55 protein-coding genes (2 of these 55 running past the window's edge) are annotated in these 56,220 nt (G+C 69.9%); 32 read left to right on the top strand and 23 right to left on the bottom strand.

The genetic code is table 11. The features are described from left to right. From ACLQ2Q_RS00230 to ligD, 5 genes are all read left to right on the top strand, one after another. On the top strand, positions 1-161 hold the 3' end of the coding sequence (locus ACLQ2Q_RS00230; protein ID WP_425816744.1) for an SseB family protein. It extends 1,042 nt beyond the left edge of the window; the window shows 161 of its 1,203 coding nt (coding positions 1,043-1,203); its start codon lies beyond the left edge, outside the window; its stop codon occupies positions 159-161. Positions 162-239: 78 nt separating this feature from the next. Then, complete coding sequence (locus tag ACLQ2Q_RS00235; protein WP_425816746.1) at positions 240-647, top strand: ArsR/SmtB family transcription factor; 408 nt, start codon at positions 240-242, stop codon at positions 645-647. Then, the gene (locus tag ACLQ2Q_RS00240) at positions 644-1,138 is read left to right on the top strand and encodes an SRPBCC family protein (protein WP_425816747.1); all 495 of its coding nucleotides are present in this window, start codon (positions 644-646) and stop codon (positions 1,136-1,138) included. Before ACLQ2Q_RS00235 ends, ACLQ2Q_RS00240 begins: the two co-directional genes overlap by 4 nt. 5 nt (positions 1,139-1,143) lie before the next feature. Further along, a complete protein-coding gene (locus ACLQ2Q_RS00245; protein WP_425816749.1) occupies positions 1,144-1,758 on the top strand; it encodes a dihydrofolate reductase family protein in 615 nt (204 codons plus the stop codon). A 33-nt stretch (positions 1,759-1,791) separates the two neighbouring features. Further along, complete coding sequence (gene ligD / locus ACLQ2Q_RS00250) at positions 1,792-2,820, top strand: non-homologous end-joining DNA ligase (protein ID WP_425816751.1); 1,029 nt, start codon at positions 1,792-1,794, stop codon at positions 2,818-2,820. 122 nt (positions 2,821-2,942) lie between these two features. On the opposite strand, the gene ACLQ2Q_RS00255 is transcribed toward ligD, so the two are convergent. Next, a complete protein-coding gene (locus ACLQ2Q_RS00255) occupies positions 2,943-3,989 on the bottom strand; it encodes an ATP-dependent DNA ligase (RefSeq protein WP_425816753.1) in 1,047 nt (348 codons plus the stop codon). A 115-nt stretch (positions 3,990-4,104) separates the two neighbouring features. Further along, complete coding sequence (locus tag ACLQ2Q_RS00260; protein WP_425816755.1) at positions 4,105-4,227, bottom strand: hypothetical protein; 123 nt, start codon at positions 4,225-4,227, stop codon at positions 4,105-4,107. A 193-nt stretch (positions 4,228-4,420) separates the two neighbouring features. Here ACLQ2Q_RS00260 and ACLQ2Q_RS00265 point away from each other — a divergent pair, with 193 nt between their 5' ends. Both ACLQ2Q_RS00265 and ACLQ2Q_RS00270 read left to right on the top strand, forming a co-directional pair. Beyond that, positions 4,421-4,783, top strand: a complete 363-nt coding sequence (locus tag ACLQ2Q_RS00265; protein ID WP_425816757.1) for a nuclear transport factor 2 family protein — start codon at positions 4,421-4,423, stop codon at positions 4,781-4,783. 74 nt (positions 4,784-4,857) lie between these two features. Further along, positions 4,858-6,216 (top strand): D-alanyl-D-alanine carboxypeptidase family protein, encoded by a 1,359-nt coding sequence (locus tag ACLQ2Q_RS00270; RefSeq protein ID WP_425816759.1) that lies wholly within the window; start codon positions 4,858-4,860, stop codon positions 6,214-6,216. A gap of 8 nt (positions 6,217-6,224) precedes the next feature. Here the strand turns inward: ACLQ2Q_RS00270 and ACLQ2Q_RS00275 are convergent, their stop codons facing one another. From ACLQ2Q_RS00275 to ACLQ2Q_RS00285, 3 genes are all read right to left on the bottom strand, one after another. Further along, complete coding sequence (locus ACLQ2Q_RS00275; protein ID WP_425816761.1) at positions 6,225-7,724, bottom strand: lipase maturation factor family protein; 1,500 nt, start codon at positions 7,722-7,724, stop codon at positions 6,225-6,227. A 95-nt stretch (positions 7,725-7,819) separates the two neighbouring features. Beyond that, complete coding sequence (locus ACLQ2Q_RS00280; RefSeq protein WP_425816763.1) at positions 7,820-8,983, bottom strand: AI-2E family transporter; 1,164 nt, start codon at positions 8,981-8,983, stop codon at positions 7,820-7,822. Between the two features lie 90 nt (positions 8,984-9,073). Further along, positions 9,074-10,324 carry an acyl-CoA dehydrogenase family protein gene (locus ACLQ2Q_RS00285; RefSeq protein WP_425816765.1) on the bottom strand — a complete coding sequence of 417 codons (1,251 nt, stop codon included), beginning with the start codon at positions 10,322-10,324 and terminating at the stop codon, positions 9,074-9,076. 193 nt (positions 10,325-10,517) lie between these two features. Here ACLQ2Q_RS00285 and ACLQ2Q_RS00290 point away from each other — a divergent pair, with 193 nt between their 5' ends. Genes ACLQ2Q_RS00290 through ACLQ2Q_RS00300 form a run of 3 tightly spaced genes read left to right on the top strand, consistent with a single transcriptional unit; the run spans position 10,518 to position 12,633 of the window. After that, positions 10,518-11,258: an SDR family oxidoreductase gene (locus ACLQ2Q_RS00290; protein WP_425816767.1), complete on the top strand. Its 741-nt coding sequence runs from the start codon at positions 10,518-10,520 to the stop codon at positions 11,256-11,258. Between the two features lie 10 nt (positions 11,259-11,268). Continuing rightward, complete coding sequence (locus ACLQ2Q_RS00295) at positions 11,269-11,859, top strand: TetR/AcrR family transcriptional regulator (RefSeq protein ID WP_425816769.1); 591 nt, start codon at positions 11,269-11,271, stop codon at positions 11,857-11,859. Between the two features lie 39 nt (positions 11,860-11,898). Continuing rightward, positions 11,899-12,633, top strand: a complete 735-nt coding sequence (locus ACLQ2Q_RS00300) for an SDR family NAD(P)-dependent oxidoreductase (RefSeq protein WP_425816771.1) — start codon at positions 11,899-11,901, stop codon at positions 12,631-12,633. Between the two features lie 75 nt (positions 12,634-12,708). On the opposite strand, the gene ACLQ2Q_RS00305 is transcribed toward ACLQ2Q_RS00300, so the two are convergent. Both ACLQ2Q_RS00305 and ACLQ2Q_RS00310 read right to left on the bottom strand, forming a co-directional pair. Continuing rightward, on the bottom strand, positions 12,709-13,914 hold the full coding sequence (locus tag ACLQ2Q_RS00305; protein WP_425816773.1) for an acyl-CoA dehydrogenase family protein: 1,206 nt from the start codon (positions 13,912-13,914) through the stop codon (positions 12,709-12,711). Beyond that, positions 13,914-14,951 carry a phosphotransferase family protein gene (locus tag ACLQ2Q_RS00310; RefSeq protein WP_425816775.1) on the bottom strand — a complete coding sequence of 346 codons (1,038 nt, stop codon included), beginning with the start codon at positions 14,949-14,951 and terminating at the stop codon, positions 13,914-13,916. Before ACLQ2Q_RS00310 ends, ACLQ2Q_RS00305 begins: the two co-directional genes overlap by 1 nt. A gap of 111 nt (positions 14,952-15,062) precedes the next feature. Here ACLQ2Q_RS00310 and ACLQ2Q_RS00315 point away from each other — a divergent pair, with 111 nt between their 5' ends. Both ACLQ2Q_RS00315 and ACLQ2Q_RS00320 read left to right on the top strand, forming a co-directional pair. Further along, the gene (locus ACLQ2Q_RS00315; protein WP_425816777.1) at positions 15,063-15,443 is read left to right on the top strand and encodes a hypothetical protein; all 381 of its coding nucleotides are present in this window, start codon (positions 15,063-15,065) and stop codon (positions 15,441-15,443) included. Between the two features lie 40 nt (positions 15,444-15,483). Continuing rightward, positions 15,484-16,044: a nitroreductase family deazaflavin-dependent oxidoreductase gene (locus tag ACLQ2Q_RS00320; protein WP_425816779.1), complete on the top strand. Its 561-nt coding sequence runs from the start codon at positions 15,484-15,486 to the stop codon at positions 16,042-16,044. A gap of 30 nt (positions 16,045-16,074) precedes the next feature. Here ACLQ2Q_RS00320 and ACLQ2Q_RS00325 read toward each other — a convergent pair whose 3' ends face one another. The 9 genes from ACLQ2Q_RS00325 to ACLQ2Q_RS00365 form a co-directional block, all read right to left on the bottom strand. After that, positions 16,075-16,680 (bottom strand): hypothetical protein, encoded by a 606-nt coding sequence (locus ACLQ2Q_RS00325; RefSeq protein WP_425816781.1) that lies wholly within the window; start codon positions 16,678-16,680, stop codon positions 16,075-16,077. A gap of 277 nt (positions 16,681-16,957) precedes the next feature. After that, entirely contained in the window at positions 16,958-17,395 is a 438-nt protein-coding gene (locus ACLQ2Q_RS00330) for an acyl-CoA thioesterase (RefSeq protein ID WP_425816783.1), read from the bottom strand. A gap of 28 nt (positions 17,396-17,423) precedes the next feature. Further along, entirely contained in the window at positions 17,424-18,251 is an 828-nt protein-coding gene (locus ACLQ2Q_RS00335) for an alpha/beta fold hydrolase (protein WP_425816785.1), read from the bottom strand. After that, positions 18,248-18,742, bottom strand: a complete 495-nt coding sequence (locus ACLQ2Q_RS00340; protein ID WP_425816787.1) for an SRPBCC family protein — start codon at positions 18,740-18,742, stop codon at positions 18,248-18,250. Before ACLQ2Q_RS00340 ends, ACLQ2Q_RS00335 begins: the two co-directional genes overlap by 4 nt. A 2-nt stretch (positions 18,743-18,744) precedes the next feature. Continuing rightward, complete coding sequence (locus ACLQ2Q_RS00345) at positions 18,745-19,053, bottom strand: ArsR/SmtB family transcription factor (RefSeq protein ID WP_425816789.1); 309 nt, start codon at positions 19,051-19,053, stop codon at positions 18,745-18,747. A gap of 92 nt (positions 19,054-19,145) precedes the next feature. Beyond that, positions 19,146-19,604 carry a MaoC family dehydratase gene (locus tag ACLQ2Q_RS00350; RefSeq protein WP_425816791.1) on the bottom strand — a complete coding sequence of 153 codons (459 nt, stop codon included), beginning with the start codon at positions 19,602-19,604 and terminating at the stop codon, positions 19,146-19,148. Then, positions 19,601-20,350, bottom strand: a complete 750-nt coding sequence (locus ACLQ2Q_RS00355) for an SDR family oxidoreductase (protein ID WP_425816793.1) — start codon at positions 20,348-20,350, stop codon at positions 19,601-19,603. The genes ACLQ2Q_RS00350 and ACLQ2Q_RS00355 overlap by 4 nt, the downstream gene beginning before the upstream one ends. Positions 20,351-20,371: 21 nt before the next feature. Next, positions 20,372-21,487: a zinc-binding dehydrogenase gene (locus ACLQ2Q_RS00360; protein WP_425816795.1), complete on the bottom strand. Its 1,116-nt coding sequence runs from the start codon at positions 21,485-21,487 to the stop codon at positions 20,372-20,374. A gap of 99 nt (positions 21,488-21,586) precedes the next feature. Further along, entirely contained in the window at positions 21,587-22,261 is a 675-nt protein-coding gene (locus ACLQ2Q_RS00365; protein WP_425816797.1) for a TetR/AcrR family transcriptional regulator, read from the bottom strand. 101 nt (positions 22,262-22,362) lie between these two features. On the opposite strand from ACLQ2Q_RS00365, the gene ACLQ2Q_RS00370 reads away from it, so the two are divergent. The 17 genes from ACLQ2Q_RS00370 to ACLQ2Q_RS00450 all read left to right on the top strand — a co-directional run bounded on the left by ACLQ2Q_RS00370 (position 22,363) and on the right by ACLQ2Q_RS00450 (position 42,984). Next, complete coding sequence (locus tag ACLQ2Q_RS00370; RefSeq protein ID WP_425816799.1) at positions 22,363-23,886, top strand: FAD-dependent oxidoreductase; 1,524 nt, start codon at positions 22,363-22,365, stop codon at positions 23,884-23,886. A gap of 136 nt (positions 23,887-24,022) precedes the next feature. Beyond that, positions 24,023-25,186: an ADP-forming succinate--CoA ligase subunit beta gene (sucC, locus tag ACLQ2Q_RS00375; RefSeq protein ID WP_425816801.1), complete on the top strand. Its 1,164-nt coding sequence runs from the start codon at positions 24,023-24,025 to the stop codon at positions 25,184-25,186. Positions 25,187-25,247: 61 nt separating this feature from the next. Next, positions 25,248-26,150 carry a succinate--CoA ligase subunit alpha gene (gene sucD / locus ACLQ2Q_RS00380; protein ID WP_425816803.1) on the top strand — a complete coding sequence of 301 codons (903 nt, stop codon included), beginning with the start codon at positions 25,248-25,250 and terminating at the stop codon, positions 26,148-26,150. 35 nt (positions 26,151-26,185) lie between these two features. Then, complete coding sequence (locus tag ACLQ2Q_RS00385) at positions 26,186-26,626, top strand: nitroreductase family deazaflavin-dependent oxidoreductase (protein ID WP_425816805.1); 441 nt, start codon at positions 26,186-26,188, stop codon at positions 26,624-26,626. A 66-nt stretch (positions 26,627-26,692) separates the two neighbouring features. After that, entirely contained in the window at positions 26,693-27,232 is a 540-nt protein-coding gene (locus ACLQ2Q_RS00390) for a hypothetical protein (RefSeq protein WP_425816807.1), read from the top strand. Then, on the top strand, positions 27,229-28,785 hold the full coding sequence (locus ACLQ2Q_RS00395; protein WP_425816809.1) for a polysaccharide deacetylase family protein: 1,557 nt from the start codon (positions 27,229-27,231) through the stop codon (positions 28,783-28,785). The genes ACLQ2Q_RS00390 and ACLQ2Q_RS00395 overlap by 4 nt, the downstream gene beginning before the upstream one ends. A gap of 86 nt (positions 28,786-28,871) precedes the next feature. After that, positions 28,872-30,668, top strand: coding sequence for a DUF6350 family protein (locus ACLQ2Q_RS00400; protein WP_425816811.1), 1,797 nt, complete (start codon positions 28,872-28,874; stop codon positions 30,666-30,668). Positions 30,669-30,672: 4 nt separating this feature from the next. Next, a complete protein-coding gene (purN, locus tag ACLQ2Q_RS00405; RefSeq protein WP_425816813.1) occupies positions 30,673-31,269 on the top strand; it encodes a phosphoribosylglycinamide formyltransferase in 597 nt (198 codons plus the stop codon). 60 nt (positions 31,270-31,329) lie between these two features. After that, positions 31,330-32,937: a bifunctional phosphoribosylaminoimidazolecarboxamide formyltransferase/IMP cyclohydrolase gene (gene purH / locus ACLQ2Q_RS00410; protein WP_425816815.1), complete on the top strand. Its 1,608-nt coding sequence runs from the start codon at positions 31,330-31,332 to the stop codon at positions 32,935-32,937. A 218-nt stretch (positions 32,938-33,155) separates the two neighbouring features. Next, positions 33,156-34,202, top strand: a complete 1,047-nt coding sequence (locus tag ACLQ2Q_RS00415; RefSeq protein ID WP_425816817.1) for a LacI family DNA-binding transcriptional regulator — start codon at positions 33,156-33,158, stop codon at positions 34,200-34,202. A 12-nt stretch (positions 34,203-34,214) separates the two neighbouring features. Beyond that, positions 34,215-35,501 (top strand): extracellular solute-binding protein, encoded by a 1,287-nt coding sequence (locus ACLQ2Q_RS00420; RefSeq protein WP_425816819.1) that lies wholly within the window; start codon positions 34,215-34,217, stop codon positions 35,499-35,501. 1 nt (position 35,502) lies between these two features. Next, complete coding sequence (locus ACLQ2Q_RS00425; protein WP_425816821.1) at positions 35,503-36,486, top strand: carbohydrate ABC transporter permease; 984 nt, start codon at positions 35,503-35,505, stop codon at positions 36,484-36,486. Further along, positions 36,483-37,322 carry a carbohydrate ABC transporter permease gene (locus ACLQ2Q_RS00430; protein WP_425816823.1) on the top strand — a complete coding sequence of 280 codons (840 nt, stop codon included), beginning with the start codon at positions 36,483-36,485 and terminating at the stop codon, positions 37,320-37,322. Before ACLQ2Q_RS00425 ends, ACLQ2Q_RS00430 begins: the two co-directional genes overlap by 4 nt. A 2-nt stretch (positions 37,323-37,324) precedes the next feature. After that, the gene (locus ACLQ2Q_RS00435; RefSeq protein ID WP_425816825.1) at positions 37,325-38,398 is read left to right on the top strand and encodes a glycoside hydrolase family 130 protein; all 1,074 of its coding nucleotides are present in this window, start codon (positions 37,325-37,327) and stop codon (positions 38,396-38,398) included. 122 nt (positions 38,399-38,520) lie between these two features. Next, on the top strand, positions 38,521-40,578 hold the full coding sequence (locus ACLQ2Q_RS00440; protein ID WP_425816827.1) for a hypothetical protein: 2,058 nt from the start codon (positions 38,521-38,523) through the stop codon (positions 40,576-40,578). A gap of 382 nt (positions 40,579-40,960) precedes the next feature. Continuing rightward, positions 40,961-42,487 carry a DNA-3-methyladenine glycosylase 2 family protein gene (locus ACLQ2Q_RS00445; protein WP_425816829.1) on the top strand — a complete coding sequence of 509 codons (1,527 nt, stop codon included), beginning with the start codon at positions 40,961-40,963 and terminating at the stop codon, positions 42,485-42,487. Beyond that, positions 42,484-42,984, top strand: a complete 501-nt coding sequence (locus ACLQ2Q_RS00450; protein WP_425816831.1) for a methylated-DNA--[protein]-cysteine S-methyltransferase — start codon at positions 42,484-42,486, stop codon at positions 42,982-42,984. Before ACLQ2Q_RS00445 ends, ACLQ2Q_RS00450 begins: the two co-directional genes overlap by 4 nt. A 24-nt stretch (positions 42,985-43,008) precedes the next feature. Here the strand turns inward: ACLQ2Q_RS00450 and ACLQ2Q_RS00455 are convergent, their stop codons facing one another. Further along, on the bottom strand, positions 43,009-43,671 hold the full coding sequence (locus ACLQ2Q_RS00455) for an HAD family hydrolase (protein ID WP_425816833.1): 663 nt from the start codon (positions 43,669-43,671) through the stop codon (positions 43,009-43,011). Between the two features lie 147 nt (positions 43,672-43,818). Then, on the bottom strand, positions 43,819-44,703 hold the full coding sequence (locus tag ACLQ2Q_RS00460) for an LLM class flavin-dependent oxidoreductase (protein WP_425816835.1): 885 nt from the start codon (positions 44,701-44,703) through the stop codon (positions 43,819-43,821). Positions 44,704-45,098: 395 nt separating this feature from the next. On the opposite strand from ACLQ2Q_RS00460, the gene ACLQ2Q_RS00465 reads away from it, so the two are divergent. Together ACLQ2Q_RS00465 and ACLQ2Q_RS00470 are read left to right on the top strand one after the other, a co-directional pair. Beyond that, positions 45,099-46,949 (top strand): ABC transporter ATP-binding protein, encoded by a 1,851-nt coding sequence (locus ACLQ2Q_RS00465; RefSeq protein WP_425816837.1) that lies wholly within the window; start codon positions 45,099-45,101, stop codon positions 46,947-46,949. Further along, positions 46,946-48,760 (top strand): ABC transporter ATP-binding protein, encoded by a 1,815-nt coding sequence (locus ACLQ2Q_RS00470; RefSeq protein ID WP_425816839.1) that lies wholly within the window; start codon positions 46,946-46,948, stop codon positions 48,758-48,760. Before ACLQ2Q_RS00465 ends, ACLQ2Q_RS00470 begins: the two co-directional genes overlap by 4 nt. 185 nt (positions 48,761-48,945) lie before the next feature. Here the strand turns inward: ACLQ2Q_RS00470 and ACLQ2Q_RS00475 are convergent, their stop codons facing one another. Both ACLQ2Q_RS00475 and ACLQ2Q_RS00480 read right to left on the bottom strand, forming a co-directional pair. Next, entirely contained in the window at positions 48,946-49,413 is a 468-nt protein-coding gene (locus ACLQ2Q_RS00475; RefSeq protein WP_425816841.1) for an endonuclease domain-containing protein, read from the bottom strand. A 1,016-nt stretch (positions 49,414-50,429) separates the two neighbouring features. Next, the gene (locus ACLQ2Q_RS00480; protein WP_425816843.1) at positions 50,430-50,882 is read right to left on the bottom strand and encodes a GNAT family N-acetyltransferase; all 453 of its coding nucleotides are present in this window, start codon (positions 50,880-50,882) and stop codon (positions 50,430-50,432) included. Between the two features lie 154 nt (positions 50,883-51,036). Here ACLQ2Q_RS00480 and ACLQ2Q_RS00485 point away from each other — a divergent pair, with 154 nt between their 5' ends. Beyond that, positions 51,037-53,256, top strand: coding sequence for an NADP-dependent isocitrate dehydrogenase (locus ACLQ2Q_RS00485; RefSeq protein ID WP_425816845.1), 2,220 nt, complete (start codon positions 51,037-51,039; stop codon positions 53,254-53,256). Between the two features lie 66 nt (positions 53,257-53,322). Here ACLQ2Q_RS00485 and ACLQ2Q_RS00490 read toward each other — a convergent pair whose 3' ends face one another. The 3 genes from ACLQ2Q_RS00490 to ACLQ2Q_RS00500 form a co-directional block, all read right to left on the bottom strand. Beyond that, complete coding sequence (locus ACLQ2Q_RS00490) at positions 53,323-54,243, bottom strand: BadF/BadG/BcrA/BcrD ATPase family protein (RefSeq protein WP_425816847.1); 921 nt, start codon at positions 54,241-54,243, stop codon at positions 53,323-53,325. Next, on the bottom strand, positions 54,240-55,166 hold the full coding sequence (locus tag ACLQ2Q_RS00495; protein WP_425816849.1) for a glycoside hydrolase family 113: 927 nt from the start codon (positions 55,164-55,166) through the stop codon (positions 54,240-54,242). The genes ACLQ2Q_RS00490 and ACLQ2Q_RS00495 overlap by 4 nt, the downstream gene beginning before the upstream one ends. A gap of 239 nt (positions 55,167-55,405) precedes the next feature. Beyond that, a protein-coding gene (locus tag ACLQ2Q_RS00500) for a glycosyl hydrolase 2 galactose-binding domain-containing protein (RefSeq protein ID WP_425816851.1) crosses the window boundary here: on the bottom strand, positions 55,406-56,220 show its final stretch. Its footprint extends 1,678 nt past the window's final position; the window shows 815 of its 2,493 coding nt (coding positions 1,679-2,493); its start codon lies beyond the right edge, outside the window — the gene reads right to left on this strand; its stop codon occupies positions 55,406-55,408.

The following is a 56,220-nucleotide window of genomic DNA, read 5'->3' on the forward strand; positions in this document are numbered from 1 at the left end:
GACGTGGCAACCAGGCGATGCCCTTCCCGGCCGACAAGCTCGCAGCGTCGCTGCGCGATCATGCGGAGCTGACCGGGGTCGTCGTCGATCCCGGCGGGCCTTGGATCCGCCTGGGCCGGGATGCCCTGGCACCCGTTCTCGCGCTCGCCGAGACCGACTGACCTCACCTCTTGACGCTCCGCGTGCGTGGTTCTATCCTCTAATAAAACAAACAGTTTATAAAAGAATCGATTGATCAATTGACCCAGGACGCCGAAGCCGCGGACCCGCTCGACCGCGCCTTCGCCGCGCTGGCCGACCCCGTGCGGCGCGCGATCGTGGCCCGACTCAGTCGAGGCCCAGCAACCCTCGGAGAGCTGGCGGAGCCCTTCGCGATCACGCCGCAGGCGGTGTCGAAGCACATCAGCGTGCTCGAGGCGGCGGGCCTGGTGTGGCGCACGCGCGACGCGCAGCGGCGGCCGGTGCACCTCGACGCCGCGGCGCTGGAGCGCCTGACCGCGTGGATCGACCGGTACCGGCTCGTGGCCGAGTCGGCGTACCGCAGGCTCGACGCGCTGCTGGCCGACGCATCCGCCCCGCACGCCCCGCCCGCAGATCCGAAAGCCGAGGGGGACACCACCCCTCTGAAGAGAAGGAGAAAGTCATGAGCAACCCGGTCGTCATCGATGCCGTACCCGGGCAGTCCTACGCCGACATCACCCGCGAGTTCGACGCGCCCGTCGCGGCCGTGTTCCACGCGCACGGCGATCAGGAGCTGTTCCGCAAGTGGATCGGCCCGTACGACGAGTCGACGCGCATCACACACTGGGATTTCCGCACCGGCGGCGGCTATCGATACGAGCAGGACGATCCCGACGGCAGCACCTACGCCTTCCGTGGCGTGTTCCACACCGTCCGCGAGAACGACGTGATCATCCAGACGTTCGAGTGGGAGGGCGCTCCCGACGCGGTCAGCCTCGACATCATGCGGTTCGAGGAGCTGCCGGGCGGCCGCTCGCGCATCGTCGATCGGAGCGTCTTCCCCGACGTGGAGGTGCTCGACATGATGCTGCAGTACGGCATGGAGAAGGGCATGACCGAGGGCTATCAGAAGCTCGACGCCCTGCTGGCGGACGGCTCCGCGAAGCCGGAGGAGTGAGCCTCATGGGCAAGGTCATCTCGGCGGCATCCGTCTCGCTCGACGGATTCGTCGCCGACCCCGACAACAACCCTCGCGCGCTGTTCGACTGGTACGACGCGGGGGACGTCGAGGTGGTCAACCACGGCGACCTTCCCCCGTTCCACCTGACACGGGAGAGTGCCGACTACTGGACCGCGTGGACCTCCGAGGTCGGCGCGCTCGTCGTCGGTCGTCTGCTCTTCGACATCACGGACGGCTGGAAGGGACAGCATCCGATGGGAGTGCCCGTCGTCGTGGTGACCCACGAACCGCCGACGGACTGGTCCTACCCGGGCTCGGATCAGTTCCGGTTCGTCACGACGGGCGTCGAGGATGCGATCGCCGTGGCGCAGGAGATCGCCGGGGCCAAGCACGTCGGCGTCGCCGCCGGCACGATCGCGTCGCAGGCGCTGCGGGCGGGACTGCTCGACGAGGTCGCGATGGACATCGTGCCGGTGGTGCTGGGCGACGGGCACAAGTACTTCGTCGACATCCCCGAGGGCGAGATCCTGCTCGGCGACCCCAGCGTGGTGATCCGCGCGCGTCGCGTGACCCACATGCTGTTCCCGGTGGTGAAGGAGTCCTCGTCGGACGGATGACGGATGACGGTGGGCGGCCCTAGGCTCCCAGACATGGCGTCGGAACGCATCACCCTCACCGTCCCCGGACCGCACGGCGAGCGCGAGGTGGGGCTGTCGAGCCCCCACAGGGTGCTATGGCCCGAGCTCGGCATCACGAAGCGGGAGCTCGCGGAGTACGCGATCGCGGTGTCCGGCCCGTTCCTGGCCGCGAACGGCAACCGGCCCGTCTCGCTCGAGCGCTTTCCCGAGACGATCGACGGCGAGTCGTTCTTCTCGAAGAACCCGCCGAAGGGCACCCCCGACTACGTCGAGGCGGTGACGGTCAGGTACAACAGCGGGCGGCGGCATCCGCAGCTCGTGCTCACGGAGCCGGCCGCGATCGTCTGGGCGATCCAGATGAACACGATCGTGTTCCACCCGTGGGCATCGCTGGCGGGCGATACAGACAACCCCGTCGAACTGCGCATCGACCTCGACCCGCAGCCGGGCACCGGCTTCTCCGAAGCGGTGCCCGCCGCGCACGCGTTGCGCGAGGTGCTGCGCGAGGGAGGGCTCGAGGCCTGGGTCAAGACGAGCGGCAACCGCGGCATCCACGTCTTCTGCCCGATCGAGCCGACGCACGAGTTCCTCGATGTGCGCCACGCCGTGATCGCGGCGGCGCGCGAGCTCGAAAGGCGGATGCCCGACAAGGTCACGACGAACTGGTGGAAAGAGGAGCGGGGCGACCGCATCTTCGTCGACTTCAACCAGGCGAACCGCGACCGCACGATGGCCGGCGCCTACAGCCCGCGGGCGCTGCCGACGGCGACCGTGTCGACGCCCGTGGGGTGGGATGAGCTCGACGGCCTCGACCCGGCGGCGTTCACGGTGCGCTCCATCCCGGAGCGCCTGGCATCGGTGGGCGACCCGTGGGCGGGCCTGCTGAAGGCTCCGGGCAAGATCGACACGCTGCTGCAGTGGTGGGAGCGCGATCTCGCCGACGGACTCGGCGAGCTGCCGTTCCCGCCCGACTTTCCGAAGATGCCGGGCGAGCCGCCGCGCGTGCAGCCGAGCCGCAAGAATGAGGCGAACTGGGCCTAGCCGGCCGGCTCGCCGCGGCGTTGGTCAGCTGTTCCGGGCGCGACACTGCGCGTGCGCGCCGAGACTGCGTGCACCGGCCGCAGTCTCGGCGCGGGGACGCAGTCTCGGCGGGGTGAGCAGGGTCAGACGAGCACGTCCCCGACGTCGTAGGCGCTGATCCGTTCGAGCTGCGCGTACGTGCACGATTCGGGCTCACGGTCGGGACGCCAGCGTTCGAACTGCACCGTGTGCCGGAACCGGTCGCCCTCGAGCTGGTCGTAGCGCACCTCGAGCACGCGCTCCGGGCGCAGCTTGACGAAGGAGTTGTCGCCCCGACCGGAGTTGAAGCGCGACTTCTCGCCTTCCTGGGTGATGGCCTCGCCCGCGGCGTCCGTCTGCACCAGCGGCGCAAGCTCGTCGACCAGCTCGAGGCGTCGCGCGTTGCTCCAGGCCGACACGGCTCCGACGTTGTGCAGCCGGCCTCCGTCGGTGTAGAGGCCGACGAGGACGGACCCGACGCCTTCACCCGACTTGTGGATGCGGTAGCCGAGGGCGACGACGTCGGCGGTCCGCGCGTGCTTGATCTTGAACATCGTGCGCTTGTTCGGTGCATACGGCTCGGCGAGGGGCTTGGCGACAACGCCGTCGAGCCCCGCCCCCTCGAACTCGGAGAGCCAGCGGCGCGCGAGGTCGGGATCCTCGGTGGTGCGCGTGACGTGGATCGGATGCGGCAGAGGGCCGAGCAACTCGACGAGCTGCGCTCGCCGCACCGCGAAGGGCTCGCCCTGAAGATCGCGGTCGCCGCGGGCGAGCAGGTCGAAGCCGATGAACATTGCGGGCGTCGTCTCGGCCAGCATGTTGACGCGGGATGCCGCGGGGTGGATGCGCTGCGTCAGCGACTCCCAGTCGAGCCGCTGGGCACCCTTCGTGCCCTTCGGCACGACGACCTCGCCGTCGAGCAGGCACGGCTCGGGAAGCAGCCGGGCGAACGCCTCGACGAGCTCGGGGAAGTACCGCGTGAGCGGCTTGGCACCCCGGCTGCCGATCTCGACGTCGGTGCCGTCCCACGACACGATGCCGCGGAACCCGTCCCATTTGGGCTCGAAGCTCAGGCCGCCCTCGAACTTCGCGGGGTCGGGGATCTCGGGCACGCTCTTCGCCAGCATCGGGGCGGGGATGTCGTAGGGCATGCCTCCATCTTGGCGCGCGATGGATCCCGCGCCCAGGAGCCCGTCGGCTTTCGCCGAGAGTGCGCAGGATGCCCGCTCGGCGGTTCCGGGAGCCGTCGTGGCGGGCGAGGATCCCTTACGCGCGCGACCGGGACGAGGCGGAGGGTGCTCCGGTGGCGCCCGCCGAGCGGCGATTGCGCAGGAAGCGCACGAGAACGGGGAGGATCACGGGCAGATAGCGGATGATGTAGCGGAACATGAGGGCCTGTCTGGTCGGCCGCGGTGGTCGCCGCGGGCAAGTGGACTCACGACCGTACGGACCGTTCCTGAGTGCTCGGGGGGCCTTGACGGCGATGGCCGGGAGAGGTAAAGCGACATCGACCGCTGCGCCGAGTGAGTGCGCCCGGCCGCTTGCTGAGGTAGCCTCGCGGCAATCCGAAAGGGAGGCGGCGATGACACACCACACCCCACGCGAGATAGCCGAGTGCTTCTCGGGACACCGGTTCGAGGAGGCATTCCCGCATCTCGCGGAGGACGTCGTCTGGCAGATGCCTGGCTCGGACGGCCTGCGCGGCCGTGACGAGGTCATCGCGGCGTGCCGGTCGACGGCGACCGGGTTGGAAGGCGTGCGGGTCGAGGTCGAGCGCTTCCTCGTCGTCGATGGCGGCGGGAGCGTCGCCGTCGACACGCTCACCAGGTATCACGCCGACGACGGCCTCTCGGTCGTCGCGTCGTGCGATGTCTACGAATTCCGCGACGGCGCGGTGACTCGGATCACGTCCTACACCGTAGAGGTGCCGCAGGCGTCCGGCTAACCGCTCTCGCGCCCGCTGCGCGGGTCGAAGCCGTCATCCTGCATGATGGGATGCGAGACCCGCGACGGGAACCGATGACGACCCACCATCATTCGCCGGATGAGCTGTCGGCGTTCGCCGACCTCATCCGCAACGAGCAGATCTACCTCGATCATCGCGATGGCGTCGATCGCAAGCGCCGCCGCTCCCGCATCCTCCGTGGCCTGTCCATCGTGGCGATCGTGATCGCCGTGGTTCTCGCCTCGATCGGCGCGTACGTCGGCTGGGCGCTGAACGCGCCATTGAGCGCACCCGTCGTCACGTGGCAGGCGCCGCAGGCCTCGGCTGCCGGTCCCGCCGCGATCGCGCTGCCGACCGAAGGGGCCTCAGCGGTCAGCGTCTCCGGCGCCGAAACCTACTTCGGCGATGCGGCGAGCGGCATCTGGCTGACCAGCGGAACGAACGACCCTCGCCCGATCGCGAGCATCACCAAGCTCATCACCGCGCTCGTCATCCTCGACGCGCTTCCGCTCGAGGGCGCCGACGACCCGGGACCCACGATCACGTTCGACAAGGCCGACCACGACCTCTACGACAAGTACTACGTGCTCGGCGCGACGATCGCGGCGATGCCCATCGGCAGCTCGATGTCGCAGCACGATGCTCTGGCGACGATGCTCATCCCGTCGGCGAGCAACTACGCCGAGGCGGTGTCGACGTGGGCGTTCGGATCGCAGGGCGCGTTCGTCAGCGCCGCACGGGACTGGCTGACGGCCCACGGTCTCACCGGCACGACGATCGTCGAACCCACCGGCCTCGACGCCCGTAACACGAGCACCCCGACCGATCTCATCGCGATCGGCAAGCTGGCCGCGGCCAACCCCGCGATCGCGAAGATCGTCGCGATGCCGTCGCTCACCCTCCCCGGTCCCGGTGCCATGTACAACACCAACGAACTGCTCGGGACCGACGGAGTCAGCGGGCTCAAGACAGGCAACCTTGGCGATGGCAGCCACAGCCTCCTGTACACGGCTTCCCTCGACGTGGGGGCGGGTGCCCCGCTCAGCATGACCGGTGTCGTGCTCAGCGGGTTCTCGGACGACTCCGTCAACAGCACGGTCCTCACGCTGTTCGACAGCATCCGCCGCGGATTCCACACGGTGCCGGTCGTGTCGAGCGGGCGGGACGTCGGATCGGTCGCCACGCCGTGGGGCTCCACCGCCCGGGTCATCGTCGCGGACAGCGCCTCGATCCTCACGTGGTCGGACACGACCATCACCGCGACGATGGAGACGATCACCCCGACGACCTATGAAGACGGAGCGGTCGTGGGCAGCATCACATGGAGCGCCGGACCGAACAGCGTGTCGGTCCCCGTGGAGATCGAGGGGACCATCGTCCCGCCCACCGCCTGGTGGCGGCTCACGCACCCCTCTCAGCTCGGGGCACCTTAGGCTCTGCGTCAGCGACCGGCGTCGTCCGGCAGGCGGGCGGGGCCCATCGCCACGCCGCGGGGCTCGCGCACCCAGTGCTGGCCGGTCTCCCGACGCTCCGCCCGTGTGGAGAATCGGTACAGATACGCCCTGGCCCGTACCCATCTGGGCCGGCGGCCGTCGAAGGGTTCCCGGTCGAGCAAGCCGAGGGTCCCGGCATCCGCCTCGAGAAGCTTGAGCAGGAACGCCTCGAACCATGGTTCCCGCAGGCGTCCGAGCGGCAGGAACCACATCAGCCAGTCCAGCCGCAGGTGATACGGCGCGTACTGCCGGGGGACCCGGCGCAGGTCGCCCGGCTTGCCCTTGAAGGAGTACTCGTGCCAGTCCGTCGTGTGGGGGTCGGCATCCATCGTCCCCTCGACGACGATCTCGATGCGCTCCTTGGTCACCGTGCCGAAAGCGCCGTAGGCGTTGGCGAGCTGATACCGATTGAAGCTCGCATTCATCAGCTGGCGGCGGGCGAAGAGGTTGCGCAGCGGCCACCAGCTGAGCACCGCGTACAGCAGCCCGACCGCGGCCGTCACGACGATCCAGTACAGCGGGATGCTGCCGGCACCGGCACCCGGTTCGCCGCCGGCACCGGCATCCGGCTCGCCGCCGATGCCCGGGATGCCGATTGCGGAGAACGCCAGCACGATCGTCGCCCAGTTTAGCCACGCGAAGTTCCCGGTGAGCACGAGCCACAGCTGCGTGAGCAGCACGATCAGCCCGGCCGCCGCACCGGTCAGGGCGGGCACGAGATCCGGGACCCACAGCCCGAGCAGCGGGACGAACAGCAGCCACGGGACCACCAGCTGCGCGAAGTGGTTGCCGAGCACCTCCCCGCGGTGGAACCACTTCGGCAGCAGGTGAGCCTGGCGACTGAGCGGCCCCGGCATCGGCTGCGTCTCGTGGTGGTACATCAGGGCCGTGAGGTCGCGCCACTCGCGCCCGCCGCGGATCTTGATCATCCCCGCGCCGAACTCCAGCCGGAACAGCAGCCACCAGAACAGCACGACGATGATCGTCGGGGGCGGCTGGCCGCCGGATCCGAGGAAGGCCGCGAGGAACCCGCACTCCAGCAGCAGCATCTCCCACCCGAAGCCGTAGAAGGTCTGGCCGATGCTCGTGATCGACATGTACAGCCCCCACAGCGCGAGGAAGCACAGCATCGGCACCCACGGCGGTCCGAGTTGCGGCAGTCCCACGACCAGAGCGGCCGCCACGACGACGCCCGCGATGCAGAGACTCCGCAGCCTGCGGTCGGTGTAGGCCCACCGCAGGAAGATCGTCGGATGCAGCAGCTTGGCCGCCCGCTTCGACGAGCGCGCCCATTCGAGGAGGTCAGGGGCGGGGAGCAGCCCCTTCCCGCCGAGGAGCGCGGGAAACTGGTTGAACGTCGAGATCAGGGCGACGAGGTAGAGGGCGGCGATGCCGCGCTGAAGCACCTCTCGGGCGAACCCGAAGTCGACCGCGGCCCAGCCGTCCATGGCGTCAAACTACGCCCGCGCTCGCCGCGTCGCTGAGGGGGTTGACGGGAGCGTGGCCGCCCACAGCGCGGCGCTCACCGCGGCGCTGCTCTGGGTCAGGGGCGCGAAGCGGCGGCGGCTTCCGCCGGCTTCGGGCGCGCCCAGCGGGCCGGCTGGTTGGGCCCGTCCCACACCTGAACAGCGCCCCACGCGACGGCCGTGATCGGGACGGCGAGCACCGCGCCGATGACGCCGCTCAGCAGAGCACCGACGGTCAGCGCGATCAGGATCACGAGTGAGTTGAGCTTCATGGACCGCCCCATCAGCACCGGCTGGAGGAAGTTCCCCTCCAGCTGGTTCACGAGGACGACGATGCCGACGACGATGAGGGCGACGACCGGGCCGTTGGCGACGAGCGCCACGAGCGCGGCGATGATTCCCGCCAGGGTCGCCCCGACGATGGGGATGAAGGCCAGCAGGAAGACCAGCACCGACAGTGGCAGCGCCAGGGGAACCTGGAGGATGAAGAGTCCGATGCCGATTCCCACGGCATCCACCAATGCGACGGCCGCGGTGCCGCGCAGGTAGCTGCCGAGCGTCGTCACCGTCTTGTCGCCGATGCGGCGCGCCCGCGCGTAGTTCTCGCCCCGGAACGGGCGCAGCAGGAACTCCCATATCTGCGGGCCGTCCTTGAGGAAGAAGAAGAGCACCGTGATCATCAGGATGAGGCCCGCGACGAAGTTGGCGACGGCGCCGGCACCCGCGAGGGCACCGGAGCCGAACTGGGAGCTGGTCACGAAGTCGACCGCGGTTGTCCGCCACTCCTCCAGCTGGTCAGGCGACGGCGCGAACGGCAGCGTGTTCACCCAGGCGATCAGGTCCTGGAATCCCTGTTCCGCCTGCGTGTAGAGGTCGTCCCACTGGTTGCGCACCGCCGAGACGATGAGCCAGGCCAGCAGCCCGAGAACCACCGTGCTGGTGAGCATCACGAGAATGGTTGCCAAGACGGAAGGCACACCCCGCCGGCGCAGCCAGGACATGACGGGAGCGAACGACGCCGCGATGATGAGGGCGATCGTCACCGGGATCGTCACGAGGGTCACCTGCTGGATGCCCCAGATGATGCCGGCGGCCAGGATGACCACGACGATGATCTGGACCGCCCGGATGCCGAACTTGCCGAACCCGTCGGCCCACAGGCTCCACGGGGCCCGGTGCGGGGCGAGGTCGACCGAGGACTCGATGCGCACGCGGCGCGGCTCGTCGCTGAAGAATCCCATGCTCCGACGGTAGACGGTCGGCGCGCTGCCACGGCGGGGTTGCATCGGCGCGCCCGCCACGCTAGCGCATCGACTCGCGGTTCCCGAGGATCAGGCGAACGCGCTGTGGCCGGTGATGTCGCGGCCGATCAGGAGCGCCTGGACGGACTCGGTGCCCTCGTACGTGTGGATCGCCTCGATATCGGCCATGTGCTGCATCACGCGGTTCTCCAACAGGATGCCGTTTCCGCCGAGCAGGTCGCGGGCGACGGCCGCGATCCGGCGAGCGGCGCGCGTGTTGTGGTACTTGGCGAGCGATGCCTGCGTCGGCCGGAGGCCGCCGGTGGTCTCCAGGTCCGCCAGGTGGCGGCAGTAGAGCTGCATCGCCGTGAGCTCGTCGAGCATCTGCGTCAGGCGCTCCTGCACCATCTGGAACTTCGCGAGCGGTTTGCCGAACTGCACCCGCTGCTGCGAGTAGGCGAGCGCCGCCTCGTAGCAGGCGGTCGCGTGCCCGAGGGCCGACCACGCGACGCCGGAGCGGGTGGAGTACAGCACGATGGAGGCATCCTTGAACGAATGCGTGCCCGGCAGCACCGCATCCGCGGGGAGACGCACGTCGGTGAGCGTGATGTGCGCCTGGTGGATGGCGCGGAGCGACGCCTTGCCGAGGATCGGACGGCCGTCGTAGCCCGGGGTCTCCTGCGGAACGAGGAATCCCCGCACCTTGCCGTCGTGCTCGGGGTCGGACGGGTCGCTCACCCGCGCCCAGACGACGGTGACGCCGCCGGACGAGCCGTTGCCGATCCACTTCTTGGCGCCGTTGAGCACCCAGCCGTCGGTCCCCGCGCCCGTCGAAGGGGCCCGCACCGCCTCGGTCTCGAGCGAAACGGAGTCCGAGCCGTGGTCGGGCTCGGTGAGCGCGAAGGCCGCGAGCACCTCGCCGCGGGCGACCGGCACGAGCCACCGCGCCTTCTGCTCGTCGCTGCCGAAGAGAGCGATAGAGCGCAGCGCCAGGCCGCCCTGCACGGCGATGACCGTGCCGAGCGACCCGTCGCCTCGGGAGATCTCCATATTCACGAGCCCCGCGGCCAGCGGCGACGAGTATCCGAGCCCCGGGTGCACCAGGCCGTCGTTGTAGAGATCGAGCTCGCCCATGCGCCGCGTCAGGTCGAGGTCGTACTCGCCGCGGTCCCAGAGCCCGTCCATCCGGGGGAGCGCCTCGTCGATGAAGGCCTTCGCCCGATCCCAGACCTCGCGGTCGGCCGCCGGGATGTCGGCGAAGACGGCGTAGTAGTCGGTGCCCAGACGGTCGGAGACGTCATAGCCCGCGACGCGCTCGCCGGGTACGGGGGTGTGGCTCATGGGGTGCTCCTGGTTCGACGTGCTCGCCAGCATAGCTGATACCCAGTACCACCGGTAGTGGAACGCAGTCCCACATGTTGTCTCCTGCTACGTTGGACCCCGTACCGACTGGCCGGTATGCCGAGCCGACCGGCCGACGAGACCGCGTGAGTCCGGGCGGCATCGGCTGCGCAACACGAAGGGTTGGAGCGACGTGCAGAGATTCGATGGCAGGGTCGCCCTGATCACCGGAGCGAGCCGGGGAATCGGACTCGCGATCGCGCAGCGCATCTGCGACGAGGGCGGCGCGGTGGTGATCACGGGGCGCAAGCAGGAAGGGCTCGATGCCGCCGTGCAAGCGCTCGGCGGCGATCGAGCGACCGCGGTCGCCGGCCGGGCCGACGACGCCGACCATCGCGCCGCAGTGTTCGCGCACATCGCCGAGCGCCACGGGCGGCTCGACCACCTCGTGAACAACGCCGGGATCAATCCGGCGTACGGTCCCGCGCTCGATGTCGACCCCGCCGCGGCACGCAAGATTCTCGAGGTCAACGTGATCGCAGCGCTGGAGTGGACCCGCGACGCCGTCGCGGCCGGCCTCCAGCGCTCGATCGTCAACGTGTCCTCCATCTCCGGCCTGTCGGCGAGCCCGGGCATCGCCATCTACGGCGTCTCCAAGGCGGCGCTCATCAACCTGACGATCCAGCTGGCGCACGAGCTGGCGCCCGGCATCCGCGTCAATGCCGTCGCCCCCGCCGTCATCAAGACGGTGTTCGCGCGCGCTCTCTACGAGGGACGGGAAGCACAGGTGGCGGCAGGGTATCCCCTGCAGCGACTGGGAGAACCGGACGACGTCGCCGGTCCCGTCGCCTTCCTGCTCTCGGACGACGCCGGCTGGATCACCGGTCAGACGCTCGTGATCGACGGTGGCGGCAGCATCCGCCCCGTCGGGTGAGGATGCGGCGATGAAGGACACGAGCGTGGCCGATGGTGTGACACGGGCCGCCGTCGACCTCTTCGCGACCCAGGGATACGCCAACACGAGCGTTCAGCAGATCGTCGAGCGCGCCGGCGTCACCAAGGGCGCGATGTACCACTACTTCGAATCCAAGGACGACCTGCTGTTCGCGATCTACGAGCGGATGCTGTCGCTGCAGAAGTCGCGCCTCGACGAGATCATCGCGCGTGGCGGCGAGGTCGACGATGTGCTCGCGGCCGTGTGCATCGATGTCGTCGAGACATCGATCGAGTTCCTGCCCGAGGGCACGGTGTTCTTCCGGAGCCAGCACATGCTCACGCCGCCTCGCCAGCAGGAAGTCGTGCGGCGGCGCCGCGCTTACCACGACGAGTTCGCCGCGCTCGTGCAGCGCGGCCAGGGCGAGGGGATCTATCGCAGCGACATTCCGCGCGCGGTGCTGATCGCCAACTTCTTCAGCGATATCCATTACCTGTCGCACTGGTATCACCCCGAGGGTCCGGAGGACAAGACGCTCGTCGCCGAGCAGCTCACCGACCTCTTCCTGACCGGCATAAGGAGGACGGATGCCGACGCCTGACACGATGCGCGCGTGGCGCTTCGTCATCGAGGTCGCGCCATGACCGACCTGGAAGGGCGCGTCGCGATCGTGACGGGTGGCGCTCGCGGCCTGGGCGAGGCGTACGTTCGCGCGCTGCACGCCGCCGGTGCCCGCGTAGTGGTCGCCGACCTCCTGGACGAGACGGGACGCGCCCTCGCCGGCGAGCTCGGCGACCGCGCGATGTTCGCGCACGTCGACGTCACCGACGAGGAGCACTGGGATGCCGTCGTGCGGGCCACGATCGAGCGGTTCGGCGCCGTCGACATCCTCGTGAACAACGCTGGCATCGCCAATGCGGCGCCGATCGAGCACTTCACCCTCGCCAAGTGGAACGCCGTGATCGGCGTCAACCTCACCGGCGTCTTCCTCGGCTGCCGCGCGGTGGTGCCGCAGATGAAGGCGCAGGGCCGAGGGTCGATCATCAACATCTCGTCGGTCGAGGGCATGCGGGGAAGTCCGGGACTGCACGGCTACACCGCCTCCAAGTTCGGCGTCCGCGGGCTCACGCAGGGTCTCGCGGTCGAGCTCGGGCCGAGCGGCATCCGGGTGAACTCGGTGCATCCCGGGCTCATCCTGACCGAGATGACGACCCGCATCGACCCGGAGCACCTCGACATCCCGCTCGGGCGACCAGGCGTTCCCGCCGACGTCGCCGGGACCGTCGCATTCCTGGCCTCCGACGCCTCCGCATTCACCACGGGCGCCGAGTTCGTCGTCGACGGCGGCATGATCTCCGGCATCCCGCACCGCTGATCCGCACCGGGGAAGGATCGCATCACGGCCCTGCAGCAGCGACATGCCGCCCCGGCGGGCATCCGCGGCGAATGATCAGAGGCGGAGCTCGGCGCGGCCGAGGCTCGAGAGGTGCACCTCGTCGGGCCCGTCGGCGATGCGCAGCGAGCGGATGCCGGCGTACAGCTCGGCGAGCGGCGTGTCCGACGAGACCCCGGCTGCGCCGTGCACCTGGATCGCCCGGTCGATGATCGTCTGCACGGCCCGAGGCACCGCGATCTTGATCGCCTGAATCTCGGTCATCGCCGCGCGGTTGCCGACGGTGTCCATCAGCCAGGCGGTCTTCAACACGAGCAGCCGCAGGGACTCGAGCTGGATGCGCGCCTCGGCGGCCCACTCGCGCACGACCCCCTGGTCGGCGAGGCTGCGCCCGAAGGCATGGCGCTCGTTCGCTCGCTCCCGCACGAGCGACAGCGCCCGCTCGCCCATCCCGATCGCGCGCATGCAGTGATGGATGCGCCCCGGCCCGAGCCGTGCCTGCGCGATCGCGAAGCCCGAGCCCTCCGCACCGATGAGGTTCCCGGCCGGCACCCGCACGTCGTCGAACGCGATCTCGGCGTGACCGCCGTGGTCGCGATCGTCGTATCCGAACACGGAGAGGGGGCGCACGATTCGCACCCCCGGAGTGTCGCGCGGCACCAGGATCATGGACTGCTGCCGGTGGCGCTCCGCATCGGGGTCGGTCTTTCCCATGACGATGAAGATCGCTGCATCCGGGTTCATCGCCCCGGTCGACCACCACTTGCGGCCCGTGATGAGGTAGTCGTCGCCGTCGCGCCGGATGCGGGTGCCGATGTTCGTCGCATCCGATGACGCGACGTCGGGCTCGGTCATGCAGAACGACGATCGGATGTCGGCGCGCAGCAGCGGGGCGAGCCACCGGTCCTGCTGCTCGGGCGTGCCGAACTCGTTCAGCACCTCCATGTTGCCGGTGTCGGGCGCCGCGCAGTTGAAGGCGATCGGCGCGAGTCGCGGGCTCCACCCGGTGATCTCGGCGACCGGCGCGTACTGCAGGTTCGTGAGGCCGCCGCCGCCCTGGTCGCCGGGGAGGAAGAGATTCCAGAGTCCCTGCGCGCGGGCCTTCGCCTGCAGGTCGCGGACGACGGGCCAGCCGCCCCACCGGCCGGGCTCCGCGGCGAGCTGCTCGTCGAGCACCGCCTCGGCCGGCACTACATGCTCGTCGAGGAATGCCCTCGCACGCTCGGTCAGCTCTCGCGTGCGTTCATCGTGTGCGAAATCCATCAGCGCACCTCTCGTCCTCGTCGGGCGAGCGGCTCGACGAGCGCACCGATCCGGTCGAATCCCTCGCCGACGGTGTCGCCGGCCTGAAAGCGGTAGTGGATTCCCTCGAGGATCACGGCCAGCTTGTAGGCCGCGAACGCGCGGTACCAGTGCAGATCGGGGACGGCGATCCCCGCCCGCTCGGCGTAGACCTCCACGAGCTCGTCGAAACCCGGATATCCGGCAGCGGGGTCGACCGCGCTCGGCACCGCGCCGGCGAACCCGCCGGGCAGGTTCGCGATGTCCCAGTAGAGCGCGAAGATGCCGAGGTCGACGAACGGGTCCCCGAGGGTCGCCATCTCCCAATCGAGGATGGCCGAGATGTGCGGCTCGTCGGCTTCGCCGACCACCAGCGCGTTGTCGAGGCGGTAGTCGCCATGGACGATGGCGGTGCGGTCCGTCTCGGGCATACCGCCGGCGAGGGTCGCCTCCAATGCATCCAGCTCCGGCGTCTCTCGCGAACGCGAGGCGTCGAGCTGCCGGCGCCAGGTGGAGAGCTGGCGTGCCAGATAGCCGTCCGGCCGTCCGAAGTCGGCGAGGCCCACGGCGGCGGGATCGATCGCATGCAGATCGGCCAGATGGGCGACGAGCTCGGTGCTGAGGCGGCGGATCCCGGCCGCCGTGAACTGCGCGTTCTGAGCCGGCCTCGCGAGCACCGTTCCGGGAGCCTTCTCCATCAAGAAGAACACCGTGCCCGTCACGCGGTTCTCCGTCGTATCGTCCACCACGTCGACCGCGATCGGAACCGGCACGGCCGTGTGGGCGAGAGCGGAGATCACCCGGTGCTCCCGCCGCATGTCGTGCGCGCTCAACAGGACGTGACCGAGTGGTGGGCGCCGGAGGATCAGCGGCATGCGTGCGCCGTCGACGGCGTAGGTCAGGTTGCTGCGTCCTCCGGCGATGACGGCGGCAGAGAGCGGACCGGCGACGAGTTCCGGATGCGCGCCGGCCAGCCAGCCGCTGAGGCCCGCGACATCCAGCCCGGGTAGCTCGGTCACCGGCGACACTGCCTTTCTCCCTGGCCCCGCATGAAGCTGCGGCCCTGGTCGAGCATACCGGATGGTCGGTTTGTCCAGGTGCCGCAGGCGGCCTTGCGGTCTCGTACGTCAGTGCAGGACCAGCAGCAGCTCGGGATCCTCTGCGCGAAGCAGAGCAGCCTCGATCAGCGCATGCTGGCGGCGGTGGGTATCGCAGCGGACGCGCCGATCGTCGTGGCCGGCATGGAGCACTGTCCCGGGTTCCGCGGTGCGATCCTCGAGGACCAGGGCTGGATGGACCTCGACCAGGTCCGAGACGAGGTCGTCAGCACCGCGGTGCGCTTGGTGACAGACCATCCTGAGATCAGCGCGCTGCTGCTCGAGTGCAGCGACATGCCGCCGTACGCGAAGGACATTCAGGATGCGACTGGCCGTCACGTGTGGGACTTCGTCACGCTGATCGACTGGATTCACTCAGGCGTGGTGCGGCGCTCCTACGACGGCTTCATCTGAGGTTGCGGGCGCGGTCGAGCAGCCGCGGCATGATGGGCAGATGACCAGTGCCATCGACGTGGTCCGCGCAGTTCTCGCGCCGTTGACCAGAACCCAGGTGTGGCGCCGAATCGCGCCGGTGGTGCTCCCGCCGGTTGAGCGCCTTCTCACACGCGTCTCCGGCGGGCGAGTTCAATTGACGGGCATCATCGTGCCGTCGCTCATGCTGCATACGATCGGGGCGAAGTCGGGTGAGCCTCGGGATGCACCGCTGATGTACACCGCCGACGGCAAGGGGCGAGCGATCGTCGCGGGAACCAACTGGGCGGGCGCGAAGCATCCGGCATGGACCGCGAACCTGCTCGCGCATCCGGATGCAGAGATCACTGTCCGCGGACGACGTTTGGCCGTGCACGCCACGCTCGTCCCGGATGATGATCGGGAGGCGACGTGGGCGCTCATGGAGGCGCAGTGGCCGGACTACCGCCGCTACGAGGCGGACTCGGGCCGGACCGCGCGGATCTTCGTGCTTCAGCCCGTGCGGCGGGAGGCAGGCTCGGCGCCGCAAGCGGTCTCGGCGGTTACTGACGCGTCACCGGCTCCGTCGGCACCACGAGCCTGAGTGCCGTTGCTGATGTCTCGCCGCGATGCGTCAGCGGTGGGGCGTGACGATGATGGTCGTGGTGATGGACTCGTCGATCAGGATCGTGTGGCTTCCAGGCGTCAGCGGGTGCAGCAGCGCCACCCAGCCATGCCCGACGGAGAGCCCCTCCGATCCGCCCGGCTCACCGAAGATGTTGTCGTCCGGAAGGACGATGTCCAGCAGGGGTGTCTCCGCCTCGACGACGGGCACGGCCTTGCCGTCGACGGTGACCGTGTAGTCGGAATCCGGGTCTCCTGCAATGGCACATGCACGGAGTTCGGCTTCGGTGGTCCCGTTGCCCTCGAACGTGCTGCACTCGACCGAGTGGGCCACGATGAACAGTTTGGTACCGGGCTTGACCGTGCAGGAGTCGGCACTGACGGGCGCGAACGGCGCGACGGTCCCGCCGAGGTCGAGACACTCGTACGCGTCGCCACCGGCGCCGAAGGGATTCTGGGCGCTGGGTGTCTCCAGAACCGTCGTCCACAGAGCACTGAGGTAATCGTCCACCTTGTTCGTCGGGACGGCGGTGGCAGGCGGCGCCGCCGCGAACACCGATGATGTCGCCAGGACAACACTTGCTGCGAGCACCATGACTCGAGTGATACGGGACACGAAAACCCCCTCGAAGCGACCCAGCGGAGGACAGCACGGCCCGCCGATGCGGCTCACTCTCCCACTCGAGCCGCCACCCGTCAATCGGTCCGCGCGCACGTCCTTGGATGGGTGATGCTGCGCGATGTTGCCGTCTGCGGGCCGGCGCTCCAGGAGGCGATTCTGGGCGTCACTCGTCGCGGAGTGCGGGTGCGAAGCCAGTGGACCCGCACTTGGCGCCGAGTGAGCGAAGGAGCAGACGCGACGATGGCGCCCACCGCACCGTCGAGCTTGGGAGTCAGCCGAGCAGGTGCTCCTCGATCGCCGCGCGGACGGATGCCGGAACGGCGGTCGGGCGCCGGCTCGCGGCATCCACGAACACGTGCACGAACCGTCCCGTCGCGATCGGCTCGTGTTCGCCGTCGCGCAGGATGCCGAGCGCCCAGGTCACGCTCGAGGTTCCGAGTCGCTCGACTCCGATGCCGACCTCGAGGGCGTCGGGGAAGCTCGCCGACGCCCGGAACTCGCACGACGAAGCGGCGCAGAAGGCGATCGTGCCGTCGCCGTGCGGATCGAGTCCGGCGGCTCGGATCATCCACGAGTTGACCGCGGTGTCCATCGCCTCGTAGTACACCGCGTTGTTGAGGTGGCCGTACTGGTCGTTGTCGTTCCAGCGCGTGGAGAACGGCACACGCACCCGGAACACCCGCGCGGCGGCGGCCGTGGTGGTCGTCATAGCGGGAACTCTATCTTCGCGCCCCGGATCAGGCCCCGAACCGCGCGATGATGCGGTCCGCGATGCGGCCCGGGGACATCTCGGGCGAGCCGTGGTGCGCGCCCTCGAGCGACTCGTACTCCACGGTCGGGAGCCCGTCGGCCAGGGCCGCGGCGGTGTGGTGGAAGAACGCCTCGCTCTTCGAGCCGACCAGAACGATCGTCGGCGCCGTGAGCCCCGCCCATCGCTCGAGGGGGAGCGGCATGCCCTGCTGCGTCCCCTCGAGCACGGCGAAGTCGTAGCGCAAGGTGTGTGCGATGGCCTTGGCGTGACGCCAGAGCGGCAGCATCCGCATGATCGCGACGCCGAAGGCCGGCACGCCGATCGCCTCGGTGAAGAATGTTTTCACCGCCTGCGAGCGGTCGCCGCGTTCGACGGATGCCGCCACCCGAGCGGGGAGGTCGTTCGCGAGCGGCGGGCGCGCATCGTCGCAGATGAAGGGCGGCTCGTACGCGATCAGTCCGGTGACGCGGTCGCCGAGGCGCGTGGCAGCCTCGAGGGCGAGGGCGGCACCAGACGACGTGCCGAAGAGGACAGCGTGTCCGCCCGCGGCCTCGATCAGCGCGGCGATGTCCTCGATCTCGTGACTCTGGTCGGCGGTGGCCGGGTGCTCGTCGCCGCTTCCTCCGCGACCCCTGCGGTCGTAGCTCAGCACGGTGAAGTGTCCGGCGAGGGCCTTCCCGAGCTTGGCCGAGCCCCGATGGGTCGACAGGGCGGGGTCGATCAGGATGATCGCCGGCCCGGCGCCCTCCCGGAACAGCGCAATGCTCGTCCCGTCGGCGGATCGCACGACGGATGCGGTGTCTGTGATGGTCATTGCTCTCTCCTCAACAGGTTCTCGAGTCGGTCGAATCCGCCCGCCCAGCCATCGACCATTCCCATGGCCGCGATCTCTTCGAGGCGCCGCACCGATGTGAAGCGCGTGCGCAGCACGAGGCGCGTGCGGTGCGGTTCCACTCCGATGAACTCGACGGTGACCGAGTTCGACTCGGGGTCGAGGTCCGCTCCCGACTCGTCCGAGAAGCCCTCGACGTACGACAGCGCCGAGCCCGCGATGACCTCGCTGTAGATGGCGCGCACCCACACCTCGGGCGGTGCGCCGGCGGGGCCCATCGCGAAGTGCCAGAGACCACCGGGGCGCACATCGAGCGCGAGCACCGTGGTCGACCAGCCCTCGGGTCCCCACCACGCCTCGAGCCCCTCGACGGTCGTCCAGCTGCGCCACACCGCATCGACGGATCCGCGCAGTTCCCGCTCGAGCACGATCTCGCGCCGTTCGAGATCCTTCGAGACCAGCAGTGTGCTCACGATCACGCCCCCGTCGCATCGAGATGGGCCTGCAGGCGGTCCAGCCGCGCGGCCCACAGCTCGGCGAAGGTGTCGAGCCAGCGGTCGAGTTCCGCGAACCTCCGCTGATCCAGGGCGTAGATCCGGCGCTTGCCGTCGACGCGCCGATCGACGATCGCGACATCGCTGAGCACCTTGAGGTGCTTTGAGACGAGCGGCTGACTGAGGGCGAGGGCGTCGACGATGTCGCCGACGGATCGCGGGCCGTCGCGCAGCAGCTCGACGATCGCGAGCCTGTTCGGCTCTGCAAGGGCGGTCAGCGTCTGGATCACACCTTCATACTACTGGTCAGTTATATGAATGGCAAGTTATTCATGAAACCCCGCCCCGCCCACCAGCGGACGGTCGGGTGCTCCCGCCCGGGTCACTCCTCCGACACGAAGAGCCCGACGGTGTGGGCCACGAGGGCGGGGCGCTCGGAGCCCTCGAGTTCGACGGTCGTGTGCAGGTTCACGCGGTGCCCCTGCGGGCCCGGCTCCACCGCGGCGATCTCGGTGACGGCGCGTACGCGGGATCCCGCGGGCACCGGCTGGAGGAACCGCACCCGGTCGAGTCCGTAGTTCACGACCATCGCGATGCCCCCGACTCGCAACAGTCCCGCCGTGAGTCGCGGCAGCAGCGAGAGGGTGAGGTAGCCGTGCGCGATGGTCGTGCCGAACGGACCGGATGCCGCGCGCTCGGCGTCGAGGTGGATCCACTGCCAGTCCTCGGTGGCGTCCGCGAAGGCCGTGATCCGCTGGTGGTCGATGAGCACCCAGTCGCCCGTCGCCGTCCGGCCGATGGCCTGCGCGAGGTCGGCGGGGGAGCCGACGTCGATGGTCATGCGCGAGGCCCTCCGGCGACGTAGAGCACCTGACCCGAGGTGAAACCCGCACCTTCCGAGCAGAAGAACGACACGGCGGCGGCGATGTCGTCGGGGTACCCGGCGCGTCCGACCGGCACCTCGGCGGCGCGCGCCGCGATGAAATCCTCCATCGGAACGCCGATGCGCTCCGCCGTCTGGCGCGTCATGTCCGTGACGATGAAACCGGGGGCCACGGCATTCGCCGTGACGCCGTAGCGCCCGAGTTCCAGGGCGAGCGTCTTCGTGAGGCCCTGCATGCCGGCTTTCGCCGCGGCGTAGTTGGCCTGACCGCGGTTTCCGAGGGCCGACGTGCTCGAGAGGTTGACGATCCGCCCCCAGCCGGCTGCCACCTGGTGCGCCTGCACCGCCCGCGACATGAGGAACGCGCCCCGCAGATGCACCGAGAGCACCGAGTCCCAGTCGTCCTCCGTCATCTTGAACAGCAGGTTGTCGCGGATGATGCCGGCGTTGTTGACGAGGATCGTCGGCGCGCCCAGCTCCGACTCGACCCGGGCGACGGCCTCCGTCACCGCCGCCGCATCGGCGACGTTCGCGCCGACGGCCAGCGCCCTGCCACCGGCATCCGTGATCGCGCTGACCGTCTCGGCGCAATTCGCTTCGTCCAGGTCGAGCACGGCCACGGCATGGCCGTCGGCGGCGAGACGCCTCGCGGTCGCTGCGCCGATGCCGCGGGCGGCGCCGGTGACGATGGCGATTCGGGTCATGGTGGGGTTCCTTTCAGAGGCTCAGAACTGGATCAGCTGGCGGAGCTCGCCACCGGCGGCGAGCCTGTCCATGGCTTCGTCGATGCGTTCGAGGGGGATGCGCGATGACACGAGGCGCTCCAGGGGCAGGCGGCCGGCGCGCCAGAGGTCGACATAACGCGGGATGTCGCGGCTCGGCACGGCCGATCCGAGGTAACTGCCGACAACGGTGCGCGCCTCGGCGGTGAGCTGCAGCGGCGACACGCTCGCGCGCGCATCGGGTGCAGGAAGGCCCACTGTGACGGTCGTCCCGCCGGGCGCGGTCAGCGCGACGGCTGTCTCGAAGGCCCGCACGGCGCCTGCCGCCTCGATCACGACAGGTGCCCGGATGCCGCTCGCGGCGGCGGCGGAGGGGCTGAGTGCACCGGTGGCCCCGAGTTCGCGCGCGAGCTCGAGCTTGGCATCGACGGCATCCACGCCGATCACCTCGTGGCCGAGCGCGACGGCGACCAGGAGCGCGGCCATGCCGACCCCGCCGAGGCCGACCACGAGAACAGGCTCACCCGGCCGGGGCCGGCCGGCGTTCAGCACGGCGCCCCCGCCGGTGAGCACCGCGCAGCCGAGAAGCGCCGCGACGTCGGCCGGCACGTCGGCGTCGACCGGCACCACCGAGGTGCGGCTCACGACGGCATGGGTCGCGAAAGCGGAGACGCCGAGGTGGTGGTGCACGTCCTGGATCGACCCGTCGGCGGCGGCGCGGTGCAGACGGATGCCGCCGCCGACGAGCGTGCCGTCGCTGTTGGCGGCGGTCCCCACCTCGCACGGCAGTCGTCCGTCGGTCAGGCACCCCGGACATACGCCGCAGCGGGGAAGGAACGTCATGACGACGCGATCGCCGAGCGCGACATCCATCACCCCATCGCCGATCGCTTCGACGATGCCTGCGGCCTCATGGCCGAGGAGCATCGGGGTCGGCCGCACGCGGTTGCCGTCGACGACACTCAGGTCGGAGTGGCAGACCCCGGCGACCTCGATGCGCACGAGCAGCTCGCCCCGCGCCGGTGCATCCAGCTCCAGCGTCTGCACCGTGAACGGCCGCGAGCCGGCGAACGGCGCGGGAGCTCCCGAACGCTCCAGGACGGCACCGGTGATCTGCATGTGACCTCCTCGTCGAGCGTCGCACCCAAGCGGCGTCACGCCAGCATACCGACCGTACGGTATGCCCTCGCACGATCCCGGATGGGGTTCCGCGCGGTCTCAGCTGTCGAGCTGAGACCGCACCCGGCGCGCGATCTCCGCCTTCGGCATCGACCGCGGGAACACGGCCACCACGATGTCGTCGGCGGCGGCCGGCTGGGAATCGGGGTGCACGCCGAAGCGGCGCAGCACGTCGTCCATGGCCCGCCGAAGGACGGTCACGCGCACGCGCTTGCCGCGAAGCAGCTGGCGCAGGACGTGATTGTGGGTCGCGGTCACCAGCGCGGCGAAGCCGACGGCATCCAGCGGATCGAGCCCGGGCAGCGCCTGGCGGAGGTACTCGTCGAAGAGCCGCTCGTACCGGAAGACCGTGATGATCTCGCGCTCCCGCAGCACCGGCACCTGACGTACCACCTGGTAGCGGCGGCGCGCCACATCCGGGTTGGCGGCGAAGTGCACGAAGACCCGGTTGGATGCCTCGCACACCGCCACCCACGGGTTCTCGTGCGGCTGCGCCAGGTAGTCGCGCAGCTGGGCGAGAAGCAGTTCGTGGTCGGCGAAGACCACGTCGTCCTTGCCGCCGAACTGGCGGAAGAACGTTGACCGCGAGACGCCGGCCGCTTGCGCGATCTGCTCGACGGAGGTCGCCTCGAAGCCCTGCTCGAGGAACAGGTCGATCGCAGCAGCGACGACGGCCGTGCGGTCGGGCACTGCGGGGATGGCGACTTCGCTCATGACACCCAGAGCCTAGTCCCGCCCAGACCCGATCACGGGGCCCCGCCGCCCGTCGTGTCAAGGCATTGTCCTCACCGACGGGCGATGGGTTGACTTGGCGGATGACATCGCTCTGGAAGTCTTCATTCGACGCGGTCGCCGGCAGCCCGTTCGAGCCCGGAATGCGGCACGAGGTGGTCGTCGTCGGGGCCGGGATCACCGGGCTGTCGACGGCGCTGATGCTCGCTCGGGAAGGGATGGACGTCGCGCTCGTCGAGGGAGGCGAGGTCGCGCAGCTCGCCACAGGAGGCAACACGGGGAAGGTGTCGCTGCTGCAGGGCAAGGTGCTCTCGAGCATGCGGCGGCACCACCACGCCGCGCTCGTGCGCGCGTACGTCGACGCCAATCGCGCCGGTGCGGACTGGCTCACGGACTTCGCCGAATCCGCCGGGGTGCCCTTCACCCGCAGCCCCGCCTACTCGTACGCCCAGGGCCGCGAGGGCGTCGAGACGGTCGACGCCGAAGTCTCCGCCGGCAGGGAGGCCGGACTCCCGGTGCGCCACGTGTCGGGCGGCGAACTGCCCGTTCCCTTCCCGGTCGCGGCCGCCGCCGGCCTCGATGACCAGGTCGCCCTCGACCCCGCAGCGGTCGCGGGGGCCCTCGCCCGTGCCTTCGTTGCAGCCGGCGGCGTGCTGCACACGCACACGCGGGTGACCGGCGTGCACGCAGGACCGAACGCGCGTATCGAGACGGCGGCCGGCCCGCTCTTCGCGTCGCACATCGTGCTCGCGACGGGAACCCCCATCGATGACCGGGGTCTCTACTTCGCGAAGGTCAGCGCCATGCGTTCCTACTGCGTCTCGTTCCGCACCGAGGGCGTGGTTCCCGACGGCCTCTGGCTGTCGGTGGACGGGCAGACGCGTTCGATCCGCCGGGTCACGCCGGACGACGGCCCGGCATCCGCCCAGCTCGTCGTCGGCGGCAGCGGACACCCCGTCGGTCGCGCCGGCTCGGAGCGCGCCATCCTCGATGAGATCTCGGAGTGGGCGCGTCGGCACTTCCCGGACGCGGAGGAGACCCACCGCTGGTCAGCCCAGGATTACCACTCCCACAACATGGTGCCCTTCGTGGGGGCGATGCCGCGCGGGCTCGGGCGGATCCGGTTCGCGACCGGCTACGGCAAGTGGGGTCTTTCCAACGGGCCGGCCGCGGCGCTGCGGCTCGCGGCCGAGATCCGCGGGACGAAGCTGAAGGACCGCGATCGATGGATGCTGATGCTCGCCACCCGGTTGACGATGCCGTCCGACATCGCGCGCGGCGTCGTCGAGAACGCGAAGATCGGCGGCGCGGCGGCGTCCGGCTGGCTGGGCGCCGAAGCGACGCCGGTGCCGATCACGCGGCCCCCGGAGGGGGAGGGCACCGTCGCCCAGCGGGGCGGTCGTCCCGTCGCGGTGTCGACGACCGGTGGGCGCACGCGCGCGGTCAGCGCGGTCTGCACCCACATGGGCGGCGTCCTGTCGTGGAACGATGCGGAGTGCACGTGGGACTGCCCGCTGCACGGGTCGCGCTTCGCTCCGGACGGCACGCGGCTGGAGGGGCCGGCCGACCGCGACCTGCCGACCGTTCCCCGCGCCCCCGGCGACTGACCGGTCCGGTCCCCGGCCGGCGCCCGAGGTCGGGGGCATACAGGCACAGGGAGTAGGCTCGTTTGTCGGTCGATCTCTCGACATCAAGACGCTTTTCGGCGTCGACATCCCCCATTCGTCCAGCGGAGGATTGCACGTGGATCTCTACGAGTACCAGGCACGCGACCTGTTCGAGAAGTACGAGGTGCCCGTTCTCGCGGGCCTCATCGCAGACACGCCAGAGGAGGCGAGGGCCGCAGCCGAGAAGATCGGCGGTGTCGTCGTCGTCAAGGCGCAGGTCAAGACCGGAGGGCGCGGCAAGGCGGGCGGCGTCAAGGTCGCGAAGACCCCGGATGAGGCTCACGAGGCCGCGCAGGCCATCCTCGGCCTCGACATCAAGGGCCACGTGGTCAAGCGCGTGATGATCGCGCAGGGCGCCCGCATCGACAAGGAGTACTACTTCTCGGTGCTGCTCGACCGCGCGAACCGCGCGTACCTCTCGCTCGCCAGCGTCGAGGGCGGCATGGAGATCGAGGAGCTCGCCGTGGAGCGTCCCGAGGCGCTCGCCCGCATCGCCGTCGACCCGCTGCAGGGCATCGACCACGCGAAGGCCGTCGAGATCGCACAGGCCGCCGGGTTCGCACCCGAGCTCGTCGAGAAGGTCGCAGACGTCTTCGTCAAGCTCTACGCGGTCTACAAGGGCGAGGACGCGACGCTCGTCGAGGTCAACCCGCTCGTGCTGACCGAAGAGGGCGAGATCATCGCCCTCGACGGCAAGGTCACGCTCGATGAGAACGCCGACTTCCGCCACAGCGGGCACGCGCTGCTCGAAGACAAGGACGCGGCCGACCCCCTCGAGGCCAAGGCCAAGGAGAACGACCTCAACTACGTCAAGCTCGACGGCCAGGTGGGCGTCATCGGAAACGGTGCGGGGCTCGTCATGTCGACGCTGGATGTCGTCGCCTACGCGGGCGAGAATCACGGCGGCGTGAAGCCCGCCAACTTCCTCGACATCGGCGGCGGCGCGTCGGCCGAGGTCATGGCCGCCGGCTTGGACGTCATCCTGGGCGACCCCCAGGTCAAGAGCGTGTTCGTCAACGTCTTCGGCGGCATCACCGCCTGCGACGCCGTGGCCAAGGGAATCGTCGGCGCGCTCGCCGAGCTCGGCTCGACCGCCACGAAGCCGCTCGTCGTGCGCCTCGACGGCAACAAGGTCGAGGAGGGTCGCGCCATCCTGCGCAATGCGAACCACCCGCTCGTGACGCTTGCCGACACCATGGACGAGGGCGCCGACAAGGCCGCCGAACTCGCGAACGCCTGACCCTTCGACGGGCTCAGGGACCGTACTTCGACGAGCTCAGCAACCGACTTAAGGAATTGAAATGTCGATCTTCCTCAACAAGGAATCCAAGGTCATCGTCCAGGGCATCACCGGCGGCGAGGGCACCAAGCACACCGCGCTCATGCTGAAGGCCGGCACCCAGGTGGTCGGCGGCGTCAACGCCCGCAAGGCCGGCACGACGGTGCTGCACCACGCCGCCGACGGTTCGCCGGTCGAGTTGCCCGTCTTCGCCACGGTGGCCGAGGCCATCGAGAAGACCGGCGCCGACGTGTCGATCGCGTTCGTGCCGCCCGCGTTCACCAAGAGCGCGATGGTCGAGGCCATCGACGCCGAGATCCCGCTGCTCGTCGTCATCACCGAGGGGGTGCCGGTCGGTGACACCGCCGAGGCGTGGGCGTACGCACAGAGCAAGGGCGACACGACCCGCATCATCGGGCCGAACTGCCCGGGCATCATCACGCCCGGCGAGTCGCTGGTGGGGATCACCCCCGCGAACATCACCGGCAAGGGTCCGATCGGTCTCGTCTCCAAGTCGGGCACGCTGACCTACCAGATGATGTACGAGCTGCGCGAGATCGGCTTCTCGACGGCCATCGGAATCGGCGGAGACCCGGTGATCGGCACCACCCACATCGACGCGCTCGCCGCGTTCGAGGCCGACCCCGAGACGAAGGCGATCGTGATGATCGGCGAGATCGGCGGCGACGCCGAGGAGCGGGCGGCCGAGTACATCAAGGCCAACGTCACCAAGCCGGTCGTCGGCTACGTCGCCGGCTTCACGGCGCCCGAGGGCAAGACGATGGGCCACGCCGGGGCCATCGTCTCCGGTTCGGCGGGCACGGCCCAGGCCAAGAAAGAGGCCCTCGAGGCCGCCGGCGTCAAGGTCGGCAAGACGCCGAGCGAGACCGCCGACCTGATGCGCGAGATCGTCCAGGGCCTGTAGATCCCCGTCCCGGCGTGCGCGCTTAGGGTGGAATCATGCCGCTCCAAGGAACGTATCTGCCCAGCACATCGGAATGGGCCCGCACGCAGGCCGAGCGCTACGAGGCGTCGGGCGGCGCCGAGGCGAACACGCTGCGGGGGGTCCCGATCATCGTCCTGACGACCGTCGGGGCGAAGACCGGCGCCCTTCGCAAGACGGCGCTGATGCGCGTGGAGCACGACGGTCGCTACGCCGTCGTCGCCTCTCGCGGCGGGGCGCCCGAGGCGCCGCAGTGGTACTGGAACCTGCGCAAGAACTCTCACGTCGAGCTGCAGGACGGAGAGGTCAAGCGCGACTACGTGGCGCGCGAGCTGTCCGGCGATGAGCGCTCGGAGTGGTGGGCACGCTCCGTCGCCGTCTGGCCCGATTACGACCAGTATCAGAAGAAGACCGACCGGCTCATCGCCGTCTTCCTGCTCGAACCCGTCGAGGGCTGACCGCCGCTGGGCGAACCGCCGACACTGAGGCGGACGGCGCACGACGGCGCTAGTAACATCGGCCGCATGGCTGAGGGTGGGGTGCCCGGTCGGTCGCGACGTTCGCTGCGCATCGCCGGATCCGTCGCCATCGGTGTCGCGGCGCTCGCCGGGCTGGCGCTGGTGGCGTCGTACGTCGTTCCGCCTGTGCTGTTGAACCTTCGAAGCACCGTCGCCGACGGCTCCGCGGTCGCCCTCCGTGCCGACTCCAGCAGGGGCGAGGTGGTCCCGCCCGAGGGGTGGATCATCTCCCGCCCGCCCTGGACGGACGCGGCGGTCGAGGTCCGATCGCCTGATCTCGCGCTCACGGTGCTGGTCAGCGTGTCAGCCGGGAACTCCGAGACGGCGCTGGCGCTCCTCCGGGACGGGGCGGCCGGCCCCGTGCGCGTGGAGACTCTCACTTCCGGCCGCACCGTCCGGCATGCCGATGCCGAGGGGGGACGCGTGCTCGCGGCCGTCGACGTCGACGGAGGGGTGGTGTCGGTCGACGCGCGAGTCGCGGACGCTGCGGATGCCGCGGCCTACCGCGCCGCCCTGGCCGAGCTGCTCGCGGGGATCGGCCCGTGAAGGCGGTCTGGATTCGACGCGGGTGCGCCGGTGTCGCGGTCGCCGTGATGCTCGGGCTCGCGGCGTGCGCACCCGATCGCGTGAACGGATGGCGCCCGACGGCGTGGCCGGCATCCTTCGCCGTCGTGACCGACCCCCCGCAGCCGCTCGACGCTGCCGCTGTCGCGGGTCTCGACCCGCAGCGGCTGCGCAACGACGAGGTCGGCGTCCAGGCGCGGTACACACGCGTGTTCGGACAGGGCGCGCTCAACGACCGCATCGAGGGGATGGTGCGCGAGGCCATCGCCGGGCGGGTCGCGGCGTCGGGCGTGGCGTATCGACCGATGGCCTTCGACGAGGACGCCGGCATGGCGGATCGCTCGTGCCGCCGTGGGTCGACGCTGCTCCCGGCCGCCGAGCTGCTTGCCGATCCCACCCTCGGCCCCGCGGGCGGCGGGGGGACGGCCGTGACCTGCGACATCATCGCCGCCGTAGGCACCTACATCGGTCAGCGGGTGCGGGTCGTCCGCAGCGACGGCGCCGACACGTCGCTCGTGCTCTACGCCGACGTCGCGACGGGCGGGGTGGTCGGCGCGGCGGAGCTCTGGCAGGCGGGTGCCGCGATCCTGCTCTGGGACGACGTCGTCGAGGCACTGCGCCGGAACGCCGGTGCGCTCAGCCTGGTGCCGATCGCCGATCCGAGCCCGGACCAGGCGGCACTGATCGAGTCCGCGCTCGCCGGCACCCTCGTCGCGGCCGACGGCTCGCTCGTCCTGACCATCGGGCCCGGATTCGTCGCACCGGAGCTCGGCGCACTCGGGTTACCCGCATCCACGGTGCCGCTCACCGTCGCGGTCCCGCCCGCGTCGCTGGGGACCCTGGCCAGCGTCTTCGGTGCCGGCATCTCGGCCGCCGCGGCGGCGGCCGTGCCGTTCGCCGCACCGGCCGCCGTCCCGGTGGGCATCGATCGGGTGGATTGCGGGTTGGTTCCGTGCGTCGCCCTCACGTTCGACGACGGCCCCTCCGCCCTGACTCCGCAGCTGCTCGACACGCTTCGCGATTCCCGGGCGGCCGCCACGTTCTACGTGCTCGGCCGGAGCGCACAGTCGAGTCCGGACCCGGTCCGCCGCGCGGCCGCCGAGGGTCACGACATCGGCGTGCACACGTGGGACCATCCCCATCTTCCGGAGCTCGACGCGGCGGCGGTCGCGCGGCAGATCGGATCGACGCGGGACCTGCTTCGCCGGCTCACGGACCAGCCCGTGGCGACATTCCGACCGCCGTACGGTGAGTACAACGCGCAGACCCTCGCCGCCGCGGGTCTGCCGGCCATCCTGTGGTCGATCGACACGCGCGACTGGGCGGGACCTTCCACGGAATCGATCCTCATCCAGGGCGTGGAGCGGCCACGGCCGGGCGGCATCGTGCTGTTCCACGACACCCAGCGCGCGACGGTGGAGCTCGCCCCTCAGATCATCGCGGGCCTGCATGATCGGGGTTTCACGGCGGTCACCATCACCCAGCTGTTCGGCGGATCGCCGCCCACGGGCGGCGCTTGGCGCTCGGCGCCGTGAATGACCTGAATCTGCACGGGCGGAGCACCGCGACCGCGGTGTCGCGAACCGGTCGCCGGGGGCCCCGGCGGTAAGGTCGATCGGGCATGGATCGCCTTCTCGTCGCCCTTCTGTCCGCCTTCGACGCCCTTCTCGCGGCCGCCGTGGGCCTCGCGGTGGTGCTCGCCCCGCTCACCCTGGTCTGGGTGGTCGCCCTCGGAGGAGACGCCGACTGGGGCGCCCTCTGGCCCGCGAGCGGCTCGATCTGGCAGCTCGGCAACCTCGTGCCGCTGAGCATCACCCTCGATGCCCTGTACGCGGCGCAGACCGGCATAGAGACGGATACCGCCGCCTTCACGCTCTCGCTGGCTCCGTTGGCCTTCGCGGTGTTCACGACGATCTTCGCCGCGCGCTCGGGCTCCCGCGCCGCCGGCGCCGGCGCTTGGATCACGGGCGTGGCGTCGGGGACCCTGGTGTTCGGGGTGATCGCCGCGGCGGTGCTGCTGACGACGTCGAACCCCATCGCGCGCCCGACCATCTGGCAGGCCGTGCTGCTGCCCTCGGTCGTGTACGGGGGCGCGGCGCTCGCCGGGGCGGTCGTGGCGGCATGGCGCGACGGCGACGACGGTCCGATCGACCAGCTGCGCCGGCGCCTGGACTCCCTTCCTCACGGGTGGGGCGAAGTTCCGGGACTCATCGCCCGCGGCACCGCCATCGCCCTCGCCGGACTCGTGATGGCGGCATCCGCCGCGGTCGGCGTCTCGGTGCTGCTGAGAGGCGACGAGGTCATCGCCCTGTACGAATCCACCCACCTCGACGCCCTCGGCGCCACCGTCGTGACGCTCGGCCAGCTCGCCTACCTTCCGACGCTGGTGGTGTGGGCGCTCGCGTGGCTTGCCGGTCCCGGCTTCGCCATCGGCGTGGGCACGGCCGTGTCGCCGGCGGGGACGCAGCTCGGAGTGCTGCCGGGTATCCCGCTCCTGGGGCTGATCCCCGAGGGCGGGTCCGACTGGCTCCTGCTGGTGCTGCTGGTGCCCGTCGCGGCCGGCGCGGTGGCCGGCTGGGCGATCCGTTCCCGGATGGTTGCGCCGAAACTGGCCGCGCCCGCCACGGCGGTCCCGGTGGCGAGGGTCGAGCTGACCGGTCTCATCCCGACCGTCCCGATCGCGCCGCCGGTCGCTCCGCCCGCGCCGGAGCACGAGCCCGTGGGGCCGCGAATTGCGGTGACGGCCGGCATCGGCATCCTCGCCGGCGCCCTGGCCGCCCTCCTGGCGTGGGCCGCATCGGGCTCGCTGGGCCCGGGGAGGCTCGCCGAGGTCGGCCCCTCCGCAGGACCGGTGGCGCTCGCCGTGGGGCTCGAGGTGCTCGTCGGCGCCGCCATCCTGCTTCTCGGTCCGCAGTCCAAGCCGAGGCAGCGGAAGGCCCGGCACGCCGGGAAGTGGTGGGTCCGCCGAGCTCGGAATGAAGACCGGATCCCTGTAGCCGGCGCGGTGCACGTCGGCCCGGACACCGCCGGGGAGGCCGGCAACCCGAGTCCCGAGGTGCATCCGACCGCCGGGATGCCATCGGGTGGCGGACTGCCCTCGAGCGCCGGGATGCCATCGGGTGCCGGACTGCCCTCGAGCGCCGGAATGCCCTCGAGTGGCGCCGTGCCCTCGACTCCCGGCGCGCCATCGGGCGCGGAAGTGCCCCCTGCCGCCGATCCGACATCGACCACCGAAGCGCCTGCGCCGTCCGGTGGCGCGGCGACCGCCGACGAAACGCCCCCCGAGCCCCGCAGCGCGCGCAAGCCCCAGAGCGACGTCAACCCCTGGGCGCTGCTCAGCAAGTCCAAGGCCGCGAAGGGTCGCGGCGTCGGCGAGCCGGTCCCTGCCACGCCGGACGAGAAGGCGCCGGTAGACTGACGGCGTGCTCACGGTCGCCGTTCTCATCTCGGGCACGGGCTCCAATCTTCGAGCCCTCCTCGAGGCGGCGGCGGCTCCCGAGTTCCCCGCGCGCATCATCGTCGTCGGCGCCGACCGCGAGGCCGAAGGCCTCGCACACGCCGAGGCCTTCGGCATCCCGTCCTTCCTCGTCCCGTGGCGGCAGTACACATCGCGCGATGAGTGGGGAGCCGAGCTCGGCGACCAGCTCGCCATCTGGAACCCCGACCTCATCGTGCTGAGCGGACTGATGCGGCTGCTGCCGGCATCCCTCGTCGCCCGCTTCGCTCCCCGCATCATCAACACCCACCCCGCGTACCTGCCCGAATTCCCCGGCGCGCACGGGGTGCGCGACGCCCTCGCCGCTTCCGTCACACAGACCGGTGCGAGCGTCATCGTCGTCGACGACGGCGTCGATTCCGGACCCGTGCTGGCCCAGGAGCGCATCCCGGTGCTCGCGGGCGATGACGAGCACACCCTGCACGAGCGCATCAAGCCGGTCGAGCGCCGGCTGCTGATCGAGGTGGTCCGTCGCGTCGCGACGGGCGAACTCGACCTCACTGCGGTCGCGCAGCGCCCCTGAGCCGCCGGCGCTCAGCCGCCGACATCCCCTTCCACCGATCACGACACCCGAGGAGCCCCGATGGTCGCCGCGAGCCACAACCCTTCCGAGTACCGCGACCGGGACCAGGTGCCTGTCCGGCGCGCCCTCGTCTCGGTGAGCGACAAGACGAACCTGCTTCGGCTCGCCGAAGCGCTCGCGGCTGCCGGGGTCGAGATCGTCTCCACGGGTTCGACGGCAGCCCGCATCCGGGAAGCGGGCTTCCCGGTGACGGATGTGTCGACGATCACGGGCTTCCCGGAGTCGCTCGACGGCCGCGTGAAGACCCTGCACCCCAGCGTGCACGCCGGCCTGCTCGCCGATCTGCGACTCGAGGACCATGAGCGTCAGCTCGCCGAGCTCGACATCGCACCGTTCGAGCTGGTGGTCGTGAACCTCTACCCGTTCGTCGAGACCGTGGCGTCGGGAGCGGAGGGCGACGACGTGGTCGAGCAGATCGACATCGGCGGTCCGGCGATGGTGCGCGCATCCGCGAAGAACTACGCCAACGTTGCCATCATCGTCTCGCCCGAGACCTACCCCGCCGTGATCGAGTCGGTAGCCGCTGGCGGCACGACGCTCAGCCAGCGCCGCGAGTTCGCCGCCCGCGCCTTCGCACACACGGCGGCCTACGACGCCGCCGTCGCCGCCTGGTTCTCGGGCGAGGCCCTCGACGGTGAGGGGAACCTGCCGGCATCTCTCACCATCAAGGCCGAGCGCCTCGCGACGCTGCGCTATGGCGAGAACGCGCATCAGCGCGCCGCGATCTATACGCGACAGGGCGGCCACGGCATCGCGCAGGCGACGCAGCTGCAGGGCAAGGACATGAGCTACAACAACTACGTCGATGCGGATGCCGCGTTGCGCGCAGCGTTCGACATGGTGCTGCCGGCGGTCGCCATCATCAAGCACGCCAACCCGTGCGGCATCGCGGTGACGGCGCCGAACGCCCTCGACCCGATCGCGAGCGCGCATCTGCGCGCACATGAGTGCGATCCCGTGTCGGCCTACGGCGGCGTCATCGCGGCGAACGGCACGGTCACGCTCAAGATGGCCGAGAACCTCAAGGACATCTTCACCGAGGTCATCGTGGCTCCCGACTTCGAGGACGCGGCGCTCGAGGTGTTCCGCACCAAGAAGAATCTGCGGCTGCTCAAGCTGCCCGCCGACTGGCAGCAGGAGCCCAAGGACGTGCGCCTCGTCTCGGGTGGCCTCCTGCTGCAGGACGCCGACCGGTTCCCGCAGGACATCGAGTCCGTCGCCACGAACTGGAAGCTCGTCTCGGGGGACGCCGTCGAGGGCGAGGCGCTGACGAACCTCATCTTCTCGTGGAAGGCCTGCCGCGCCGTCAAGTCGAACGCCATCGTGCTGGCGAAGGGCTCGGCTACCGTGGGAATCGGCATGGGACAGGTGAACCGTGTGGATTCCTGCCGCCTCGCGGTGGAACGCGCAGGCGATCGCGCGCGCGGGTCGGTGGCGGCATCCGATGCCTTCTTCCCCTTCGCCGACGGAGTGCAGGTGCTCCTCGACGGGGGAGTGACCGCCATCGTGCAGCCGGGCGGATCCGTGCGCGACGACGAGGTGATCGCTGCGGCCCGCGACGCCGGCGTGACGATGTACTTCACGGGCGAGCGCCACTTCTTCCACTGATTCCCCGCGCGCCGCACCACGTCTGCCGAGCGGACGCAATCTGCCGGTAACCCGGCCGGGTTGAGGCCATTTGCGTCCTCTCGGCAGACGTGTGCGCGGCACGTTGGGGCCTTGTGCCGAGGTATAAACCGGTTTAGTGTGCGACTAAACCGGTTTATCATCGGGAACAGCCGCCTGGCACAGACGCCAGGACGGCATCCGGCACGAGGACGTGTGGCATGGCGAAGCACTCGCGAACGACCATCGCCGATGTCGCGCGCCGCGCCGGCGTGAGCAAGGGAAGCGTCTCGTTCGCGCTGAACGACCGCCCGGGGGTCGCCCCCGAGACGCGCGCGCGCATCCTCGCGGCCGCCAAGGACCTCGGCTGGACGCCGAGCCTGCGGGCGCGGTCGCTCAGCGTCGGCAAATCCTTCGCGTGCGGGCTCGTGATCGGACGCAGCCCCGACGTCATCGCCGCAGACCCCTTCTTCCACTCGCTCATCGCGGGCATCGAGGACGAATTCTCCACGGCGGGGCAGGTTCTCGTGCTCGCCGTGTCGAACCCCGGGCGTCACGAGTCCGTCACCTACCGGGGGCTCGCCGAGGACAAGCGCGTCGACGGCGTCATCCTCACCGACCTCCGAGCGGGCGATGACCGCATCGCGCTCGTGCGCGAGCTCGGGCTCGCGGCGGTGACCCTCGGGGTCGCGGACGTCGAGAGCCCCTACTCCTCGGTCTCGGTGGACGACAGCGCGGGGGTCCGCCTCGCCGTTGCCCACCTCGCCGACCTCGGTCATCGCCGGGTCGCGCACGTCGCAGGCCCCGACGCGATGCTGCACTCCAGTCGGCGCAAGCACGCCTTCGAACGAGCGGCGGCGGATGCCGGCATCCGAGCGCAGGTCGTGACGACGGACTTCAGCGCACGAGAGGGCGCACTGGCGACCGAGGCGCTCCTGTCGGGAGAGCTGCGCCCGACCGCCATCGTGTACTCCAACGACCACATGGCCGTCGCCGGCCTGGGCGTCGCCGGAAGGCTCGGACTGAGCGTGCCGGACGACCTTTCCATCGTCGGCTTCGACGACACCGAACTGGGCTGCTACGTCCATCCCGCACTCACCAGCGTCGCAACGGATGCCCGCGAGTGGGGCGCCGTCGCAGCCCGCACACTGCTCGCCGCCGTCGGGGGCGACCCCCCGATGGACATCCAGCTCGCCGAACCCAGCCTCTCGGTGCGCGGGTCCACCGGCACCGCCCCGACCGAACTCCGCGGCATCCGCCGCACCTGAAAGGAACACATCATGAAGAGAAGAATCCTCGTGGCGGGAGCCGCCGTCGGCATGCTCGCCCTCAGCGCCTGCGGCAGCGGTGGCGGTGGCGACGGCGCGGCCGACACGGAAGGCACCGGCGACATCACGATCTGGTACTCGAACAACGAGGCCGAGATCGCGTGGGGTGAGCAGATGGTGGATGCCTGGAACGCCGACCACCCGGACGAGCAGATCAAGGCCCAGGAGATCCCGGCCGGCGCCTCCAGCGAGGAGTCGATCACCGCCGCCATCACCGCGGGCAACGCACCATGCCTGATCTTCAACACCTCGCCCGCGGCCGTGCCCGGATTCCAGAAGCAGGGCGGCCTGGTCAACCTCTCCGACTTCGAGGACGGCGACGACTACATCATGGAGCGCACCGGCGAGATCGCCGACCAGTATCGCTCCGAGGACGGGGACTTCTACCAGCTGCCGTGGAAGTCGAACCCCGTCATGATCTTCTACAACAAGGACATGTTCACCCAGGCGGGCCTCGACCCCGAGAACCCGCCGCTGGCGACGTACGACGAGTTCCTCGCGACAGCCCGCACGCTCGTCGAGGCCGGCGTGGCGGACTACGCCATCAATCCGTCGCCGACGAGCGAGTTCTTCCAGCCGTGGTTCGACTTCTACCCGCTGTACGCCGCCCAGACAGGCGGCACGCTGCTCGTCGAGGATGGCAAGGCGACCTTCGACAACGAGGACGGGGCCGCCGTCGCGAACTTCTGGCGCACGCTCTACGACGAGCAGCTCTCTGGCAGGGAGCAGTACCAGGGCGACTCCTTCGCGGACGGCATCTCCGCCATGTCGATCGTCGGACCGTGGGCCATCGCCGTCTACGGCGACTCCGTGAACTGGGGAGCCGTACCGGTGCCGACCGAGTCCGGCACTGCCCCCGAGGAGACCCACACCTTCAGCGACGCCAAGAACATCGGGCTCTACACCGCGTGCGAGAACAAGGGCACCGCGTGGGAGGTGCTGAAGTTCGCGACCAGCGAGGAGCAGGACGGCATCTGGCTGGAGGAGACCGGGCAGATGCCGCTTCGGCAGAACCTGACCGAGACCTACCCGGACTACTTCGAGGCCAACCCCGCGTACCAGGTGTTCGGCGACCAGGCGTCGCGCACGGTCGAGGTGCCGAACGTGACCAACTCGATCGAGATCTGGCAGACGTTCCGTGACGGTTACTCCAGGGCCGTCATCTTCGGCGAGGACGAGGTGGACACGTTCCTGACCGACACCGCAGCCGAGATCGACGAGCTCGCGGCGGGGAACTGAGATGACCACCACCAGGCCCGACGCGGCCGGCCGAACGGGGCAAGGCCCCGGCCGGCCGGGCCGCGGGGCTGAATCGGCGGCCGCTCCCGCCTCGCGCCGGCGACGAGGACGCCTCCTAGGTGAGAACCCCCTCGGTGCTCTTCTGTCGGCGCCCTACGTCATCTTCGTCGCGGTTATCTTCGCCTACCCGATCGTCTTCGCGGTATGGATTTCGTTCCACGACTACTTCTTCGCGGCGCCCGGGGCACAGGTCGAGCGACCGTTCGTCGGCTTGGAGAACTACGTCACCGTGCTGCAGGATCCGGCGGTCTGGCAGTCCTTCCGCAACGTCGGCGTCTTCCTCATCATCAACGTTCCGCTCACGGTGATCCTGTCGCTGCTGCTCGCATCGGCGCTCAACAAGGTGGTGCACGCTCGTACGTTCTTCCGGGTCAGTTACTACGTCCCGTTCGTGACCGCATCGGTCGCTGTCGTCGCGGTGTGGCTGTTCCTGTTCTCGAGCGGCGGCCTGGTCAACAACATCCTGGGCCCGCTTGCACCGCAGCCGTCGTGGCTGGTGAACTCCGTGCTCGCAATGCCGACGATCGCGCTCTTCGTCACGTGGAAGGGCCTCGGTTTCTACATTCTGCTCTACCTCTCGGCGTTGCAGAACGTGCAGAACGAGCTCTACGAGTCGGTCTCGATGGACGGCGGTGGCAAGCTCCGTCAGTTCTTCGCCGTGACGGTGCCCGGTGTTCGGCCCGCGACCTTCCTCGTGGTGCTGCTGGCCACCATCACGGGCGCGAACCTGTTCACCGAGCCCTACCTGCTGACCGGCGGCGGCGGTCCCAACGGGGCGTCCACGTCGCCTGTGCTGCTGATGTACCAGAAGGGCATAGAACAGGGGAATCCCGGCATCGCCTCGGCGATCGGGGTCATCCTGATCATCCTGGTGCTGATCATCGCGGCCATCCAGCGCCGCCTCGTCGGGGGTGGGCAATCATGAAGCGTTTCCTCGGCGGGAAGGTAGCCCAGTACGTGGTGCTCAGCCTCGGCGCTCTCGTCTTCCTGTTCCCCTTCTACTACATGGTGATCGGCTCCTTCCAGGCGGTGCTCGATCCGACAGTCGCCGGCGCCTTCCCGAACCCCGCCAATTTGAGCGTCGAGAACTACGTCGCGATCAACGAGCGCATCAACCTGCTGCAGGGGCTGGTGAACTCCGGCATCTTCACGGGCGGAGTCCTGATCGGCACCGTCGTCTTCGGAGTGCTCGCCGGCTACGCGCTCGCCGTTCTGCACTGGAGGGGCCGGGGTACGGTCTTCGCTCTGGCGCTGCTGGTACAGGTTGTGCCGTTCCAGCTGATGATGATTCCGCTCTACGTGATGATCGCGCGCGACTTCGGCCTCGCAGACAGTTACCTCGGAATGATCGTTCCGTTCTTCATCAGCTCGACGGCGGTCGTGATCTTCCGGCAGTACTTTCTGCAGCTGCCGAGGGAGCTCTTCGACGCGGCGCGCATCGACGGCGCCGGCGACCTCCGGCTGCTGTGGAATGTCGCGCTGCCGCTGGTGCGGCCGGCTCTCTTGACGGTGGTGCTGCTGAGCTTCATCGGTCCGTGGAACGAGTTCCTCTGGCCGTTCCTGATCACGAAGGAGCAATCGATGCAGCCGCTGGCGGTATCGCTGGCGAACTTCATCTCGAACGTCGCGGCCTCCACCTCGAACCCGTTCGGCGCCATGATGGCCGGAGCGGTGGTGCTCGCCGTCCCGGCGATCGTGCTGTTCCTGTTCTCGCAGAAGTACTTCCTCTCGAACGATCTGGGTTCCGGGGTGAAGGGCTGACGATGACGGAGCAGACGATTGCGATCCCGTACACGCTGACGCGGATCGGCGTGGTGATGTCACCGGCCGCCGGCGACCCTCTCGAGGCGGAAGGGGTGCTCAACCCCGGATCCGGGCGGGGGCCCGACGGTGAGCTGTACCTGCTGCCCCGCATGGTCGCCGAGGGCAACGTGTCCCGCATCGGCCTCGCCCGCGTGCTCGTGGAAAACGGCGTGCCGGTCGGGGTGGAGCGCCAGGGTGTGGTGCTCGCGCCCGACCGAGGGTGGGAGCGAGGCGTCGGCAACGCGGGCGTCGAGGACCCCCGTATCACCTGGATCGAGCGGCTGGGCCTCCACGTGATGACGTACGTCGCGTACGGGCCGCTCGGCCCGAGGACCGCGATCGCAGTGTCCACTGACCTGCGCGAGTGGCGTCGGCTCGGGCCCGTGCTGTTCCGCTACGACGACGCGCTCGATATGGACCTCAACCTGTTCCACAATAAAGACACCGTCTTCTTCCCTGAGCCTGTGACAGCCCCCGACGGCACGGAATCCCTCGCGGTGCTGCATCGGCCGATGTGGAACCTCGATGAGACCAAGCTCGGCCAGGGCGTGCGCGTCCCCGCCGGGACGGTCGATGAGCGGCAGTCCATCTGGATCAGCTATGTGCCGCTCGCCGATGTGCTCGACGACATCTCGGAGCTGACGCTGTGGGGTCAGCACCGCTTCCTCGCGGGGCCGGCGTATCCATTCGAGCAGCTCAAGATCGGCGGAGGTCCCGCGCCCCTTCGGGTGCCGGAGGGGTGGCTCGTGCTCCATCACGGTGTCACGGGTGAGATCATCAACGCATTCGAGCACCAGCCGAACGTCAACTACGCGGCAGGCGCGCTCCTGCTCGATGCCGACGACCCGAGCCGCGTGATCGCCCGCACGGCAGAGCCGCTGCTCGCGCCCGAAACGGCGGAGGAGCGCGGCGGCATCGTGCCGAACGTCGTATTCCCGACCGCGATCGAGCGCATCGACGACACCCTGTTCGTCTTCTATGGGATGGCCGATTCCCAGATCGGCGTTGCGCGACTCGACCGCGTCGGCGGCTGAGGCAACCGGGGGGCACCATTCCGGAACCACACCCAGCGGCATCCACCCTGAACACCTCTCGTCACACACAACCTCGCCGACGACCGATCCATGCACCACCGATTCGTACGCGAAGGACCACCATGTACACGCACACACGACGAGGCGCGCGTCTCGTCGCCCTGACGACGGCGCTGACGCTGTCGGTCGGGACGGCGATCGCGATGCCTCTCGCGGCGTCGGCCGCACCGCCGGCGACCCACGCCTCATCCGCCGCAGATCTTGCAGCGCCCCTCACCAACCTCTCCCACCTCGACTTCCTGCTCGACGAGGCGACGCCGCCCGCCGACGTGGAGGGACACACGACCTACCGCCTCGCGGAAGAGCCGACACTCGTTCTGCCTTGGACCTACGCCGACGCCCGGGACGGCGGCACCTTCGAGCGCGTCGGCGGCGGGCCCTTCGTTCCGGAAACGGGCTACTGGGTTCAAGGTGCGTACAACGCCGACGACGTCGCCCGTGCGGCGGTGGTCTACCTCAGGCACTGGCGCCTGACCGGATCGGAGTCCAGCCGCACGTCGGCCTACGAGCTGCTCCGCTCGCTGACCTACCTGCAGACGGCCGAGGGGCCGAACGCCGGCAACGTCGTGCTCTGGATGCAGCCCGATGGGACACTCAACCCCTCGCCGGAGATCGTAGAGCTTCCCGACCCATCCGATTCCGGCCCCAGCTACTGGCTCGCACGCACGATCTGGGCGCTCGGCGAGGGCTATGCGGCCTTCCAGGAGGACGATCCCTACTTCGCCGGGTTCCTCGAGGAGCGTTTGGCGCTCTCCGTCGACGCCCTCAACCGTCAGGTGCTCGTCAAGTACGGGCAATGGGCGGAGTCGGACGGCAAGAAGGTGCCGACGTGGCTGATCGTGAACGGCGCGGATGCCTCGGCCGAGGCCGTGCTGGGGCTCGCCGCTCGCGTCAAGGCGCAACCGGCGGACACAACCGCGGCGACGGCGCTTCGGCAGCTGGCCGAGGGGATCGCGGCGATGTCGGACGGCAACGCCCGGCAGTGGCCGTACGGCGCCATCCTGCCGTGGGCCGAGTCCCGGTCGATCTGGCACGCCTGGGGCTCCCAGATGCCGGCGGCGCTCGCCGAGGCATCCATGGCCCTCGCCGACCCGTCGCTCGCCGCCGCTGCCGTCAAGGACTCGGCGGTGTTCACGCCCACGCTCCTGACAGCGGGCGGACCGGACAACGGATGGAACCCGACCCCGACCGATCAGGTGCAGATCGCCTACGGCGTGGACTCGCGGGTGCAGTCCCTGCTCTCGGTCGCCGACGCGACGGGATCCCGCGGATTCGCCGACCTGGCCGCGATGCAGGCGGCGTGGTTCTTCGGCGCCAATCGGGCCGACGTGCAGATGTACGACCCTGCGACGGGTGTGGGCTACGACGGTCTCGAGCCGAACGGCAACGTGAACCGGAACAGCGGTGCGGAGAGCACGATCCACGCGCTCCTCACGATGATCGCGCTCGATGCCCGCCCCGAGCTTGCAGCCCGGGCGGCATCCGTCACGAGCGTCGACGAAATCGCGGGTCTGCGGTCGGTGCAGGCGGAATCCGCCGTCGCCACCGACGGCACGATCTTCACGCCGGAGGAGTCCTGGACAGGGGAGTCGAGCTGGGCGGGCGACGCGCTCACCCTCGGGCGCGGACAGTCCGCGACCTTCGACATCGGCACGGATGACATCCGGCGCTGGGTCGAGCCCGTCGTGTGGTCGGAAGAGGGCGAAGTGGGCGTCTCGACATGGCGCGCGGGTCGGCTGCCGACGGGCGTGCTGGTGGACAGGGGACCCGCGCAGGGCATCTCGCCGACGCCCGGTGTGCTGCTGCCGCGCTCGCTGCAGCTGCCCGTGCTCGGTGACCGCTCGCGGCTGACCGTCGACGTTCTCCGGGGCGAGCTGACCCTTGACGCGCTGCTGGTGCGGCCCGTGCTCTCGCGGCTCGAACTGAGCGGCGACGGCGGGGTCTCGCACCTCGTGCATTCGATCGCGAAGGTTCCGCAGCCCGCGATCGTCGGCGCATCCGGGGTCGCGACGACGGCGTACGTCTACGACTCCACCGGTGCGCTGGTGCACGAGCAGGGGGGTACCGGCGAGTACTCCGTCACGCTGCCCCCGTCGGGGTTCGTGATCGTGCTGGGCTGACCGGGGCTCGCGCCCCGGCCCCGCGAGGGGACGCAACCTGCGCCTTGGGGACTCGAGTTCCCGCGGGTTGCGTCCTTTCGGGCTGGTCTGACCTCGCGAACCTCCCCCGGCGAGGGGACGCAATCTGCGCCTAGGGGACTCGAGTGCCCGCAGGTTGCGTCCTTTCGGGCCGCCCTCACCCCGCGACGCTGTCCGCGCGAGGGGACGCAACCTGCGCCTTGGGGACTCGAGTTCCCGCGGGTTGCGTCCTTTCGGGCCGATCTGACCTCGCGACCCTGGTCCCCTCCGGGAGGTAGGGAGCGGGTGACACCCGTGGATGCCGCGGCACCGCCGTGTCCGTTTTCCGCTAGAGGATGCCTGGAGGGCATGTCAGGCTGGGGTCATGAGCCTCCCCGCCACCCGCCCGTCCATGACGTTCGATGAGCGCTACCGCGTCATCGAATCGCGCGACGTGCGCTTCGACGGGCAATTCGTCACGGCGGTCCGCACGACCGGCATCTACTGCCGCCCGAGCTGTCCGGCCAGAACCCCGAAGCCCGCGAACGTGTCGTTCTTCGCGACTTCGGCGGCCGCGCACGAGGCCGGGTACCGCGCGTGCAAACGCTGCCTCCCCGAGGCCGCGCCCGGGTCACCGCACTGGAACCTCCGGGGCGACGTCACCGCGAGGGCCATGCGCCTGATCGCCGACGGTGTGATCGAGCGAGAGGGGGTTCCGGGTCTCGCGGCCCGCCTCGGCTATTCGCCCCGGCACCTCACCCGCCTGCTCACCGCCGAACTCGGCGCGGGGCCGCTCGCCCTCAGCCGGGCGCACCGCGCGCACACGGCACGCATGCTGCTGGTCGGCACTGACCTGCCGGCCGCCGATGTCGCGTTCTCCGCCGGGTTCTCCAGCATCCGGCAGTTCAACGACACGGTCAGCGAAGTGTTCGGGATGCCGCCGCTGCAGCTGCGCGCCCGCCGCCGCGGCATCCACCCCGCTTCGAGCGCGCCGGGAACGATCGAACTCGCCCTTCCCTATCGGGGACCGCTGGATGCCGCCGGGCTCTTCGCCTGGATGTCTGCTCGCGCCCTCCCCGGCATGGAGGCGGGCGACGCGCGATCGTTCGCGCGCACACTGCGGCTGCCCGGCGGGGCCGCGTCGCTGCGGCTGACTCTCGACGACTCCGGGCGCGTCCGCCTGCAGGCGCGCCTCGCCACCCTCAGCGACCTGCCGATGGCCGTGGCGCGGGCGCGGCGCCTCTTCGATCTGGATGCCGATCCGCTCGCCGTGGACGGCGCGCTGGCCCGCCACGGCGAACTCGCCCCCCTCGTCGAGGCGGTTCCGGGCATCCGCGTTCCGGGCGCCGCCGATCCGCACGAGATGGTCATCCGGGCGATGATCGGCCAGCAGATCTCCGTGGCGGCGGCGCGCACGCACTTGACGCAGCTCGTCGACGCCCTCGGCGAGCGGCTGTCCGCGCCGGACGGCGGCGGCGCCGGCGCTGCGGGTGCTTCCCCGGCGCTCGACCGCCTGTTCCCCACCATGGCCGCGATCGCCGAGCGGGGGCCGGAGGTGCTGCGCGGCCCGGCCGCGCGGGTCCGTGCCATCACCGGCGTCGCGGACGCCCTCGCCACCGGGCGACTGTCGCTGGGAACCGGAGACGACTGGGCCGAGCAGCGCGCGGCGCTCCTCGCCATGCCGGGAATCGGGCCCTGGACGGCCGACTATGTGCGCATGCGCGTGACCGGCGATCCGGATGTCTTCCTGCCGGGCGACATCGCGGTGCGCACCGGAGCAGCCCGCGTCGGGCTGCCGGCGGATGCCGCATCCCTGACCGCGTGGTCCACCCGCGTCGCGCCCTGGCGCAGCTACCTCACCGCGCACCTGTGGCGCGCACTCGCATCCATCCCCTCCAAGGAGCTCTCATGACCACCGGCCTGATCCAGACGATCGACACCCCTGACGGCGCCTTCACGATCGTCGCCGACTCGGACGGGCGCGTACTCGCCTCCGGGTGGACCGATGACCGGGACCGCGCACTTGCCCGCATCCACGGCTCGCTGCGCCCCCAGTCGCTGGCGCCCGCGTCGCTGACCGCCGCCGACGCGGCCGCGTCGTACTACGCCGGCGATGTCACCGGCATCGACGAGGTGGCGGTGCGGCAGGTCGGCACCGAGATGCAGCTCACCGGCTGGCAGGCGCTGCGGCGCATCGATCCGGGGGAGCCGCTGAGCTACACCGCCTTCGCCGCCGCCCTGGGTTCCCCACGGGCGGTGCGGGCCGCGGCATCCATCTGTGCGCGCAACGCGCCCGCGCTGTTCGTTCCCTGCCACCGGGTGCTGCGCGGCGACGGCTCGCTCGGCGGTTTCGCGTGGGGCGTCGAGGTCAAGCGGTCGCTCCTGGACCGCGAGGCGAGGGTCGCGTAGGGACGCGGCGCCCCCGCCGGCCGGCTAGGCGGAAGGTCGCGCCAGGGGCCCGCCGTCCAGGCCCTCCAGCAGCTCGCGCAGCGAGTCGAAGACGCTGATCGCGCCGGCGTCGGTCAGCTCCTCCGGCGAGAAGCCACCGGTGCGGACGGCGATCGTCGGAACGTCGAGCTTCTTCGCGGCGATCACGTCCCACGTGGAGTCTCCGATCATCACGCCGGAGGCGCCGGCGACTTTCTGGAGCGCCGTCTGCACCAGATCCGGTTCCGGTTTGCTGGCTTCGACGTCGTCCGACGTGGTCCACGCGTCGGCGACCTCTCCGCCCCCGATGAGGTCGAGGAAGTGCTCGACGTGCTGCTTCTTCCCCGAACTCGCCAGCACCAGGCGGAAGCCGCGGCGCTTCACTTCGACGAGCAGATCCCGCGCGCCGTCGAAGGGCCGGACCTCGTCGATCATCGCGTCGAACTCCTCTTCCCACGCGTCGCGCAGCTCCTCTCCGTGCCGCTCCTCGGCGTTCTGTCCGGCGATCTCCGGCACGAGCTGATCGCCCCCCATGCCGATGGCCCGATGGATCCGCCAGATCGGGGGCGTCATGTCGAAGCGCCGGAATGCTCGGTACCACGCCAGGGCGTGCTGGTAGTTGGTGTCGACGAGCGTACCGTCGACGTCGAAGATCGCGGTGTCGGCCATGGGGTCGTTCTCCGTCCTCGGCTGAGCTGAATCGACGAGCTGTCGACGAGAGCGTCGCAGGCCGGCCGGTTCGGCGCACGTGGGTGGCGGCGGAGGGCGCCCATGCGGTAAGGGGCGGCTGCGCGTGCGGCCTTTCGGCGGGTTTCCCTATGCCGAGCGAGCGAGCATCGCCCCCACCTTTTCGAGGACCGACTCGTCTCCGGCGTAGATCCCCTCCTGGCGCGGCCAGTGGGCGACCACATCCGTGAAGCCCAGCGACGCGGCCCGGCCGACGGCATCCTCGTACGCATCGAAGCTCGAGAGCGAGTAGTCGGACTCGATGTCGAGCGAGACGACCCTGGCGATGTCGTCGGCACGCCCGGACGCCGCGTACTCGTCGTCGAAGCGCCGTGCGAGCACGGCGAGCTCCGACCACCACTGCGCACGGTCGTCCTCGCTGCCGCCGGTCGTCACCCACCCGTCCCCCTTGTGCGCGGCGTACCGGATGGTCTTCGGCCCGTTTCCGGCGATCAGAAGCGGAACGCGGGGCCGGTGGGCCGGCGCGCCCACCATGCGCGCGTGCTCGGCGGTGTACCAGTCCCCGTCGAAAGAGATGCCGCCGGATCCGGGCTCCTCGAACCGAAGGAGGACATCCAAGGCATCGACGAACTCGACGAAACGCGCATGGCGCTCTCGAGGCGTCAGCTCCGGCTGGCCGAGGACATGAGCGTCGAACCCGGTGCCCCCTGACCCGACCCCCACGAGCAGGCGGCCGCTCGCGATGTCGTCCAGGGTCGCCAGTTCCTTGGCGAAGGGAACCGGATGACGGAAGTTGGGACTCGCGACGAACAGGCCGAGGCCGATGCGCTCCGTCACCGTCGCCGCCGCCGTGAGCGACGGAATCGTGGCATGCCACCGCTGGTCGGCGAGGCTCCGCCACGACAGGTGGTCGTATGACCACGCGTGGTCGAACCCGTACTCCTCCGCCTTGCGCCAGCGCCGCGCCGCCGCCGGCCAGTCCTCTTGGGGCAGGATGACGATTCCGTGTCTCACACCCACACGCTACGCCGACCGCCGGCCGCCACCTTCATGAACCATCCCGAGAACGCGACCGGGCGAAATGTTCGGCTTGCATTCAGCGGCCTCTCAGGAATACGCTGGAGGGCTGTCGCGCCGCCCGGCGCTCCCACCCAGCCCAAGGAGGATGCCATGCACTCGATCGCCGTCGCTCTCACGCCGGTCGCGTTCGTCCTCCGCGGGGCACCCGGGGTCCTCGGCCACCGAGGCTGAGTCGCTCGGCCTGATCGGCTGACGAAGGCGGCATACAGCCGCCGCCCCCTGCGTTCCACCGGAAGACGCACCTCCGGTCGCTGTCGCCTGCGCGCGCCCGCCTCCCTCTTGAAACGTCCCATTCGGCATCCACCACAAGACGTCACCCCACAAGGATCATGACCACCACCGCCGCACCACCTCCATCGTCCGCCCCACCCACGCCCGCCAAGCAGCGGCTTTCGACGGCGCAGGCTCTCGCCCGCCTGCTGCCGTTCATCAAGCCCGTCATGCCGCGTCTCATCATGGGATTCGTCAGCGCGCTCCTCGCCGCACTGGTGGCGCTGCTCATGCCGCTGGTGCTCGGAGCCGTCGTCGCCGGACCGGTCGCGTCCGGTGAGTGGGGCGCCATCGCGTGGGGCGCGGTCGCGATCCTCGCGATCGGCCTCGCAGAGGCGGGCCTCGTCTGGGTGCGTCGCTGGTTCGTCCTGGGCCCCGCCACGAAGGTGGAGTACGACCTGCGCACCCAGTTCTACGCGCGCCTGCAGAACCTGCCGGTCGCCTTCCACGACCGGTGGCAGTCCGGGCAGCTGCTCAGCCGCATGATGCAGGACATCAGCATGATCCGCCGCTGGCTCGCGTTCGGCCTCGTGCTCCTGGTCGTCAACCTGATCACGATCGTCGTGGGCACCGTCATCCTGTTCCGCTGGCACTGGCTGCTCGCCGTGATCTTCATCGTCACGGCGCTGCCGCTCTGGGTGCAGGGCTACCTGTTCGAGAAGCGGTACGGGGCGCTCACGCGGCAGAGCCAGGACCAGGCAGGCGACCTCGCGACGGCCGTGGAGGAGAGCGTGCACGGCATCCGAGTGCTGAAGGCCTTCGGACGCGGCAAGCACGCGCTGCGCAACTTCGCGCGCCGCGCCGAGCACCTGCGCGAGACCGAGCTCGACAAGGCGCGCGCGATCGGCGTGGTCTGGTTCTGGCTCGTGCTGATGCCGGACGTCGCCTTCGCGCTGTGCCTCGCATCGGGCATCTGGCTGATATCGGTCGGCACCATCACGGTCCCCGAGCTCTTCGCGTTCTTCGCGATGGCGACGGTGCTGCGCTGGCCGATCGAGTCGATCGGATTCCTGTTCTCGTTCCTGCTCGACGCGCGAACGGCCACCGACCGCATCTTCGAGGTGTTCGACGAGACGAACACCATCACGGACCCCGAGAACCCCCGCACGATCGCCCATGCCCGCGGCGAGCTCGTGTTCGAGGACGTGCACTTCCGGTACCAGGACGCCGGACCCAGCGAACGTGATCTGCTCGACGGCATCGATCTGGTGGTGCGACCGGGCGAGACGATGGCGCTGGTCGGTCTCACGGGTTGCGGAAAGACCACGCTGACGACCCTGCCCACGCGGCTGTACGACGTGACGGGCGGCCGGGTGCTGCTCGATGGTGTGGACGTGCGGGACCTGAAGCTCTCCGAGCTCCGCCGGCACATCGCGATGGCGTTCGAGGATGCGACGCTCTTCTCCTCGACCGTGCGACAGAACGTGCTGCTCGGACGCGCGGATCTCGACATCCGCAGCCCGGAGGCCGAGCTCGTGCTGCGCGAGGCGCTGGACATCGCGCAGGCGGGCTTCGTCGACGATCTGCCGGATGGCGCCGAGACGATGATCGGCGAGGAGGGCATGAGCCTCTCCGGTGGTCAGCGTCAGCGTCTCGCGCTCGCGCGGGCCGTGGCGGCGAAGCCGTCGGTGCTCGTTCTGGATGACCCTCTGTCGGCCCTGGATGTCGACACGGAGGCCCTCGTAGAGGAGGCGCTGCGCCGCATCCTGGCCGACACGACCGCGCTGGTCGTCGCGCACCGCCCCTCGACGGTGGCTCTCGCCGACCGCGTCGCCCTGATGGAGGACGGCCGCATCACCGCGGTCGGAACCCACTCCGAGCTGCTCCGCAGCAGCGACCACTACCGACACGTGATCTCGAGCCTCGAGGTCGAGGATGCCCGCATGCGGGACAGGGAGGTGAACCTGTGAGCGCCACAGTCACCGGTACCGGCGGCGAAGACCGCTCGGACTACACGCGCGATGAGAGCAGGTCCATCCGCGCCAGATCGCTGCGGCTGCTCGGCACGCTCGTGCACCCCCTGCGCTGGCAGGTGGTGCTCGCGGCGGTCGTGCTCGTGGTCTCGACGGCCCTCCGGGTCGCCGGCCCCGCCCTGATCGCCTACGGCATCGACCAGGCGCTGCCTGCCGTGCTCGATGAGAACGACTGGATGCCGACGATCCTCGTCGTCGTGGTGTACCTGGTCGCCGCCATCGGCGGCGCCGTCCTCATCGGCTGGTACGTCGTCGTGGCGGCGCGTCTCACCCAGGCCGTCATGATCGACCTGCGCAAGCGGATCTTCCTGCACACGCAGAGGCTCAGCCTCGAGTTCCACGAGTCGTACACGTCGGGCCGCATCATCTCGCGCCAGACGAGCGACCTCGACTCGATCCGCGAGCTGCTCGACGGCGGGCTCAACGAACTGGTGTCGGGTGTGCTCTACGGCACGTTCACGCTCATCGCGCTGATGCTGCTGGACTGGCAGTCCGGCGTCATCCTCGCCGTCGCGGGTCTCCCGCTCTACCTGCTGATGCGCTGGTTCTACACCCGCTCTCAGGTCGTGTACCGCGAGTCGCGCGTCATCAGTGCGAAGGTGATCGTGCAGTTCGTCGAGACGATGACCGGCATCCGCGCCGTGAAGGCGTTCCGCAAGGAACCCCGCAACGACGAGGAGTTCGGTCGCGTGGCCGGCGACTACCGCGACGTCAACATGCGCTCGATCAAGCTCTACGGAACGTTCGAGCCGGGCCTGATGGCGGTGTCGGCGCTGTCGCTGGCCGCGGTGGTGCTGTGGGGCGGCATCCGCGTGTCGACGGGTGCGATCGAGGTCGGCATCCTGCTCGCCGCCGTGCTGTACGTGCGCAACTTCTTCTCGCCGCTGCAGGAGGTGGCGTTCTTCTTGAACTCCTACCAGTCCGCGACGGCGGCGCTGGAGAAGGTGTCCGGCGTGCTCGAGGAGCAGCCGACCGTGCCCGATCCGACCGAACCCGTGGACCTCTGGGAGGCCAAGGGCGCCGTGCGGTTCGAGGACGTGACGTTCGGCTACGGGCGGAACCGCGTCGTGCTGCCGGACTTCTCGCTCGACATCCCCGCCGGGCAGACCGTGGCGCTCGTGGGAACGACGGGGGCGGGCAAGTCGACGCTGGCCAAGCTCATCTCGCGGTTCTACGACCCGACCCGCGGTCGGGTCACCCTGGACGGCATCGATCTGCGGCAGCTGCACCCGAAGGACCTGCGCAGGGCGATCGTCATGGTCACCCAGGAGGCCTACCTGTTCAGCGGCACGGTGGCCGACAACATCGCGCTCGGAAAGCCCGACGCGTCGATGGACGAGATCCGCGCCGCCGCCCGCGCGGTCGGGGCCGACGGGTTCATCGAGGCGCTGCCGGATGGCTACGGCACCGACGTCAACAAGCGAGGCGGTCGAGTCTCGGCGGGTCAGCGTCAGCTGATCTCGTTCGCGCGCGCCTTCCTCGCCGACCCCGCGGTGCTGATCCTCGACGAGGCGACGGCGTCGCTCGACATCCCGTCGGAGCGTCTCATCCAGGACGCCCTGCAGACGCTGCTGGCCGACCGCACGGCGATCATCATCGCGCACCGGCTCTCGACGGTCTCGATCGCGGACCGCGTGCTCGTGATGGAGCACGGCCGCATCATCGAGGACGACCGCCCGGAGGAGCTGATCGGCGGCTCGGGCAAGTTCGCGCAGCTCCACGCCGCGTGGCGGGAGTCGCTGGTCTAGCCGGCGGGTTCCCGTGCACGAACTTCGGAGAATGTCGCCGAGCTCGGACGATCAGTCCCAGACGGTCCGCGGTCCGCGACATCCTCCGAAGTTCATGCGGCGCGTGAGGCACCGCTCAGAGGTTGCGGCCTCATCCGCGGCCGCGGGGCCGATGCCACGGTCACGAACTGCCTTGCGCAGCGTCGCTAGGCGGCGTGGTGCGCGCCGGCGGCGAGCGCGCGTGCGATGGTGCGTTCGACGGCCGGCCAGTCATGCAGCACTTGGGCGTAGCTGAAGCGCAATACGACGTAGCCGCGAAGCATCAGTTCGGCGTCATGCTCCAGATCGCGACGCCGGTCGGCGGGCTTGGAGTGATATTCGAACCCATCGACCTGCACGACGAGCCGATCTCCGATCAGAACATCTACAGGGCGCCCCGCCAGAACCACCTGCTGCCGCATGCGCAGCCCCCATCGGCTGAGACGGGTCACGAAGATCGTCTCCAAGCCGGAATCGGACAGTCCGGTCACCGATAGAGCGCACTCGCGTGCGGCGACCGTGGTCCACTGGATGCGCCGCAGTGCGTCCGGCGAGAGCCCTTCCTTCCGGCTCGCGGATTCCCACAGCACCCTCGCGCTTTCCCGCGGCAGGCACCCGGCGATGTGGGCGAGCACGTCCTCGATCGATGCGCACAAGGAAGTCCGCGACGCCGGTGCCAGCGGGACGCTCCAATGCACCACAGCCGACGTAGGTGGTGACGCCGCGTGGGGATGACGATGCACGTGGATGCCGGGGTCCACGCCCTCCGGCATCCACCAGCCGCGCCGCGACGCCACCGATACACATGACAGCCGCCCGCCCGCGTCGGCTGCGGCTACGAGGTCGTCGCCTGCGCCGGCGGTCGCGAACCACGACCGCCGGATCAGTCGTGCGTCTCCGGCGTGCACCGCGGCGCGCATTGCGCGTGGGGTGAACCCCGCATCGCGGAGGTCGTGCCGATGGACGATCCCGCTCCGGGCGGCGATGAAGGCGAGGACAGACATCCGTCGATCGTGCCCGCCGCTGTCCAGGTCCTGTCGAACGCACGCAGAAACGGGGGAAACCCACCTGCACGCCGTGGCTGTGCAGGAGCGGCCGAGACGTCATCCGAGGCACCAACTTCGGAGAGGTCGCCGCGCCTCGGCCTTTCGCGCGGAGATCGTCCGAGATCCGTGACATCCCCCGAACCTTGTGCGCCACGCTCATCGAGTCATGCGCTCGCGGACGCCCCAGGCAGCACGCGCGCCAGCGGTATCGATACCCCCAGGGGCATCAGCACGCGCCAGCGGCATCAGCACGCGCCGGGGCACTCAACGGCCGGCGGCAGCACACGCACCGGCGCCATCAGCACCCGTCTGCGGCATTGACACGCGCCGGCGGCATCAACTTCGGAGAGGATGCCTCGCCTCGGCCTTTCCGGCGGAAATCGTCCGAGATCCGTGACATCTTCCGAAGATCGTTCACCCCGAGGCATCGTCGCCGAGAGCCAGGCGAAGGGCTCGGCGGGCCGCCGGGGGGCGGAGAGAGGGCGGCGGGGTCTCGATGGGGGAGGGGAGTTCGGGGCCCCGCCGCCGGCCTGGAGAAGACTAACCGGACGCACATCCTTATTCAAGGCGAAGTACGTACGTTCGATCTTACAGCCGGAGATCGCTTACAGCCGGAGTTCGGCGATGACCTCTCCGTACTCGGTCTCGCCGACAGGGACGAAGCCCATGCGGAGGAAGAAGGCCTCCGGACCTTCGGCCCCGGCCTCGTAGATGACGTTGACGTGGTCGAAGCCCAACTCGCGGGCACGCTCGAGCATGCCCTCGACGGCGAAGCGCCCCACGCCGCGACCCTGGTCGTCGGCATCCACGTTGATGCGCCACAGAACGGACTTGAAGTGGTCCTCCGGCGCATCCGGATCGAAGTTCGCGCTGACGAAGCCGACGACCTCATTGCGGTCCAGTACGACCCGCTGCCAGCTCGTCTGCGGGTTCGCGACGGTGGCCGCGACTCCGTATGAAACCGGCGCGAGAAACTGCTCCTGCCCAGGCTTGAGCGAGAGGTTGTTCACCGCCACGATGGTGGCGGCGGAAAGTTCGACCAGTCGAAGCTCAGCCATAGCGAACAGGCTAGCCGGTATCGCCACCGGAGCGTCAAACACGTAATATCGACGACTCGCGGTCCCACGCGGGTGCCCCGCGAATTGTCTTGATGTCAAGATACTTTTCCTCGTGCGATAGTCTGAAAGAACCACCCGAACGGAGACGACACCGGTGACTGATTCGACCATCATCTACACCCACACCGACGAGGCTCCGGCTCTGGCCACCGCGTCGTTCCTGCCGATCGTGCAGGCGATCACCGGCCAGGCGGGTGTGCACATCGAGACGCGCGACATCTCCCTGGGCGGCCGCATCCTGTCGGCGTTTCCGCAGAAGCTGACGCCGGAGCAGCAGGTCGGCGACGCGCTGGCCGAGCTCGGAGGGCTCGCGACGCTGCCCGAGGCGAACATCATCAAGCTGCCGAACATCTCCGCGTCCATCCCCCAGCTCAAGGGCGCCATCGCCGAGCTGCAGGCGGCCGGCTACGACATCCCCGACTATCCGGATGAGGCCGAGTCGCTCGAGGACAAGGACATCCGCGCGCGGTACGACCGCATCAAGGGCTCCGCGGTCAATCCGGTGCTGCGCGAGGGCAACAGCGACCGCCGCGCCCCGCTGTCGGTCAAGAACTACGCCCGCAAGCACCCGCACCGCAACAAGCCGTTCGCCGATGGGTCCAAGACCCACGTCGCGACGATGGGTCACGACGACTTCCGCTCCAACGAGAAGACCTTCGTCTCCTCGGGCGACGACGTCCTGACGATTCAGCACGTCTCCGCAGACGGCACCGTCACGCCCCTGAAGACCGGCCTGAAGGTGCTGCCCGGCGAGATCGTCGACGGCACCTTCCTCTCCGCCGCCGCCCTCGACGAGTTCCTGGCCGCGACGCTCCGCCAGGCGGCCGACAGCGACCTGCTCTACTCGGTGCACCTGAAGGCGACGATGATGAAGGTCAGCGACCCGATCATCTTCGGGCACGTCGTCAAGGCGTACTTCGCCGACGTCTTCGAGAACTACGGCGGCAGGATCGCCGAAGCCGGGCTCACCCCCAACGACGGGCTCGGCGCCATCCTGGCCGGTCTGCCATCGGTCGAGGGCGGCGCCGAGATCGCCGACGCCATCACGGCGGACCTCGCTCGCGGTCCCCGCCTGTCGTACACCAACTCCGACAAGGGCCTCACCAACCTCCACGTTCCCTCCGACGTGATCGTGGATGCCTCGATGCCCGCCCTCATCCGCAACGGCGGCAAGCTCTGGGGCGTCGACGGCGGCGAGGATGACACGCTCGCCGTCATCCCGGACTCCTCCTATGCCGGCGTGTTCCAGACGGTCATCGACGACGTGAAGGCCCACGGCCCGCTCGATCCGGCGACCATCGGATCGGTGCCGAACGTCGGTCTGATGGCGCAGGCCGCCGAGGAGTACGGCAGCCACGACAAGACGTTCGAGATCGCGGCTCCCGGCGTCGTGCAGGTGCTCGACGCCTCCGGCGACGTGCTCCTCGAGCACGACGTGCAGTCGGGCGACATCTGGCGCGCCACGCAGACGAAGGACATCGCCATCCGCGACTGGGTGAAGCTCGCGGTCACGCGTGCCCGCGCGAGCGGCACCCCGGCCGTCTTCTGGCTCGATGAGGATCGGTCGCACGATGCGGCGCTGATCGCGAAAGTGAAGACCTACCTCGCCGAGCACGACACGGAGGGGCTGACGATCGAGATCCTCGCTCCCGCCGCGGCGACCCGGTACTCGCTCGACCGGCTGCGCAAGGGCGAGGACACCATCTCGGTGACCGGCAACGTGCTGCGCGACTACAACACCGACCTCTTCCCGATCCTCGAGGTCGGCACGAGCGCCAAGATGCTCTCCATCGTTCCGCTGCTCTCCGGCGGTGGCCTGTTCGAGACCGGCGCCGGCGGATCGGCTCCCAAGCACGTGCAGCAGCTGGTGGCCGAGAACTACCTGCGCTGGGACTCGCTCGGCGAGTTCTTCGCGCTCGCGGCCTCGCTCGAGCACCTCGCGAACTTCACCGGCAATGTGAAGGCGCAGGTGCTGGCCGACACCCTGGACGCCGCCACCGGCACGTTCCTCGAGAACGACAAGTCCCCCGGGCGTGCCCTCGGAACGATCGACAACCGCGGCAGCCACTTCTACCTCGCCCTGTACTGGACGCAGGAGCTGGCCTCGCAGCAGGCCGACCCGGAGCTCGCGGCAGCGTTTGCCCCGGTCGCCGAGAGTCTCGCGTCCAACGAGGAGGCGATCGTCGGCGAACTGGTCGCGGTGCAGGGCTCGCCGGCCCAGATCGGCGGCTACTACCGCCCCGACGAGCAGCTTGTCGAGGCGGTCATGCGCCCGTCGAAGACCCTGAACGAGATCATCGACAACCTCGGCTGACAACCTCGGCTGTCCGCACACACGACGAGGGCGGATGCCGCGGCATCCGCCCTCGTCGTGTATGCGTCAGCCCTGCGCCACCGACACGCGCGCCAGCAGGGCGTGCGCGGGTGCGAGCGACGGCAGCGCGGCCGTGCCGTCGAGGCCCGTGCCGCGTGGCGACTCGAGGTGCACGCCCGGCACGGACTCGTGCAGCAGTTCGGCGAAGCGGTTGCGGATGATCGTCGACGAGAAGATGCCGCCGATGGCGCACACGGCGCGGTCTCTGTCGCCGGCCTCGGCGGTCCTGGTCAGTGCGGCCGTGGCGGTCGTCGCGAGTTCGCCCGCCGCCCGCCGGCAGATGTCAGCGGCGATCGCATCGGTGGCGGCGAGCTCCGAGACGGGCTGTGCGAAGGAGGCCACGAGACGCACCCGGTCCGCCGCCGCCTGCAGCTCGATGTAGGCGCTCTCGAGGTCGGGCCACCGCTCGCGCACCACGTCGGTGAGGGCCGTCGGCCCACCGCGGCCGTCGTGCGCGCGCATCACCGCGTCGAGCGCCTCGCGCCCGATCCAGTAGCCGCTGCCCGCGTCGCCCATGATGTTCCCCCACCCGTCGACCCTGGCCACGCTGCGCCTTCCGACGCCGAGGGCGACCACTCCCGTGCCCGCGGCGACCACGGCGCCGCTGACATCGCCGAGCGCCCCGAGGAACGAGGTGATGGAGTCGTGCGCGAGCATCGCCTCACGCGCGCCCGTCGAGCGCACCAGGGACAAAAGTTGCCCCGCGTCGCTCTCGCGGTCGGTCAGCCCCGACACACCGGCGGCCACGACATCCGGATGCGCGCCGGTCTGCTCCGCGACCTGCAGCGCCACCGCCGCCAGCTGGGGGAGAAGCGGCTCGTGGGTGCGGATGCCGGGGAAGAGGAGATCGACGTCCGGCTCCGAAGCGCCTCGCACTCTTACCTTCATCCCGGTCTGACCCGCATCGATCGCCAGCACCGCGGTCATCGCAGCGCCTCCTCGCGCCAGGCGGTGTACTGCTCCCGCAGGTACGCGCCGGCAGGCTTGCCGTAGGGACAGTAGTCGTCGTTCGAGGCGGCGTTTTCCTCGGAATAGAGCGTCGCCGGCCAATCCCACAGCATGAGTCCCCCGACCCACGGCCGCGCGCGGCACGCGCCGACCATGGCGCGATAATAACGCAGTTGCTCCTCGCCCGAAGGGATCCCGGGCAGCTCCCAGTCGTTGGGCAGTGCGGGGGAGCCGGTGCGACTGGGGCAGCCGGCCTCCATGAAGAAGAACGGCTTGCCGTATGACTCGACCACCCGCTCGATCCGATCGAGCTGCTCGTCCCACGAGTCGATGGGGTAATAGCCGCTCGAGGAGATCACATCGACCGCGTCCCACCACGTCACGCGGTCTTCCTGGTACTTGTCGCAGTTATACGTGATCAGTCCCGAATAGACCCTCCGCACCTCGTCGATCAGTCGCCGCCAGTGCGCCTCCTGGCCGTCGGCGCGCACCATCTCGCACCCGATGCAGAGCATCTCGCACCCCTCCGCCTCGGCGAGAGTCGCGGCGTGCACGATGAAGGCCCGATAGGAGTCGAACCAGTCCGACCAGCTCGGCTCACCGGGAACGTCCCAGTCGAAGAAGCCGATGTGCGCGCGCCATGTGCCGTCTCCGCAATTCACCACCGGCTTGAGCACCACCTTCATCCCCAGACGGTGGGCTCGGCGGATGGCGGACACGATCTCCTGGTCGGTGACCGTCGGCGCGTCCTGGAACGGGATGTCCGTCGAGAACGGGGTCGCCTGCACGGCCGCGTAGGCGAGCGCCGTCCACGTGACGGCGTGGTCGGCCATCGCCGACATGGATGCCTCGGCCTCGGCCGTGTCCCACGTTCCCCGCGTGCCGACCCACCCCCACGTCATGCCGCAGACGGGCTCGCCCAGCAGCGCTGGGCGCGCGTCAGCAAGCCGGGGGTTTGGGGCGGAGCCCCATTCGGGGCGCGCGCCAGCAAGCCGGGGGTTTGGGGCGGAGCCCCATTCTGGGCGCGCGCCAGCAAGCCGGGGGTTTGGGGCGGAGCCCCATCCGGGGCGCGCGCCAGCAAGCCGGGGGTTTGGGGCGGAGCCCCATTCGGGGCGCGTCGTTCCCCGCGGCACCGCGCCAGTCATGGGGCGACCAGCTGGTTGGCGCTGCGCAGCACCCGGGCCTGGGTCAGGGCATCGACATCGAGCGCACCCGCGTGCCGCACGACGAGAGTGACGGTCTCGCCGGGCAGCAGAGTGACGAGGGCGTCGTCGGCCACGGCATCCGGATCGATCTTGTCGACCAGCAGCGCGATCTCGCGCACCAGGTTCGCGGCGGTGATCTCCACCTCGGTGCCGCCGGAGGTCGGCGTCGCCACCACCCGCAGCTGCGGTGCCTCGAGCGCCGAGTCGCGCGGTTCGGCGAAGAACCAGAGTCCGCGGACGCCATCGAGTTCGGCGACGAGCAGCTCTTCCGCCGGAGCGTCGGGGAGGGCGACATCCGGGTCGATCTCCACCGTGGCCGTGCCGCGCGCCGGTACGTCCACCGGGGCGGAGAACTCGGCCACGACCGCGCCGTCGAAGCGGTGGCGGCGCAGGGTGACGCGTCCGCTCCATGGTTCGGCGGTGTCGTTGCCGACGACCGCAGCCAGGGCGTCGCCGCGCGGCTGCACGGTGACGACACGGGGAGCGAACGCCGACTTCAGGGCGTAGAAGAGCGGCTTCGGGCGCTCGTCTCCGTCGATCGCGGCCCAGGAGGTGACCGGCCAGCAGTCATTGAGCTGCCACACGATCGCGCCCATGGTGTGCGGAGCCCACGAGCGGAAGTGCTCGAGCGCGGTGCGCACGGCCACGGCCTGGTTGAGCTGCATGGCCCAGTGCCACGTCTCCATGTCTTCGGGCACGCGGTAGTGCGGAACGAGCCCGTTCGTCAGCTTGACGTTGCCCTCGTCGGCCT

The sequence above is a fragment of the Microbacterium sp. DT81.1 genome, from assembly GCF_049844955.1.
GTDB lineage: Bacteria > Actinomycetota > Actinomycetes > Actinomycetales > Microbacteriaceae > Microbacterium.

Coding starts and splice junctions, on each gene's coding strand:
- ACLQ2Q_RS00240 (WP_425816747.1), top strand. CDS start 644: ATGAGCAACCCGGTCGTCATCGATGCCGTACCCGGGCAGTCCTACGCC.
- ACLQ2Q_RS00455 (WP_425816833.1), bottom strand. CDS start 43,671: ATGGCCGACACCGCGATCTTCGACGTCGACGGTACGCTCGTCGACACC.
- ACLQ2Q_RS00440 (WP_425816827.1), top strand. CDS start 38,521: ATGTACACGCACACACGACGAGGCGCGCGTCTCGTCGCCCTGACGACG.
- ACLQ2Q_RS00490 (WP_425816847.1), bottom strand. CDS start 54,243: ATGACCGCGGTGCTGGCGATCGATGCGGGTCAGACCGGGATGAAGGTA.
- ACLQ2Q_RS00305 (WP_425816773.1), bottom strand. CDS start 13,914: ATGGATTTCGCACACGATGAACGCACGCGAGAGCTGACCGAGCGTGCG.
- ACLQ2Q_RS00465 (WP_425816837.1), top strand. CDS start 45,099: ATGACCACCACCGCCGCACCACCTCCATCGTCCGCCCCACCCACGCCC.
- ACLQ2Q_RS00335 (WP_425816785.1), bottom strand. CDS start 18,251: ATGACCATCACAGACACCGCATCCGTCGTGCGATCCGCCGACGGGACG.
- ACLQ2Q_RS00365 (WP_425816797.1), bottom strand. CDS start 22,261: ATGAGCGAAGTCGCCATCCCCGCAGTGCCCGACCGCACGGCCGTCGTC.
- ACLQ2Q_RS00390 (WP_425816807.1), top strand. CDS start 26,693: ATGGCTGAGGGTGGGGTGCCCGGTCGGTCGCGACGTTCGCTGCGCATC.
- ACLQ2Q_RS00265 (WP_425816757.1), top strand. CDS start 4,421: ATGACACACCACACCCCACGCGAGATAGCCGAGTGCTTCTCGGGACAC.
- ACLQ2Q_RS00330 (WP_425816783.1), bottom strand. CDS start 17,395: ATGACGACCACCACGGCCGCCGCCGCGCGGGTGTTCCGGGTGCGTGTG.
- ACLQ2Q_RS00360 (WP_425816795.1), bottom strand. CDS start 21,487: ATGCAGATCACCGGTGCCGTCCTGGAGCGTTCGGGAGCTCCCGCGCCG.
- sucD (WP_425816803.1), top strand. CDS start 25,248: ATGTCGATCTTCCTCAACAAGGAATCCAAGGTCATCGTCCAGGGCATC.
- ACLQ2Q_RS00295 (WP_425816769.1), top strand. CDS start 11,269: ATGAAGGACACGAGCGTGGCCGATGGTGTGACACGGGCCGCCGTCGAC.
- ACLQ2Q_RS00320 (WP_425816779.1), top strand. CDS start 15,484: ATGACCAGTGCCATCGACGTGGTCCGCGCAGTTCTCGCGCCGTTGACC.
- ACLQ2Q_RS00445 (WP_425816829.1), top strand. CDS start 40,961: ATGAGCCTCCCCGCCACCCGCCCGTCCATGACGTTCGATGAGCGCTAC.
- ACLQ2Q_RS00370 (WP_425816799.1), top strand. CDS start 22,363: ATGACATCGCTCTGGAAGTCTTCATTCGACGCGGTCGCCGGCAGCCCG.
- ACLQ2Q_RS00275 (WP_425816761.1), bottom strand. CDS start 7,724: ATGGACGGCTGGGCCGCGGTCGACTTCGGGTTCGCCCGAGAGGTGCTT.
- ACLQ2Q_RS00270 (WP_425816759.1), top strand. CDS start 4,858: ATGACGACCCACCATCATTCGCCGGATGAGCTGTCGGCGTTCGCCGAC.
- ACLQ2Q_RS00385 (WP_425816805.1), top strand. CDS start 26,186: ATGCCGCTCCAAGGAACGTATCTGCCCAGCACATCGGAATGGGCCCGC.
- ACLQ2Q_RS00280 (WP_425816763.1), bottom strand. CDS start 8,983: ATGGGATTCTTCAGCGACGAGCCGCGCCGCGTGCGCATCGAGTCCTCG.
- ACLQ2Q_RS00255 (WP_425816753.1), bottom strand. CDS start 3,989: ATGCCCTACGACATCCCCGCCCCGATGCTGGCGAAGAGCGTGCCCGAG.
- ACLQ2Q_RS00355 (WP_425816793.1), bottom strand. CDS start 20,350: ATGACCCGAATCGCCATCGTCACCGGCGCCGCCCGCGGCATCGGCGCA.
- ligD (WP_425816751.1), top strand. CDS start 1,792: ATGGCGTCGGAACGCATCACCCTCACCGTCCCCGGACCGCACGGCGAG.
- ACLQ2Q_RS00350 (WP_425816791.1), bottom strand. CDS start 19,604: ATGACCATCGACGTCGGCTCCCCCGCCGACCTCGCGCAGGCCATCGGC.
- ACLQ2Q_RS00430 (WP_425816823.1), top strand. CDS start 36,483: ATGAAGCGTTTCCTCGGCGGGAAGGTAGCCCAGTACGTGGTGCTCAGC.
- ACLQ2Q_RS00285 (WP_425816765.1), bottom strand. CDS start 10,324: ATGAGCCACACCCCCGTACCCGGCGAGCGCGTCGCGGGCTATGACGTC.
- ACLQ2Q_RS00450 (WP_425816831.1), top strand. CDS start 42,484: ATGACCACCGGCCTGATCCAGACGATCGACACCCCTGACGGCGCCTTC.
- ACLQ2Q_RS00260 (WP_425816755.1), bottom strand. CDS start 4,227: ATGTTCCGCTACATCATCCGCTATCTGCCCGTGATCCTCCCCGTTCTC.
- purH (WP_425816815.1), top strand. CDS start 31,330: ATGGTCGCCGCGAGCCACAACCCTTCCGAGTACCGCGACCGGGACCAG.
- ACLQ2Q_RS00425 (WP_425816821.1), top strand. CDS start 35,503: ATGACCACCACCAGGCCCGACGCGGCCGGCCGAACGGGGCAAGGCCCC.
- ACLQ2Q_RS00480 (WP_425816843.1), bottom strand. CDS start 50,882: ATGGCTGAGCTTCGACTGGTCGAACTTTCCGCCGCCACCATCGTGGCG.
- ACLQ2Q_RS00300 (WP_425816771.1), top strand. CDS start 11,899: ATGACCGACCTGGAAGGGCGCGTCGCGATCGTGACGGGTGGCGCTCGC.
- ACLQ2Q_RS00420 (WP_425816819.1), top strand. CDS start 34,215: ATGAAGAGAAGAATCCTCGTGGCGGGAGCCGCCGTCGGCATGCTCGCC.
- ACLQ2Q_RS00435 (WP_425816825.1), top strand. CDS start 37,325: ATGACGGAGCAGACGATTGCGATCCCGTACACGCTGACGCGGATCGGC.
- ACLQ2Q_RS00245 (WP_425816749.1), top strand. CDS start 1,144: ATGGGCAAGGTCATCTCGGCGGCATCCGTCTCGCTCGACGGATTCGTC.
- ACLQ2Q_RS00495 (WP_425816849.1), bottom strand. CDS start 55,166: ATGACGTGGGGGTGGGTCGGCACGCGGGGAACGTGGGACACGGCCGAG.
- ACLQ2Q_RS00415 (WP_425816817.1), top strand. CDS start 33,156: ATGGCGAAGCACTCGCGAACGACCATCGCCGATGTCGCGCGCCGCGCC.
- ACLQ2Q_RS00400 (WP_425816811.1), top strand. CDS start 28,872: ATGGATCGCCTTCTCGTCGCCCTTCTGTCCGCCTTCGACGCCCTTCTC.